Origin of the sequence: Pseudochrobactrum sp. B5 (assembly GCF_001939785.1) — a bacterium.
Taxonomy (GTDB): Bacteria; Pseudomonadota; Alphaproteobacteria; order Rhizobiales; family Rhizobiaceae; genus Pseudochrobactrum; species Pseudochrobactrum saccharolyticum.
Genome location: NZ_MOYL01000002.1, coordinates 288,358 through 344,268, shown reverse-complemented (window position 1 = coordinate 344,268; position 55,911 = coordinate 288,358). Strand labels below are relative to the sequence as shown.

Annotated in this window: 63 protein-coding genes and 1 tRNA gene (1 of these 64 only partly in view); 13 read left to right on the top strand and 51 right to left on the bottom strand. The window is 49.5% G+C overall.

Translation table 11 applies throughout. The features are described from left to right. Positions 1-14: 14 nt before the first annotated feature. Positions 15-656, bottom strand: coding sequence for a hydrolase (locus BKD14_RS08195; protein ID WP_075655128.1), 642 nt, complete (start codon positions 654-656; stop codon positions 15-17). 242 nt (positions 657-898) lie between these two features. Between BKD14_RS08195 and BKD14_RS08190 the strand changes: the two genes are divergently transcribed. Beyond that, positions 899-1,828: a LysR substrate-binding domain-containing protein gene (locus BKD14_RS08190; protein WP_075655126.1), complete on the top strand. Its 930-nt coding sequence runs from the start codon at positions 899-901 to the stop codon at positions 1,826-1,828. Positions 1,829-1,839: 11 nt separating this feature from the next. Here BKD14_RS08190 and BKD14_RS19305 read toward each other — a convergent pair whose 3' ends face one another. The 3 genes from BKD14_RS19305 to BKD14_RS08175 form a co-directional block, all read right to left on the bottom strand. Beyond that, positions 1,840-2,310, bottom strand: coding sequence for a PliI family lysozyme inhibitor of I-type lysozyme (locus BKD14_RS19305; protein ID WP_075655124.1), 471 nt, complete (start codon positions 2,308-2,310; stop codon positions 1,840-1,842). A 79-nt stretch (positions 2,311-2,389) separates the two neighbouring features. Continuing rightward, positions 2,390-3,214 carry a hypothetical protein gene (locus tag BKD14_RS19300; RefSeq protein WP_075655122.1) on the bottom strand — a complete coding sequence of 275 codons (825 nt, stop codon included), beginning with the start codon at positions 3,212-3,214 and terminating at the stop codon, positions 2,390-2,392. Further along, a complete protein-coding gene (locus BKD14_RS08175; protein ID WP_022711802.1) occupies positions 3,211-3,753 on the bottom strand; it encodes an RNA polymerase sigma factor in 543 nt (180 codons plus the stop codon). The genes BKD14_RS19300 and BKD14_RS08175 overlap by 4 nt, the downstream gene beginning before the upstream one ends. 102 nt (positions 3,754-3,855) lie before the next feature. Here BKD14_RS08175 and BKD14_RS08170 point away from each other — a divergent pair, with 102 nt between their 5' ends. Beyond that, on the top strand, positions 3,856-5,301 hold the full coding sequence (locus tag BKD14_RS08170) for a S8 family serine peptidase (protein WP_075655120.1): 1,446 nt from the start codon (positions 3,856-3,858) through the stop codon (positions 5,299-5,301). Between the two features lie 58 nt (positions 5,302-5,359). Here BKD14_RS08170 and BKD14_RS08165 read toward each other — a convergent pair whose 3' ends face one another. Both BKD14_RS08165 and BKD14_RS08160 read right to left on the bottom strand, forming a co-directional pair. After that, positions 5,360-6,544, bottom strand: coding sequence for a glycerate kinase (locus BKD14_RS08165; protein ID WP_075655118.1), 1,185 nt, complete (start codon positions 6,542-6,544; stop codon positions 5,360-5,362). 144 nt (positions 6,545-6,688) lie between these two features. Further along, complete coding sequence (locus BKD14_RS08160; RefSeq protein ID WP_245293599.1) at positions 6,689-8,179, bottom strand: SLC13 family permease; 1,491 nt, start codon at positions 8,177-8,179, stop codon at positions 6,689-6,691. Positions 8,180-8,547: 368 nt separating this feature from the next. On the opposite strand from BKD14_RS08160, the gene BKD14_RS08155 reads away from it, so the two are divergent. Then, positions 8,548-8,624: transfer RNA gene (locus BKD14_RS08155), tRNA-Arg, on the top strand. A gap of 105 nt (positions 8,625-8,729) precedes the next feature. On the opposite strand, the gene BKD14_RS08150 is transcribed toward BKD14_RS08155, so the two are convergent. Together BKD14_RS08150 and BKD14_RS08145 are read right to left on the bottom strand one after the other, a co-directional pair. After that, entirely contained in the window at positions 8,730-9,452 is a 723-nt protein-coding gene (locus BKD14_RS08150; protein WP_075655116.1) for a hypothetical protein, read from the bottom strand. A gap of 231 nt (positions 9,453-9,683) precedes the next feature. Further along, the gene (locus BKD14_RS08145) at positions 9,684-10,742 is read right to left on the bottom strand and encodes a GNAT family N-acetyltransferase (protein WP_075655114.1); all 1,059 of its coding nucleotides are present in this window, start codon (positions 10,740-10,742) and stop codon (positions 9,684-9,686) included. A gap of 354 nt (positions 10,743-11,096) precedes the next feature. Between BKD14_RS08145 and BKD14_RS08140 the strand changes: the two genes are divergently transcribed. Together BKD14_RS08140 and BKD14_RS08135 are read left to right on the top strand one after the other, a co-directional pair. Then, positions 11,097-11,489 (top strand): GFA family protein, encoded by a 393-nt coding sequence (locus BKD14_RS08140; protein WP_075655112.1) that lies wholly within the window; start codon positions 11,097-11,099, stop codon positions 11,487-11,489. Between the two features lie 65 nt (positions 11,490-11,554). After that, positions 11,555-12,001: a pyridoxamine 5'-phosphate oxidase family protein gene (locus BKD14_RS08135; RefSeq protein WP_028233851.1), complete on the top strand. Its 447-nt coding sequence runs from the start codon at positions 11,555-11,557 to the stop codon at positions 11,999-12,001. An 11-nt stretch (positions 12,002-12,012) separates the two neighbouring features. Here BKD14_RS08135 and BKD14_RS08130 read toward each other — a convergent pair whose 3' ends face one another. Both BKD14_RS08130 and BKD14_RS08125 read right to left on the bottom strand, forming a co-directional pair. Further along, positions 12,013-12,450, bottom strand: coding sequence for a PACE efflux transporter (locus BKD14_RS08130; protein WP_022711821.1), 438 nt, complete (start codon positions 12,448-12,450; stop codon positions 12,013-12,015). A 335-nt stretch (positions 12,451-12,785) separates the two neighbouring features. Further along, complete coding sequence (locus BKD14_RS08125) at positions 12,786-13,634, bottom strand: mechanosensitive ion channel domain-containing protein (RefSeq protein WP_022711822.1); 849 nt, start codon at positions 13,632-13,634, stop codon at positions 12,786-12,788. A gap of 247 nt (positions 13,635-13,881) precedes the next feature. Between BKD14_RS08125 and BKD14_RS08120 the strand changes: the two genes are divergently transcribed. Next, positions 13,882-15,078, top strand: coding sequence for a crosslink repair DNA glycosylase YcaQ family protein (locus tag BKD14_RS08120; RefSeq protein WP_075655110.1), 1,197 nt, complete (start codon positions 13,882-13,884; stop codon positions 15,076-15,078). A 7-nt stretch (positions 15,079-15,085) separates the two neighbouring features. On the opposite strand, the gene BKD14_RS08115 is transcribed toward BKD14_RS08120, so the two are convergent. From BKD14_RS08115 to BKD14_RS08090, 6 genes are read right to left on the bottom strand one after another with little or no spacing between them, the layout of a single operon-like run. After that, on the bottom strand, positions 15,086-15,997 hold the full coding sequence (locus BKD14_RS08115; protein ID WP_075655108.1) for a hydroxymethylglutaryl-CoA lyase: 912 nt from the start codon (positions 15,995-15,997) through the stop codon (positions 15,086-15,088). A gap of 17 nt (positions 15,998-16,014) precedes the next feature. Further along, complete coding sequence (locus tag BKD14_RS08110) at positions 16,015-17,712, bottom strand: AMP-binding protein (protein ID WP_139316363.1); 1,698 nt, start codon at positions 17,710-17,712, stop codon at positions 16,015-16,017. Then, positions 17,709-19,727: an acetyl/propionyl/methylcrotonyl-CoA carboxylase subunit alpha gene (locus BKD14_RS08105; protein WP_075655106.1), complete on the bottom strand. Its 2,019-nt coding sequence runs from the start codon at positions 19,725-19,727 to the stop codon at positions 17,709-17,711. The genes BKD14_RS08110 and BKD14_RS08105 overlap by 4 nt, the downstream gene beginning before the upstream one ends. Next, positions 19,720-20,526: an enoyl-CoA hydratase/isomerase family protein gene (locus BKD14_RS08100; protein ID WP_075655753.1), complete on the bottom strand. Its 807-nt coding sequence runs from the start codon at positions 20,524-20,526 to the stop codon at positions 19,720-19,722. The genes BKD14_RS08105 and BKD14_RS08100 overlap by 8 nt, the downstream gene beginning before the upstream one ends. Positions 20,527-20,531: 5 nt before the next feature. Further along, positions 20,532-22,136, bottom strand: a complete 1,605-nt coding sequence (locus BKD14_RS08095) for a carboxyl transferase domain-containing protein (RefSeq protein WP_075655751.1) — start codon at positions 22,134-22,136, stop codon at positions 20,532-20,534. 13 nt (positions 22,137-22,149) lie between these two features. After that, positions 22,150-23,322, bottom strand: a complete 1,173-nt coding sequence (locus BKD14_RS08090) for an isovaleryl-CoA dehydrogenase (protein ID WP_139316362.1) — start codon at positions 23,320-23,322, stop codon at positions 22,150-22,152. Positions 23,323-23,445: 123 nt separating this feature from the next. Here BKD14_RS08090 and BKD14_RS08085 point away from each other — a divergent pair, with 123 nt between their 5' ends. Next, positions 23,446-24,477, top strand: coding sequence for an AraC family transcriptional regulator (locus tag BKD14_RS08085; protein ID WP_245293598.1), 1,032 nt, complete (start codon positions 23,446-23,448; stop codon positions 24,475-24,477). Here the strand turns inward: BKD14_RS08085 and BKD14_RS08080 are convergent. Next, complete coding sequence (locus BKD14_RS08080) at positions 24,474-26,471, bottom strand: acetoacetate--CoA ligase (protein ID WP_075655100.1); 1,998 nt, start codon at positions 26,469-26,471, stop codon at positions 24,474-24,476. The two genes, BKD14_RS08085 and BKD14_RS08080, sit on opposite strands and share 4 nt — an antisense overlap. Before the next feature lie 701 nt (positions 26,472-27,172). On the opposite strand from BKD14_RS08080, the gene BKD14_RS19295 reads away from it, so the two are divergent. Further along, positions 27,173-27,349 (top strand): hypothetical protein, encoded by a 177-nt coding sequence (locus BKD14_RS19295; protein WP_175576080.1) that lies wholly within the window; start codon positions 27,173-27,175, stop codon positions 27,347-27,349. A 285-nt stretch (positions 27,350-27,634) separates the two neighbouring features. Here BKD14_RS19295 and BKD14_RS08075 read toward each other — a convergent pair whose 3' ends face one another. The 8 genes from BKD14_RS08075 to BKD14_RS08040 all read right to left on the bottom strand — a co-directional run bounded on the left by BKD14_RS08075 (position 27,635) and on the right by BKD14_RS08040 (position 34,641). Then, positions 27,635-28,732: a glycosyltransferase family A protein gene (locus BKD14_RS08075; protein ID WP_083647004.1), complete on the bottom strand. Its 1,098-nt coding sequence runs from the start codon at positions 28,730-28,732 to the stop codon at positions 27,635-27,637. Positions 28,733-28,799: 67 nt separating this feature from the next. Next, positions 28,800-29,663: a dTDP-4-dehydrorhamnose reductase gene (gene rfbD, locus BKD14_RS08070; protein ID WP_075655098.1), complete on the bottom strand. Its 864-nt coding sequence runs from the start codon at positions 29,661-29,663 to the stop codon at positions 28,800-28,802. Between the two features lie 7 nt (positions 29,664-29,670). Continuing rightward, positions 29,671-30,726 (bottom strand): dTDP-glucose 4,6-dehydratase, encoded by a 1,056-nt coding sequence (rfbB, locus tag BKD14_RS08065; RefSeq protein ID WP_075655096.1) that lies wholly within the window; start codon positions 30,724-30,726, stop codon positions 29,671-29,673. Between the two features lie 25 nt (positions 30,727-30,751). Beyond that, positions 30,752-31,303, bottom strand: a complete 552-nt coding sequence (gene rfbC / locus BKD14_RS08060) for a dTDP-4-dehydrorhamnose 3,5-epimerase (RefSeq protein WP_075655094.1) — start codon at positions 31,301-31,303, stop codon at positions 30,752-30,754. Further along, complete coding sequence (gene rfbA / locus BKD14_RS08055) at positions 31,303-32,181, bottom strand: glucose-1-phosphate thymidylyltransferase RfbA (RefSeq protein WP_075655092.1); 879 nt, start codon at positions 32,179-32,181, stop codon at positions 31,303-31,305. The genes rfbC and rfbA overlap by 1 nt, the downstream gene beginning before the upstream one ends. Before the next feature lie 29 nt (positions 32,182-32,210). Next, on the bottom strand, positions 32,211-33,140 hold the full coding sequence (locus tag BKD14_RS08050; RefSeq protein WP_075655090.1) for a glycosyltransferase: 930 nt from the start codon (positions 33,138-33,140) through the stop codon (positions 32,211-32,213). A gap of 45 nt (positions 33,141-33,185) precedes the next feature. Then, positions 33,186-33,839 carry an ABC transporter ATP-binding protein gene (locus BKD14_RS08045; RefSeq protein WP_245293597.1) on the bottom strand — a complete coding sequence of 218 codons (654 nt, stop codon included), beginning with the start codon at positions 33,837-33,839 and terminating at the stop codon, positions 33,186-33,188. 61 nt (positions 33,840-33,900) lie between these two features. Beyond that, complete coding sequence (locus BKD14_RS08040; protein WP_139316361.1) at positions 33,901-34,641, bottom strand: ABC transporter permease; 741 nt, start codon at positions 34,639-34,641, stop codon at positions 33,901-33,903. A 233-nt stretch (positions 34,642-34,874) separates the two neighbouring features. Here BKD14_RS08040 and BKD14_RS08035 point away from each other — a divergent pair, with 233 nt between their 5' ends. Next, positions 34,875-35,795: a glycosyltransferase family 2 protein gene (locus BKD14_RS08035; RefSeq protein WP_075655086.1), complete on the top strand. Its 921-nt coding sequence runs from the start codon at positions 34,875-34,877 to the stop codon at positions 35,793-35,795. A 25-nt stretch (positions 35,796-35,820) separates the two neighbouring features. Here BKD14_RS08035 and BKD14_RS19085 read toward each other — a convergent pair whose 3' ends face one another. The 12 genes from BKD14_RS19085 to BKD14_RS07980 form a co-directional block, all read right to left on the bottom strand. Next, the gene (locus tag BKD14_RS19085; protein ID WP_022711843.1) at positions 35,821-36,096 is read right to left on the bottom strand and encodes a hypothetical protein; all 276 of its coding nucleotides are present in this window, start codon (positions 36,094-36,096) and stop codon (positions 35,821-35,823) included. A gap of 102 nt (positions 36,097-36,198) precedes the next feature. Next, the gene (locus BKD14_RS08030; protein ID WP_075655084.1) at positions 36,199-36,465 is read right to left on the bottom strand and encodes a hypothetical protein; all 267 of its coding nucleotides are present in this window, start codon (positions 36,463-36,465) and stop codon (positions 36,199-36,201) included. Continuing rightward, positions 36,465-37,262, bottom strand: coding sequence for a hypothetical protein (locus BKD14_RS08025; protein ID WP_075655082.1), 798 nt, complete (start codon positions 37,260-37,262; stop codon positions 36,465-36,467). The genes BKD14_RS08030 and BKD14_RS08025 overlap by 1 nt, the downstream gene beginning before the upstream one ends. 53 nt (positions 37,263-37,315) lie before the next feature. Beyond that, positions 37,316-37,789 (bottom strand): DUF4376 domain-containing protein, encoded by a 474-nt coding sequence (locus BKD14_RS08020; protein ID WP_083646930.1) that lies wholly within the window; start codon positions 37,787-37,789, stop codon positions 37,316-37,318. Positions 37,790-37,792: 3 nt separating this feature from the next. Further along, entirely contained in the window at positions 37,793-39,238 is a 1,446-nt protein-coding gene (locus BKD14_RS08015; RefSeq protein ID WP_075655078.1) for a hypothetical protein, read from the bottom strand. Further along, entirely contained in the window at positions 39,238-39,441 is a 204-nt protein-coding gene (locus BKD14_RS08010) for a hypothetical protein (RefSeq protein ID WP_022711847.1), read from the bottom strand. Before BKD14_RS08010 ends, BKD14_RS08015 begins: the two co-directional genes overlap by 1 nt. 53 nt (positions 39,442-39,494) lie before the next feature. Beyond that, complete coding sequence (locus BKD14_RS08005) at positions 39,495-39,857, bottom strand: hypothetical protein (protein ID WP_075655076.1); 363 nt, start codon at positions 39,855-39,857, stop codon at positions 39,495-39,497. Then, positions 39,857-40,309, bottom strand: coding sequence for a hypothetical protein (locus BKD14_RS08000; protein WP_022711849.1), 453 nt, complete (start codon positions 40,307-40,309; stop codon positions 39,857-39,859). The genes BKD14_RS08005 and BKD14_RS08000 overlap by 1 nt, the downstream gene beginning before the upstream one ends. A gap of 1 nt (position 40,310) precedes the next feature. Beyond that, complete coding sequence (locus BKD14_RS07995; protein WP_075655074.1) at positions 40,311-40,784, bottom strand: hypothetical protein; 474 nt, start codon at positions 40,782-40,784, stop codon at positions 40,311-40,313. Continuing rightward, the gene (locus tag BKD14_RS07990) at positions 40,784-43,408 is read right to left on the bottom strand and encodes a phage tail protein (protein ID WP_075655072.1); all 2,625 of its coding nucleotides are present in this window, start codon (positions 43,406-43,408) and stop codon (positions 40,784-40,786) included. Before BKD14_RS07990 ends, BKD14_RS07995 begins: the two co-directional genes overlap by 1 nt. Positions 43,409-43,433: 25 nt before the next feature. After that, on the bottom strand, positions 43,434-43,859 hold the full coding sequence (locus tag BKD14_RS07985; RefSeq protein ID WP_139316360.1) for a GNAT family N-acetyltransferase: 426 nt from the start codon (positions 43,857-43,859) through the stop codon (positions 43,434-43,436). Further along, on the bottom strand, positions 43,859-44,524 hold the full coding sequence (locus BKD14_RS07980) for a hypothetical protein (protein WP_022711853.1): 666 nt from the start codon (positions 44,522-44,524) through the stop codon (positions 43,859-43,861). The genes BKD14_RS07985 and BKD14_RS07980 overlap by 1 nt, the downstream gene beginning before the upstream one ends. 64 nt (positions 44,525-44,588) lie before the next feature. Here BKD14_RS07980 and BKD14_RS07975 point away from each other — a divergent pair, with 64 nt between their 5' ends. The 3 genes from BKD14_RS07975 (at position 44,589) to BKD14_RS07970 (ending at position 45,735) form a co-directional block, all read left to right on the top strand. Then, the gene (locus tag BKD14_RS07975; protein WP_022711854.1) at positions 44,589-44,828 is read left to right on the top strand and encodes a DUF982 domain-containing protein; all 240 of its coding nucleotides are present in this window, start codon (positions 44,589-44,591) and stop codon (positions 44,826-44,828) included. Between the two features lie 429 nt (positions 44,829-45,257). Continuing rightward, positions 45,258-45,458, top strand: coding sequence for a hypothetical protein (locus tag BKD14_RS19080; protein ID WP_139316359.1), 201 nt, complete (start codon positions 45,258-45,260; stop codon positions 45,456-45,458). A gap of 31 nt (positions 45,459-45,489) precedes the next feature. Next, positions 45,490-45,735: a hypothetical protein gene (locus BKD14_RS07970; RefSeq protein ID WP_139316358.1), complete on the top strand. Its 246-nt coding sequence runs from the start codon at positions 45,490-45,492 to the stop codon at positions 45,733-45,735. Here the strand turns inward: BKD14_RS07970 and BKD14_RS07965 are convergent. Beyond that, a complete protein-coding gene (locus BKD14_RS07965; RefSeq protein WP_075655070.1) occupies positions 45,732-46,358 on the bottom strand; it encodes a hypothetical protein in 627 nt (208 codons plus the stop codon). The two genes, BKD14_RS07970 and BKD14_RS07965, sit on opposite strands and share 4 nt — an antisense overlap. A gap of 72 nt (positions 46,359-46,430) precedes the next feature. On the opposite strand from BKD14_RS07965, the gene BKD14_RS07960 reads away from it, so the two are divergent. Beyond that, positions 46,431-46,967: a hypothetical protein gene (locus tag BKD14_RS07960; RefSeq protein WP_075655068.1), complete on the top strand. Its 537-nt coding sequence runs from the start codon at positions 46,431-46,433 to the stop codon at positions 46,965-46,967. Positions 46,968-47,004: 37 nt separating this feature from the next. On the opposite strand, the gene BKD14_RS07955 is transcribed toward BKD14_RS07960, so the two are convergent. From BKD14_RS07955 to BKD14_RS07890, 13 genes are all read right to left on the bottom strand, one after another. Continuing rightward, positions 47,005-48,783 (bottom strand): hypothetical protein, encoded by a 1,779-nt coding sequence (locus tag BKD14_RS07955; protein ID WP_075655066.1) that lies wholly within the window; start codon positions 48,781-48,783, stop codon positions 47,005-47,007. 208 nt (positions 48,784-48,991) lie between these two features. Then, positions 48,992-49,408 carry a hypothetical protein gene (locus tag BKD14_RS07945; protein WP_075655062.1) on the bottom strand — a complete coding sequence of 139 codons (417 nt, stop codon included), beginning with the start codon at positions 49,406-49,408 and terminating at the stop codon, positions 48,992-48,994. Further along, positions 49,405-49,821: a phage tail tube protein gene (locus BKD14_RS07940; protein ID WP_022711860.1), complete on the bottom strand. Its 417-nt coding sequence runs from the start codon at positions 49,819-49,821 to the stop codon at positions 49,405-49,407. Before BKD14_RS07940 ends, BKD14_RS07945 begins: the two co-directional genes overlap by 4 nt. Positions 49,822-49,864: 43 nt before the next feature. Further along, entirely contained in the window at positions 49,865-50,329 is a 465-nt protein-coding gene (locus tag BKD14_RS07935; RefSeq protein WP_022711861.1) for a hypothetical protein, read from the bottom strand. 2 nt (positions 50,330-50,331) lie between these two features. Beyond that, entirely contained in the window at positions 50,332-50,673 is a 342-nt protein-coding gene (locus BKD14_RS07930) for a hypothetical protein (RefSeq protein WP_075655060.1), read from the bottom strand. Continuing rightward, positions 50,670-51,041 carry a hypothetical protein gene (locus BKD14_RS07925; protein ID WP_022711863.1) on the bottom strand — a complete coding sequence of 124 codons (372 nt, stop codon included), beginning with the start codon at positions 51,039-51,041 and terminating at the stop codon, positions 50,670-50,672. The genes BKD14_RS07930 and BKD14_RS07925 overlap by 4 nt, the downstream gene beginning before the upstream one ends. A gap of 26 nt (positions 51,042-51,067) precedes the next feature. Beyond that, complete coding sequence (locus BKD14_RS07920; protein WP_075655058.1) at positions 51,068-52,099, bottom strand: major capsid protein; 1,032 nt, start codon at positions 52,097-52,099, stop codon at positions 51,068-51,070. 27 nt (positions 52,100-52,126) lie between these two features. Beyond that, positions 52,127-52,480 carry a head decoration protein gene (locus BKD14_RS07915; protein ID WP_075655056.1) on the bottom strand — a complete coding sequence of 118 codons (354 nt, stop codon included), beginning with the start codon at positions 52,478-52,480 and terminating at the stop codon, positions 52,127-52,129. Positions 52,481-52,522: 42 nt separating this feature from the next. After that, positions 52,523-53,032 (bottom strand): hypothetical protein, encoded by a 510-nt coding sequence (locus tag BKD14_RS07910; RefSeq protein ID WP_083646928.1) that lies wholly within the window; start codon positions 53,030-53,032, stop codon positions 52,523-52,525. 47 nt (positions 53,033-53,079) lie between these two features. Next, on the bottom strand, positions 53,080-53,970 hold the full coding sequence (locus BKD14_RS07905) for a S49 family peptidase (protein WP_075655052.1): 891 nt from the start codon (positions 53,968-53,970) through the stop codon (positions 53,080-53,082). A gap of 11 nt (positions 53,971-53,981) precedes the next feature. Then, complete coding sequence (locus tag BKD14_RS07900) at positions 53,982-55,616, bottom strand: phage portal protein (RefSeq protein ID WP_075655050.1); 1,635 nt, start codon at positions 55,614-55,616, stop codon at positions 53,982-53,984. After that, the gene (gene gpW, locus BKD14_RS07895) at positions 55,613-55,837 is read right to left on the bottom strand and encodes a gpW family head-tail joining protein (protein ID WP_022711869.1); all 225 of its coding nucleotides are present in this window, start codon (positions 55,835-55,837) and stop codon (positions 55,613-55,615) included. The genes BKD14_RS07900 and gpW overlap by 4 nt, the downstream gene beginning before the upstream one ends. A gap of 11 nt (positions 55,838-55,848) precedes the next feature. Further along, positions 55,849-55,911, bottom strand: the final stretch of a protein-coding gene (locus BKD14_RS07890; protein WP_075655048.1) for a terminase gpA endonuclease subunit. 1,968 nt of this gene lie beyond the right edge of the window; only the last 63 of its 2,031 coding nucleotides appear in the window; its start codon lies off the right edge, out of view — the gene reads right to left on this strand; the stop codon is at positions 55,849-55,851.

Genomic DNA, 55,911 nt, shown 5'->3' with positions numbered 1-55,911 from the left:
ATTGGAAGCAAAGCTTACTCGGCTTTGTCGTAGGAGAACTGGATACCTGCGGTACCGCCGGTCTGGATGAACAGATCCATAAATTGCGGAACTGTTTCCTTGCGCTGCCAGTCGCGCTGCAATTCGCAGAACAGCTGAACCACGCTGATCATCTTGCCGCCCGCCTGTTCTATGCGCCGCAATGCAGCTTCATGCGCCTGTACCGAAGTACCGCCCACAGCATCAGCCACGACATAGACTTCATAGCCTTCAGCAAGCGCATCAATCGCCGGAAATGTCAGACAGGCCTCAGTCCAGAGCGCCGTCATAATCAATTTCTTGCGTCCGGCCTGCTCTACGGCTTTACGGAATTCAACATCCTCCCAGGAATTGATTGTGGTGCGGTCAATCGTCGGAATCCCTTCAAGGGCTTTGCGGACCTGCGGAATAGGAGGCTTGTTGAGACCGGTTTTTACATTCACGGTTGAGTGAATAATCGGCAAATCATAAACGCGTGCAGCTTTGGATGCGCCAACGATATGATTGATAAGCAGTTGCCTGTCCATGGAGGCAATGGAGTTCACCTGCACAGGCTGATAATCAATAATGATAAAGGCTGAGTTTTTAGGGCTGAGCAGCCGGTCTTTTACAGGATCACGAATGGGTTCGCTTGTCATTGCATAGTCTCCTCGAACACAGGGAAAACAATTCCACAACGTCCCGAACCGAGAGCATCAAAGCCTCAGCCGAAACGCAATTCTGATTTAATTTCAAGCAGATAAGATGATAGTTACTTGCGGGTGACGAAATTTACCGACCGTTGTTTTTTGGAAAAACAACAACGCGGTGAAATAGTAACATCGGTGCCTTTATTAGAAAAGATTTGAATACTGAAACGCAGCATTCTATATTTGCAACGATGCAGAACCTGAACGACTTGTTCTATTTTGTCCAAGTGGTCACGCACGGCGGCTATGCTGCTGCGGCACGGATAACGGGTGTGCAAAAATCGACATTAAGCAGGCACATCACCAATCTGGAAGAGTTTTTGCAGGCAACGCTGATTTACCGGTCAAGCCGCCGTTTTGCACTCACTGAGGTCGGGGCTGAATATTACCGCCAATGTCTTGTTGTGCTCGAAAATATTGAGGCCGCACAGCGTATCATCGACCGCAATTATGAAGAGCCAAGCGGCACCATCCGCATTGTCTGCCCCGTCGGGCCGCTCAATTATAAAATCAGCGATTTGATTACAAAATTCATGCAGCACTTTCCCAAGGTTGATGTGCATCTCAAATGCATTAACAGAAATGTAGATGTGATCGGCGAAGGATATGATCTCGTTATTCGCGAGGACAATAACGGATATCATGAGAATAATGCGCTTGTGACTCGTGTGATTGGTACAAATCCGCAATGTCTCGTCGCCGGCAAGGATTTATTCAGCGATGCGTCTCCGCCGGCAGAACCGAAAGATCTGGCAGGATTTCCGACCCTTGCTTTTGGCTTTCCCAAAATTGAACGTGCTGTCAGCGCCGGCCGTCCTCACTATGAATGGTCATTCCGTGATGAACGCGGTCGTGCGCAGCGCATCAGACATGTGCCGCGCCTGATAACAGACAGCCATGAAACATTGCGCAACGCAGTGATACGCGGTCTGGGTATCGCACAATTGCCGTTCTGGATTGTTAGCGGGGATATAAAAACAGGACAGCTGATACAGTTGCTTCCCGATTACCGGCTTAATGAGCCGGTAATTCATGCTGTATATCCCTCAACCAAAGCGCAGGCACCCAATATCCGTGCTCTTGTTGGTTATCTGTCAGAGTCACTGAGCCTGAGCCGGTAATAAAAGCCGTTTTATGGTTTCTTCAGGTTCTGTTGCTGTTGGCTATAGGCACGTTTGGCTTCAATCAGCAGGTCTTTCTTGGTGTCGCTTGCAAAATTCAATACCCGCTCAACCGTATTATCATCGAGTTTCAGCACATCCACATCCAGATAATTACCGGAACCCGCAGTTAGTTTGGCGATAATCATCTCGGGATTACCGTCGCCGGTAATATCCGAAAAACTGACACGCGGCTCGCCCTTGTCACCAAAAACAGAGCCGTCGCGTGCAAAAATTCCGCCGCCAAGATAGTCAATCAGCCCGTCATCTTTATAGAGCGCAACCGTGTAACTGCCGATGGATGCAGGTTCCAGATCACCTTCTGAAATCACTGCAATCCGTTTATCCGGCAGTGGCATCATCACCGCATTTCTGGCGGATGCAGGCGCAACCAGAAGTGTTGAGACCAGGGCTGCGGTTAAAATCTGCTTTGAATATTGCATTGTCTTTTCCTGACATCTTTGAAAAATCTTTAAGCAATTTCCCAAAGATGCCCGCACAATAAGACTTTCCTGTGATGCATCACTGCTTGAGTGCCGCCCTTTCCTCTTCCGCTGACAACGGTGCACCGGCCTGAATGGACTGCAAATAAATATCGACAGTTTCCTGTGCTGAGGCAGGAATATAATTTTGCGTATCCTGCTGTGAAGCCAGCGCAAAACGCAATTTCCAATCCTCCTGCTCAAGACAAGATACAGCCACATAGCCGGACTGCCCCGCGCTGTTCAGACGAAACTCACGGCACAGATGATTTTCCCCGTCACGGAAGCTGGCAATCACCTGCATAGAGGCATTCTGCTCAGCCAGATTGACAGTCTCGCCGGAAGCCACTTTATGCAATTGTGCCTGCACGGCAGATGCTGTGAGCGAAGCAAGACCTGCGCCTTCAGGCTGTGCATTTTGCAGGCCGCTCTGCCCCATGAAATAACCGCTGAAACCGGTAACCGCAGCCAGCAAAACAGCTGCAGCGGCTGCCGACCAGTTGGTTGCAAAAAGCGGTTTGCGCGGCTTTGCACGAAACGGAACAATGACATTCTCGCGCTCTGCATCCGCTGAAACCGGCTCTGCCACTTCAGCAGTTTTCTGCTGTTTTTCCTGCTCATGGCGTGCAACCATGCCCTGCACGGCGGCCATTAATGCCTCCGGCACCGGCTCATCCAGCATCGGCCGCAAAGCGTCCTGTGCAGCCGCGCGGGTTTCCATAAACAGCGCCACGCGCGCGATCAGCGCATCGTCATGCTCCATAGCTGCTTCAATGCGCGCCGTTGTCTCTTCATCCAGCTCGCCATCGGCAAAGGCCATCAGCTCTTCATCGCTGAAATCTTTATGCGGTTGGGATTGTGTCATTGATTACCGCCTTTCACAGGGGATAAACGCATGGGATCCTTGTCTATTCCCGTTCGTTCAGCAAGATTTTTCCGTGCTCTCGCCAGTCTGCTCATCACAGTACCTATTGGTATCTCAAGCAGCTCCGCAGTCTCCTTGTAGGAAAGCTCTTCCACGCAGACCATAAGCAGCACCTCGCGCTGCTCGTCAGGCAAATGCCCGATTGCTTCCGACACATTTTGCAGGGTCATACGGGCAATAGCCGCATCTTCACCTGATGGTGTGCTGATATCTTCATGATTGGCAATATCATCGCTGATACCGGCTGTCTTCTGCCTGCGTAATGTATCAATCCAGATATTGCGCAGGATGCGGAACATCCATGCATCAAAGCGTGTGCCGGGCTGAAAACTGTGTTCTGCGGCCAGTGCTTTTTCACAGGCGGCCTGCACCAGATCGTCCGCTAACTCGCGGGAGCGGCACAAAGCGATAGCAAAACGGCGTAAATTCGGTAAAAAACCTATTAAACGCTGTGAAAAACTTAGTCCGTCATCTGTCATAAGAGGATTCTGTCCGAAAAATCGAATAAAACACCGAGCCATACGTTCTGCATTTGGGCAATCTTACGATAAAGCCCATCAACAGAAAACTGGAACAGATCAATGTTAAATTGTCTATACAGGCATACCGGCAGGCTTCTCCGCTCTGCCAGTCTTTTATTTGTTGCGACGGGTATTGTAACAACCGCTCCGTCGCTCATGCTTTCCGCTGAGTTCTCTGTCGTCAGTGCCGCTTATGCAGATGATGATGACGGCGATGATGGTGGCAGTGATGATGACGGAGGATCCGGTAATAGCGGGCGCTCCGGCAGTGACGGCGGCAAACGCTTTCGCGGGCCGCAGACGCTGATGGACTATCTGGACAACCGTCGTCAGATACAGGCGCCCAGAACCCGCAGCACGGCAAAGAAACGTCAACAGGCAGCACCTGTTTACGAGCCTCGCAGGCTTGTGGCACTCGGTCTCAGCGATGAGAATATTGCACAATTGCAGCAACAGGGTTTCTCTGTGGCTGACAGGGTGGAAATGCGCCTGACTGGTGCACAACTCACCCGTCTGCAAATACCGGCAAAAATGTCATTGCAAACTGCACGCCAGCGCGTATCCGCGCTCGTGCCGGATGCGGTGGTTGATTTCAACCATTATTACCAACCGGAACAGACAACCGCCCCGCAAACAGAAACAAAACCGGCTCCCGCAGCCTGCAACGGCACAGACTGCACGCTGATGCGTGATCTGATCGGCTGGAATGAGCCGAAAGCCGGTGCCGCGACTTGCACCACACTGCCAAAGATCGGCCTGATTGATACGGCCGTTAATCCCGATCATGAATCGCTCAAACAGGCGCGTCTGGAAATCATCCGCCTCAGTGATGATGAGCTGCCGCAATCAGGCACGCAGCATGGCACAGCCGTTGCGGCTCTGCTTGTCGGCGCAGAAAACAGCCGTGCACCGGGCTTGCTTCCGCAGGCAGAACTGATTGCAGTGGATGTGTTTCACGGCACCAAAGGCGATAATAACCGTGCCACAACCTATGACCTGATCCGCGCAATTGATCTTCTGGCGGAAAAACAGGTACCGCTCATCAATATGAGCCTTTCAGGGCCGGATAATTTATTGCTGCAAAAGGCCGTTGAGGCGGCGGCACAGCGTAAAATTACACTGGTTGCTGCTGCGGGCAATGAAGGCCCTCATGCCAAACCGGTTTATCCTGCCGCCTATCAGAATGTGATTGCGGTCACGGCGGTTGACCGCAACGGCAATCCGTACAGGCGCGCTGTGCGCGGCGAGCATATTGATCTGGCTGCACCGGGTGTCGGTGTCTGGACGGCAGCTTCCGTATCCGGCGCACGGCAAAAGACCGGCACATCTTTTGCAGCACCATTTGTCACTGCCGCAGCAGCAAGGTTGAAAGCTGAAAAGCCTGATCTGGATAACCGGCAAATTGCGGAAGAGCTGAGCCGTCAGGCCAAAGATATGGGAAAACCAGGTCATGATCCTGTCTTCGGCTGGGGGCTGATTAATGCGCAGTCTCTTTGTACCAGCTAATAAAGATTAAGCCCTGCAATGGATATTGCAGGGCTTATAATTAAGGCACTTGTTTTGTTCAGGCGGCCATCCGATGGTTCATCAACATGCCGATCATCACCATACGTACGGCATCTTCCGAGGCATGTGCCAATAATTTAGGGGCGGCATCAATCGCATCCTCCAGTGAGCAGGGGCGGCTCAGGATAGATGCGAAAGCATCAATACCGTGATCGAGATTGAGACGTACACCCTTCCCGATTGTACCCGCCAGCGCGATCACCGGAGTACCGCGTTTTTTGGCGCGTAAGGCCACTTCTGCAGGAACTTTGCCGAATGGTGTCTGCCCGTCCAGACTGCCTTCAGCAGTAATCACCAGATCAGCATCCGTTAGATAACGGTCAAGATCGAGATATTGCATAACGATCTCATAACGCGGATGCAGCTTGCCACAGAGCAGACCCAGTACCGCAGCGCCCAAGCCGCCGGAAGCCCCTGCCCCTTGCGCAGAACCGACATCTATACCGGTCGCCAGACCGATGTGATGCGCATAATTTTCCATAGCATGTGCCAGTATTTCCACCTGCTCCGGCGTAGCGCCTTTCTGCGGGCCAAAAACACGAGCCACGCCACGTTCTCCCAGCAGCATATTATGCCAGTTCACAGCCGCATCAATCTGCACAGTTTCAAGACGCGGATCGCGATTGCTGATATCAATTGCGGCAAGTTTGCCGAGAGCCGCGCCACCGGCATCCAGCACGCACCCTGCACTGTCGAGCAGTTTAATGCCGAGCGCCTGCGCCATGCCTGCACCGCCGTCATTAATACCGCTGTCACCGCAGCCCAGCAGAATGCGCTCGGCACCGGCATCCAGTGCGGCTTTGACCAATTCGCCGACACCATAGCTGGTAGTCAGGCACGGGTTGCGCTGGTCACGGGGTACGAGGCTCAGCCCTGCGGCCGAAGCCATTTCCAGAACGGCCGTGCGCTTGGCGTCACCATTGGCACCGCGCGTGCCCAGAAATCCGAAATGTGCCTGAACCGGCTGGCCAACCGGCCCCGTCACCATTACCTCATGCAATGTACCTTGCGTGGCATTAATCAGCGCCTTGGTAAAACCTTCGCCACCATCTGCCATCGGCGCTTTAATAATATGTGCATCCGGCACAGCCCGTCGAATGCCTTTCTCAATCGCATCTGCAGCTTCGTCCGCGGACAGGCTTTCTTTGAAACCTGATGGGGCAACCAGAACAGTGATAGACATTGTGACAGTTTCCTTTGCAAATTGTGACAATTGAATTGCAAGGGAAGAACGGGGGCTGACGCGGTTTATTCCGCAGAATTTTATTTATTTTCAAAAAACATAAAAAAAGCCCCGATATTCATCGGGGCTACGTAACTCTTTGAATTATTTCAGGCTCATTCCCTGCATCGGCCATATCAGCAAGGCGAATATCATCAGCAATCCAATGAATGGCACGATCAGCCAGAGTGCCAGCCGCAGCAAATCCCGCTGGCTGAAAGGTTGCGGATCGGCTGTGCCGAACAATGTGACAGGCTTTGCGGAAACCAGCAGTGTCTGGCAGAATCCGCTGGCCAGCGTAACCACCAAAATGAGCGGCGTGACTGCAATTCCGAGACCGGCCAGCGGCAGACAAAGCGCAGGTATAAGCACAATAGCGCGGGCAGTTCGGGAATTGATGACAATATGCGCCAAGGTCGCCGTGATCGCAGCAAAACCGATAATCAGCGCCGGATAACCGGCCAGTCCGGCACCAAAAGCACTTAGCATTCGCTGTGCGATCAGTTCCGCAGTACCGGTGGTAAGCAGCGCCTCGCCGATTACCAGAGTACCGGCTAAAAACAGCAGCAGGTTCCACTCCACCAGTTTCAGTGCTTTTTTAAAGGAAACCGGTGAGAGCTTTTCAGATGTCACCAGCAATGCGGCAATCAAGGCAATCAATGGCATATCAATGCCGTGTAATGCCGTAGTGGCAAACATCACTACCGTTGCGCCGGTAATCAGCAACAACATTTTCTGCTGGTGTGTCAGTGCTGTTTCGTCCTGCTTGTCCGTCCATTGCGGCAGCGATTGCTTGCGCTCTTCAGCATTCAAAAACAAGCGCAGAATAAGCTCGCAGGCAATCAGACTGATAAGCAGTGAGAACGGCGCGGCAAAAGCAATCCAGCTGAGAAAATCCATTTCACGACCACCGGTTCGGCTGATGAAATCCGCAGCTACCAGATGTGCGCCTGCGCCTGTGAGTGACGCACCGGCAGACAGCAAAATAATCGTGGGGAACAACAAGGCCAAAGCACGGGTAAAACCGGCACTGAATGCCGAACCGGCAATTGCCACATAGACAGGCAATAAAATTGCTGCGCGCGCGGAGGTGGAAGGAATGATGAAGGCCGTCATGAAGACAAATAATGTCAGCAGATAAAATAGTGACCGGACGGATTTCAGCCTTGTCAGATTACGCAGCAGCAACCTCTCAATCAGACCTGATGCCTGCAAGACAGCTGCAAGAATGAAGGCCGCCAGCATCAGCCAGATTATGTCTTTGCCAAGCGCCGCATAGACAGCCTCATTACTCACGGTTCCGGTAACAGCCAGTGCGATTGCACCACTGAGCGCCACAGGTGTTTCCGGCAAATCCAATATCACCCAGCATACAAGCGTGACGACGAAAACCGCAACGGACACCCGCATTGGCATGGTCAGCCCGTCAATTGCTCCAAAAATCAAAATAGCGGAAAAACCAAGGATCAGTGCCGCAATGATTTGCTTCACTTGTTTCAGCGGCATTGCAGATACCGGCACAGCAGCTTTTGATGAATTGTCAGCCAGTTTAGCCGGTGTAAGTCTTGTAATATTATGAAGTGATTGTTCTGCCATAAGCCTGAGCCCTTATATGTTTCTTGTCAGGGCTAACGGCTGAGGCATGAGATTATTCCGTTTTATTTCAAAATCGCACCGGTGCAGAATCATAACCACCGTAAAAACACAGTAATAAGCGCGGTTTATCGGTATCAACTATATCAAAGCCTGCCCGATCTCCACCCTTTGAGAAAAAGCAATCACTCATCTGCTCGCAAAAATGCTGCACAATAAAAAAGATCCGACAGGGATAGAGGGGTGCGCGGTAAATCAATGATAGTAACCGCAAAGTTACGCACATAATCTGCAATCAATTCGGCCATACCCCATTGATACGAAAGATCGCTTGGGTTAGAACGGCTTTGCTTTATATCAAAAGCGACTGCGCACCCGTAGCTCAGCTGGATAGAGTGCTGCCCTCCGAAGGCAGAGGTCACAGGTTCGAATCCTGTCGGGTGCGCCATAAAAATCAATCGCATGAATAAAATGTTGTTTAATCCGGCTTACTGCATAGATGAACATCACCTCCGTTTCGCACACGGACTTCCGTTATCAAATCTCTGCATTTTCAGCTGGATGACTCAGGCACAAGTGCAATTTTAAGTCCCTGTCCCTGAAGATAATCAAGCACCGCATAAAGCATGATTAAAATGCCAAATAGCTCCAATGTTTCTTCCATCGTCGAAACAATGAGATAGGACGGGGTAAAAAAGGTTTCATCGGCCAGAACAGCGCCGATCCCTTCGAAAATCAAGGCGCCGGTCACAAAAACAGCACCAGCTACAAAGAACAATATTGTTGTGCGTCGTGGCAGTGTAATCAGCCACCGGATGTAAATCAGAGCAATGATAAGCACGACAAAAACAGCCGGAATGATCCACGAAAAAAGTGCCTGAGTTGTACCGGGAACTACATAACCATCTATCCGCCACAAACCATGCATATCGGTTGCCTCATCAAGCGACATATAAAAGAATATCACTGCCAAACCCCACCATGCGATTGCAGAGCGTGATCGTAATCGCTGAACCCATGCGGCCAGCGCCAAGCTACATGCTGTCACAAATAACTGGATCACGGAAAACCAGGTTGGTATGTTCATTTCCCGGTTGAGGTCGAACATATGGCCAAAGCGGTTAATCGGGTCCATCGCCACCCCACAGGCTTTGGTATACCAGCACACCATAACAACAGAATGAAAAAATATAAGAATGGCAATTGCACTCGCCAATATGAGTGCAATAAAAGACGGCCGGATATTGAAGTACTGATGTTCCTGAGTTTGTTGCATCGTCTTCCCCCGAAAAATGCATCCTCATATATACATTTTACAGCAACAATAGATTTGCTTCAACTGAAGCAATGCAACTGACTTTTACTTCTTCATCTGCACGTAATTTGGCACGAGTTCTCCCGCTGGCCTATACAGTCATCCTCCGCATTGTCTCATCAGCCCCCATGCCCGTTGTTGGCTCCAATCAGGTGCTTTGACGCATCTTTCGATGCGTCAAAGTTTCAGGTTTTAGCTGGCTTCCGTTTCGCGTTTGCGTCTGAGCAAAGCGTGAAAATCCGGATCACCGCTCAATGACTGGAGTGCCCAGAATCTTTCAAGCCATTCAGCCTCTCCCTCCCAATCACTCTCGATCAGCAGGCGGATATTCTTAAGCGCATTCTCCCTGTCCCCTGAGAGCGCATGCGCGCCGGCAGCGTGGAAATGACACCAGTTGATCTCCTGACTTGCCTTTTCAAAATGCAAAGCAAGATTCAGACAGGTTTCATAGGTCAAATCACCGATATTTTCAGCAGGAAGGCTGCAACTATAGGCCATATGGTGATCAAGCTCTGTCAGTCCGACAGCTTTACCAATGGCCAGCGATCCTTTGTTTGAAGCATGACTGTGCCATTCGATACCGTGAATGCCCCGTCGGATGCATTCCGCAAGAGTTGCAGAAGACACAGCACGTCCCAGCCCCATACGCCGGAAAGCAGGATCTGTGTCCACACCAATTTCGCAGCGCGTTCCAGAAACACTATCCGTCAGGCAATGGCTTACCATTGCTCCCTGATGTAATGCGCAGAAGCCGACTGCATTTTCAAAGAAGGCGTCCGCAGAACCCCATCCTTCCGCCTTCTCCTCCAGCAACTCAATGTTTTCCGGATTGCGGCTAAAGAGTTCCTGATTAATCGGAACGATTTCAAACTCTGCTGATGGCAGATAAGGTTCCGGCAGCGCATTGCCTGCAACATATCCCATACGGATACGGGGATGCGGCACGACAAACTGATTGCCCCAGATTTTGGTGAAATGCGGAAACCAGCATTCCTCGGCAAACAGATAAGCCCAATCCGGAATGATATCCCTGATATCATTCGCAGTTTGTTGCGAAATATCCGGATTTCCGGCCAGAAAATACCCGTCTCCATTGATGACGATGACAAGCTTAGGGTTTACCGGACTGTCCGCCCAGACTTCCCCGTCGATTGATCCGTCCAGAACGGAAGCGATAGTGACATGAATTGAAGAAAGTTCAGCCAGAATGGCCTGAGCGGCCGGATAGGCCTTTTGCTCTAATTTTTGCATATAAAAGCGATCCTATGGATGCGATGCTATGCATTCGCACCATGAGTGATACCAGTCGGAACTGATAAACTGTTCCGTGTACAGCCGGCTTACGCCCGCCGGCATCCGGCGAAAAAGTAACTGTCATCCTGATACCCCGCTTTTATCTCAAACATACTGCAATCACGTTGCAGAACAATCAGATATGGCTGGCAGAAGTGAAGCACAAGAGATATTTGCGCTCCACTTTGAGACCTCTTCAAGTCTCGACAAATACCTGACAAAAACCCACAATCACACCTCTCAGCCCCCCTGTTCTTGCTTTTTGCAGAGCTTAAACGGAATAATAACTTGCCTATCCAAAGGAGAAAAACCATGGAGACGTTTACAGGCGGGTGTCTTTGCGGAAATCTGCGGTTTTCCGCTACAGGAAAGCCCTATCGGGTTGGTATTTGCCACTGCCTTGATTGTCGCAAACATCACGGCGCTCTTTTCCATGCATCAGCAATATTCCCGCAGGAGGCTGTCGCTATCAGCGGTGATACCCGCAGCTATGCGGAGCGCTATTTTTGCCCGCAATGCGGTTCTACGGTCTTCGGGCGATCGGATGATGAAATTGAAATAAATCTGGGCTCACTTGATGAGCCGAACCAATTCGTACCAACTTATGAATTATGGACTATTCGCCGTGAAACATGGCTTCCGTCCTTCCCGCTTCAGAGGAAATATGAGCGAAACCGCACTTCCACGCGCCGTCAGGAAGAATAAAATCTGAGCCGTAAACTTCCGGATGTGCTATATTGAATTATACCCGCACATTCACGGAGGTCACGATGTTAATCCATGACATGCCCCGTCCGGAAGTTGAGGAAATGCTGCGCCATGTAGGCATCGGCTATCTGGCCTGTTCGGTTGAAGACAAGCCCTATGTAGTGCCGCTCCGTTTCATACACAGCAACGGTTATCTCTATTCCCTGACTTCCGAGGGGAAGAAAATGGAGCTCATGAGAGCCAACCGCAATGTATGCGTCAGCTTCTCAGATGTTCATGGCTCCAATAACTGGCGCTGTCTGGTTATTTCCGGTCATTTTGAGGAAATACCCAAATCCCTGAGCAAAGACAGCCTGTATTATCACGCACATGAGCTGCTGGCAGCCGGTGCGAACTGGTGGGAACCCGCTTATGTCAAAACCATTTTGCGGGGTGAGGAACGGCCGTTAGAACCTTTATATTTCAGAATATCGGTTCTTGAAACGACCGGCCATCAAGCCCAGCCCTGAGAATGGCTGAATTATTCAGCGGCAACCATTGCCTGCGGCAGCGTAAAGATCATGTCAAAAATATACGTAAAAACAAACGTATAAATCAGGAAGAACAGCAAGAGCACAGCTTCCATCTGAAAGGCTTTCCAGAAGCCGACAGAATACCAGACCATATAAATCGGAATGATAATCACGAACAGGCCGAACTCAAATATGAAAGCATGGGCAATACGCACCCAGACACTGCGTCCGGTTGACTGACGGCGTGCCTCCCATTTCTCAAACATGAGATTAAATGTGTAATTCCACGTCACAGCGATGAGAGAAACGGCAACAGCAACCGGCAGAGAGCCCTGCGCGTCGCCGCCGCTCAAAAACATCAGCAGCAAAGTTGAAGCGGCAATCGCAATAAGTTCAAAAGTACCGACATAGACAATACGCCGCTTAAGCGGTTTAAGCACGAACATAGACAGCTCCTGAGCAGAATATGTCGCATTCACTGCGCCCACTCTGCTCGTTCTGGATTCTCGGATGCGCATGCCACAAAGCGTTAAATGTATCCGTTTAACGGGGACACATCCTGAAAATCTGACTTGTGAGCCGGCACGCCCCGGCACTCATAAAAACGGGAAAAAATCAGCAGATCGCGGTTTTCCATCTGCGAAATTCAGAAATAAGAGCCTCAACCGGATATGTCAACAGATGAGCCGCCACTAATTAGATCAAGCTAAATTGAATAGAGTAATGTGCGGACAAAATTTTGATCGCCCGCACATCCTTCAAACACGCATAAACTACAGAATTAACTCGTCACCTCGGAACGATGATAAGTGACCTGCGGATAAGGAATGTTAATGCCCTCATCGCTGAATGCGGATTTCACCCGTTCCGTTGTCGTATTGCTGACCGTGAAATAATTCGGCGCCTCAATCCAGTAACGGCAACTGATGACCACAGAACTGTCTGCCAGCTGGGAGACAAAATAAATCGGCTCTGGTGTTTTCAGCACGCCTTTTTGTTCGGAAATAATGGTTTTGAGAATAGTGAAGGCTTTTTGCACATCATCCTCATAACCAATCCCGACTTTAAAATCATGCATACGGGCTTTGTGGCGGGTGAAATTGGTAACCGGCGTATTCCAGAGAACCGAATTGGGTGCCATGACGAACAGCCCGTCATAGGTTTTCAGCTCTGTCGAAAACAGCCCGATTTCCTGTACGGTACCGGCAATTGCACCCGCATTAATATATTCTCCGACTTTGAAAGGGCGCAAAACCAGCAGCATAATACCGGCAGCAATATTCTGTAATGTGCCTTGCAATGCCAGGCCGATAGCCAGACCAACAGCACCCAATGCGGCGAGAATTGAAGCAGTCTGGATACCAAACTGCCCCAGCACCATCACCAGAACGACAACCAGAATGCCATAGCGAACAGATGCGCTGAAAAACACAACGAGCGTCTGGTCGAAGCCTTTGAATTTGGAAAGGGATTGCCGCGTCCAACGCTGCAAGATCCCTGCGATAATCCAGCCAACACTGAGAATGATAATCGCGCCGATTGTTGAAAGCGAGTAACTTAAAACGAGATTGGAAATCTGGATGGCAAGGGCATTGGTATTTTGAATAAATTCAGCTGTCTGTTCCTGCATGTGTCATCTTCAGTTTAATGTTTGATAGCAGCGAAAATGGTGAAATAGCTCTTTATCCGTCAATAATTTAATGCACCAGAGGTTTAAGACAAGAGACTATCGCGGAAATCACTGCGAGTACGGGCACATAATTTGTTTCAGCCTGAAATTCTGAAATGCTGAATATATTTCGCGGAAAAAGACATCATGGAATAACTGCACATGTCATGTTAAAAATTGCGAATATCTTCCGTGAACAGGATAGCCAATGCCTGACGCATTATTAAACAACCGTGATGCGCGCCGTCTTTTTCTTCACCGGCATCAGCTTTTATGTCGAGAAACCGGATCAGGCAAAGGTGCGGATTTGTCCGGTGTTTTAACCGATCTCGGCTTTGTGCAGGTCGATAGTGTGAATACACTTGCGCGGGCGCATGATTTTATTCTGTGGTCGCGCCGCAGCCGCTATCAGCCCGAAGCACTCAACAATCTGATTGCCACTGAACGCAATGCATTTGAACATTGGACCCATGATGCTGCAATCATTCCCATGCAGTTTTTTCCGATGTGGCGCTTGAAATTTGCCCGTGACGAAGCCCGTATGAAGCAAAGATGGTCAAGCTGGCGACGGGACGGCTGGGCTTCGCAGTTTGATGAAATATTGGGCCATGTCGAAAAGCACGGACCAACCACCTCCTCCGATGTCCGTGGCGACACGCCTGCCTCATCCGGTGGCTGGTGGAACTGGCATCCTTCAAAAACCGCTCTGGAATTTTTGTGGCGTTCAGGACGGCTGGCGATTAGTCACCGCGAAGGTTTTCGCAAGTTTTACGATCTGACGGAGCGGGTCATACCGGAACCGTTTCAACACTCACAAATGCATGAAGCAGAGATTATTGACTGGGCAATGTCCGCATCAATGGATCGTCTTGGCTTTGCAACGCATGGTGAACTTGCTGCATTCTTTGACATTGCAACACGCGAAGAGGCAAAACAATGGTGCATTGAAGCCAAAGCTGTAGGTCGTCTCGTCGAGCTTGATGTTGAAATGGCTGACGGTTCTCTGCGGCGTTGCTACTCCACACAAGCACTCCTGAATTCCGTGTCTGACTTGCCGGAACCGTCATCACGTGTGCGGATATTATCGCCTTTTGACCCTGCCCTGCGTGATCGGGCACGGGCTGAAAAACTGTTCGGGTTCTATTATCGTATCGAAATATTTGTACCGGCACCGAAACGCCAATATGGCTATTATGTATTTCCGGTCATGCAGGGAGACAGGCTTATTGGCCGTATTGATGCGAAGCGGGAGGATAAAAAGCTCGTCATTACGGCATTCTGGCCGGAACAAAGCATCAAAATGGGTAAAAACCGCATTACAGCGTTACAGGCCGAACTGGAGCGCATCGCATCATTTCTGAAGCTGACAGAACTATCTTACCTGCCGAACTGGTTGCGGAATTAGCACTGCATCACGCCGTTCCTGCAGAAGATTGACGGCTGATTGCCCGTGCAACCCGTGAGGATGGCGAGCGGCCAAGCTGAGCGCTGATCCAGACGGCGCAATCCACCAGCTGTTTCAGGTCGATACCGGTTTCCACACCCGTCCGGTTAAACAACCAGACCAGATCTTCTGTCGCGACATTGCCCGTAGCGCCTGCCGCATAGGGGCAGCCGCCCAGCCCTGCGACCGAGGCATCAAAAGCTCTTACACCCAAGGCATAGGCCGCCACAACATTGGCGATAGCCATGCCATAAGTATCGTGAAAATGTCCGGCAAGAGCCGTAACGGGAACCTGCGCCCCGATACTTTCGATCAGCCGTTTAACACCATCGGGCACGCCGACACCAATCGTGTCGCCCAGACTGATTTCATAACAGCCCATATCGATCATTTCTTTGGAGATGCGCGCGACCCGTCGCGGATCAATATCTCCCTCATAGGGACAGCCCAGCGCACAGGAGACATAGCCGCGTATTTTTAGTCCCATTTTCAGAGCCTGTTCTGTCACCGGCGCGAAACGCTCCAGCGATTGCGCAATTCCGGCATTGATGTTCTTGCGGCTGAAAGACTCCGAAGCCGCAGCAAATACGGCAACCTCTTTTGCACCTGCGGCCACCGCTGCCTCAAAACCTTGCAGATTAGGAGTGAGCACCGAATAGGAAACGCCTTCATGGGTTTTCAGTCCCTGCATAACCGCCGCCTGATCCGCCATTTGCGGTATCCATTTCGGAGATACAAAAGCCGTCACCTCAATGTTACGCAAACCGGCCGCGACCAGACGCTCGATCAGTTCAAGCTTGATACCTGTGTCAATAATCTGCTTCTCATTTTGCAGACCATCGCGCGGGCCGACCTCAACAATTCTGACACGCTCTCCCATTATGATCTCCCGTCAGCTTACGCTGTTCTGCTTTCCTCGAGTCCCAATTCTTGCATCATCCGCTCGCGAATAATGTATTTTTGTATCTTACCTGTCACCGTCATCGGAAACTGATCGACGAATTTAACATGATGCGGGATTTTATAATGCGCGATCTGCCCCTCGCAGAAAGCGCGGATGTCCTCAGCGGTCAGTTCGGCATCTGCACGCAAAATAATCCATGCGCAAACCACTTCACCATATTTATGATCGGGAACACCCACAATCTGAACATCCCTGATTGCAGGATGGCGAAACAGAAATTCCTCAACCTCACGGGGATAAATATTCTCGCCGCCACGGATAATAATATCCTTTATCCGCCCGACAATATTGCAATAGCCCTCATCATCAATGGTTGCGAGGTCGCCACTATGCATCCAGCCACCCTGATCCACGGCCTCATCAGTCTGGCGCTGATCGTCCCAATAGCTATGCATAACCAGATAACCGCGCGTACAGAGCTCTCCCGATACACCACGCGGCACAATTGTTCCGCTGCTATCAATGATCTTCACTTCGCAATGCGGCTGAACCCTGCCAACCGTTGAAACACGGCGTTCAAAACTGTCATCCACGCTGCTTTGAAACGACACCGGCGATGTCTCTGTCATACCATAGGCGATTGTGATCTGTTTCATATGCAGATGCTCGATTACCCGCTTCATCACCTCAACCGGACATGGACTGCCCGCCATGATACCGGTGCGCAGGCTTGAAACATCGAATGTTGCAAAGTCAGGATGATCGAGGATGCTGATGAACATGGTCGGCACACCATATAATGCGCAGCAATGCTCATTCTGCACGGCCTTCAGCACGGCTAAAGGTTCAAAAGACTCCGCCGGATAGACAATCGTCGCGCCATGTGTGAGGCATCCGAGATTACCCATCACCATCCCGAAACAATGATAGAGCGGCACGGGAATGCACAGCCTGTCGCGGCTTTGCAGGCGGATTGCATCGCCGACAAACCGTCCATTATTGAGAATATTGCGATGCGTGAGTGTCGCCCCTTTCGGCGAACCGGTTGTGCCTGAGGTAAACTGAATATTGATGGGATCATACGCATTCAAACCCGCAGCAATCTGCTGCAATGTGTCCAGTTCTGCCACTTCCGGCGCAACAAGCAGATCGTCGAAATTAATCATGCCGGATGTTTTGTCTGTGCCGAGGCGTATAACCCATCGCAATTGCGGGAAACGCTCAATCCGCAGATTATACGGGTCTGAAACAGGGATTTCCGGCGCTAATTCGCAGAGCATCGCAATGTAGTCGCTGCTTTTAAAACGAGGAGACAGGATAATCGCCCTGCACGCCACCTTGCTGAGTGCAAAAGCAAGTTCGGTCAGACGGTAGGCCGGATTGATATTAACGAGGATCAGACCTGCTTTTGCCGTGGCAAATTGCGTTAAAACCCATTCGGCATTATTGGGCGACAGGATCGCAACCCGATCTCCTTTTGTCAGACCGAGGCGTAACAAGCCGCAAGCCAGAGCGTCCACTTTTTGACTGAGTTCGGCATAGGTCAGCCGTATATTCTGATGCACTGAGATCAGGGCATCAACATCCGGATATCGCAAACAGGTTTCATCGAAAAACTGGCCGATTGTGGCTTCTATCAGCGGATGTTCCGTCACGCCTTTCACCAAGCTCAGTTTTTCTGTCACTTTCATTCCTCCTGTGAGGTCAGCGCAAGCTGCTCCTTTGCCTCTCCGTCTGCGGGCTCAAAATCAGCCAGTTCCGTTCCTTCATTGACCTGATCGCCGACAGCGCAGCGGAAGGCTTTCACATAGCCCGCAGCAGGTGCGGTTATTTTGAATTCCATTTTCATGGCCTCAACGATCAGAAGCGGCGTGCCTTTTGCAACCTGCTGCCCCTGCTCCACCAGCAAGGCGGTAATACTGCCGGGCATGGGTGCCACGAGCCCGTCATGGGCAGTTGCGTGTTCCGGCGACACATCAAGCGGATCAAGCCATTCCGGCTTCCAGCTTTGTCCATCTGTGAAAAGGTGGATGAAATTGCCTGATCTGACTGCCGTGAAGGTTTTACGCAGCTCGTCAATCTCGGCAATGATGCGATTGCCCTTGTCTTGTCGGCCGGTGGCGGTGACATCAAGCGAACCTGTCTGCAACCGGTATCCTCTGCCCAGATAGGTCACAGAGACAATGTGCTGTGCCGCGCCATAGCGGAAAATCAGATCACGCCTGGCCTGTATATTGAGCCGGAAACTGTCGCGCCGCTGCAAGAAAGAAGATAACGGAGCCTCATCGGCCTCATGCAGCAATTGCGCCAGTGCCGCTAACAGAAACACTTCAGCGGGCGGTTCCTGCGCTTCAGGAAAGAGCGCCGCAATTTCCCGTTCAATCAAGCCCGTATCAAGATCAGCCTGCACAAAGGAACGGCAAGTCACGAGACGCGAGAGAAACTCAATATTGCTGGCAATGCCCGCAATCTGCATATCGGCCAGTGCACGTTCCATGCGGCGCAGGGCTTTGTCTCGCGTTTCATCCCAGACAATCAGCTTGGCGATCATCGGATCATAAAACCGGCTGATCGCATCTCCCTCCTCAACACCTGCATCAATACGCACATGAGCGTTTTGCTCAGGCAAATGAAAATGCACAAGCTTGCCCGTTGACGGCAGAAATCCGGCAGACGGGTCTTCCGCATAGATACGCGCCTCTATGGCATGGCCGGAGTGAGACAACTCCTCCTGCGTAATGGGCAACTGCTCACCACTCGCAACGCGCAACTGCCATTCCACAAGATCAAGGCCGGTTATCATTTCCGTTACCGGATGTTCCACCTGAAGGCGGGTATTCATCTCCATGAAATAAAACTGCCCGTCAGGCGCAACGATAAATTCGACCGTGCCCGCACCCGTATAATGCACTGCGCGCGCGGCATCTGTGGCGGCCTTACCCATGATGCGGCGCTGCTGTGCGGAAAAATGCGGTGCCGGTGCTTCCTCAACGATCTTCTGGTGTCTGCGCTGCACCGAGCAATCCCGCTCGAACAGCGAGACATAATTGCCGTGACTGTCGCCAAAAATCTGAATTTCAACATGGCGCGGGCGGGTAATATAGCGCTCGATCAGCACATGATCGTCGCCAAAAGCCGATTGCGCCTCACGCTGACAGGCAAGCAGGTTTTGCGTAAATTCCTCAGGCCTTTCAACAAGCCGCATACCTTTGCCACCACCGCCTGCCGATGCTTTGATGAGGACAGGATAGCCGATTGCATCGGCCTCCCGCTGTAGCTTTTCAGGTGTCTGATCTTCCCCGTGATAACCGGGGATCAGCGGAATACCCGCCGCACCCATCAGCCTTTTCGCCTGTGACTTCAAACCCATGACCCGAATGGCTTCAACCGGCGGACCGATAAAGACAATTCCGGCCTGCTCACAGGCAAGGCAAAAAGCTTCATTTTCCGAGAGAAAACCATAGCCGGGGTGAATGGCCTGTGCACCGGTGGCTTGCGCCGCAGCAATGATTTTTGCCCCGTCGAGATAGGATTCTTTTGGTGGCGCAGCGCCGATATGAACGGCCTCATCCGCCAGCCGCACATGCCGCGCCTGCGCATCGGCATCTGAAAACACAGCAACCGTGCGGATACCCATGCGGCGGGCGGTTTTGATGATGCGGCAGGCAATTTCGCCGCGATTGGCAATCAGAATTTTGTCAAACATCATCTGATCCTGTCCGGTTTATCCATGCCGGTACCCGCTTATCGAGAAAGGCGCTCAGGCCTTCACGGGCTTCCGCATTCATACGCAGAGCAGCAATATTATGCGCGGTTTCCTGCGCCAATGCATCGCCCATCATCTTGCCTGCAACATTGCGGATCAACCGTTTTGCGGCGGCCTGTGCCTGCGGGCCGCCTTTCAGCAGAGCCGATATCAGATCATCAATCGCAGCATCGAGCGTCTCCGCTTCCGTCACTTCATGCACAAGGCCGATTTGCAGGGCTTTTGCAGCATCAATGCGCTCCGCAGTCAGAAAATACCGTGAAGCCTGCCGCACACCGATAGCGCGCAGCACATAGGGGCTGATAACCGCCGGAATAATGCCGAGCCGCACCTCGGATGTGGCAAAACTTGCCTGCGTTGAAGCAACACAAATATCGCAGGCAGAGGCGAGCCCCATGCCGCCGCCCAATGCTGCACCATGCACACGGGCGATTGTCGGCTTGGGTATCTCGGCCAGAATGCGAAACATCTGTGCCAGCTTTCCTGCATCGGCAAGATTGGCCTCAAAACCGGCCTCACCGGCAGCTTTCATCCAGTTGAGGTCACCGCCTGCGGAAAAGTTTTTGCCGCGGCCGGCCAAAATCACAATACGGGTCTCGTCATCCGCACCAAGCTGCGTAAAGGCCTGTGTCAGTTCGGCAATGAGCGCAGCATCAAATGCATTATGCCGTTGCGGACGGTTCATCCAGATGGTTGCCACGGAGCCGTCGCGGGTAATTTCCAAGGCCTCATACATGATTTGCCTCACATTCTGAAAAGACCGAATTTGGTTTCTTTCACCGGAGCATTCAGCGCAGCAGCCAGTGAAAGACCGAGAACGCGGCGGCTTTGGGCGGGGTCAATAATGCCGTCATCCCAAAGGCGGGCTGTTGCATAATAGGGATTGCCCTGCGTTTCATATTGCTCGCGGATCGGCGCCTGAAACGCTTCTTCAGCCGCAAGGCTCCAGCTTTCTCCGCGCGCTTCCAAGGCATCACGCCGCACACGGGCGAGCACGCTTGCTGCCTGCTCACCACCCATCACTGAAATGCGGCTATTCGGCCATGTCCACAGAAAGCGCGGCGAATAAGCTCTGCCGCACATGCCGTAATTACCTGCACCAAAAGAGCCGCCGATCAGCATGGTGATTTTAGGAACCTGAGCCGTTGCCACAGCCGTCACCATCTTTGCGCCGTCTTTGGCAATACCGTTATTCTCGTATTTTCGCCCAACGATAAAACCGGTGATATTTTGCAGGAAAACCAATGGAATATGCCGCTGCGCGCAAAGCTCGATAAAATGCGCACCTTTCTGCGCGGATTCACCGAACAGAATACCATTATTGGCAATGAGACCGACCGTTGCGCCATAGAGTTGCGCAAAACCGGTCACAAGCGTCGCGCCATACCGCGCCTTGAACTCGTCAAAGCGTGAGCCATCAACCAGCCGCGCAATCACCTCGCGGACATCATATGGATGGCGCGGATTTGCAGGAATAATACCGTAGAGTTCTTCAGACGGGTAGAGCGGTTCTTCACCGCCATTGAGCAGATCAGGTTTTGCCGCGATATTCAGATTGGCAACAATCCGGCGGGCGATTGCCAGCGCATGAGCGTCATTTTCCGCAAGATAATCGGCCACACCGGACTGGCTTGTATGCACATCAGCACCACCCAGTTCTTCCGCTGTGACCACTTCACCGGTTGCTGCCTTGACCAGTGGCGGCCCGCCTAAAAAGATGGTGCCCTGATTGCGCACGATGATTGTTTCATCCGACATTGCAGGCACATAAGCACCGCCTGCCGTGCAGGATCCCATCACCACGGCAATCTGCGCAATGCCTTTTGCCGACATATTCGCCTGATTATAAAAAATCCGGCCGAAATGCTCACGATCAGCAAACACCTCATCCTGTCTCGGCAGATAAGCACCACCGGAATCCACCAGATAGATGCAGGGCAGATAGTTTTGCTCGGCAATTTCCTGCGCACGCAGATGTTTTTTGACCGTGAGCGGATAATAGGTGCCGCCTTTAACCGTCGCATCATTGGCGATAATCATACATTGCGTGCCTGAAACGCAGCCTATACCGGCCACAAGACCGGCACTCGGCGCATCATTGTCATAAAGACCATTTGCGGCAAGCTGTCCGATTTCCAGAAAAGCCGTACCGGCATCAAGCAGCAGATCAATGCGCTCCCGCGCCAGCAATTTGCCCCGCGCTTTGTGCCGTGCCGATGCGACCTCCCCGCCTCCGGCACAGGCAATTTGGCTGCGGTCACGCAGTTCTTCCACCAGAGAGCGCATGGCAGCTTGATTAGCTGTAAACTCCTCACCATGCACATTGAGAGCAGTTTTCAGAACACTCATATCCATGCCCCGATTATCTGGTTTCAGCCATTAATTCCCGCCCGATCAGCATCCGGCGGATTTCTGAAGTCCCTGCACCGATTTCGTATAATTTGGCATCGCGCCACAGCCGTGCCGCGGCATAATCATTCGTATAGCCGCAACCGCCGAGTGTCTGGATTGTCTCTCCGGCCATCCATGTCGCTTTTTCTGCGGCATAGAGAATGGCGCTTGCCGCATCTTTGCGCAGGGTTCGGGAATGGTCATTGCGGTCGCATACCGCGCCAACAGCATAGACATAGGCACGCACGGCCTGCCATGTGGAATACATATCGGCCAGCTTGCCCTGCATGAGCTGGAAATCGCCGATCGGCTGGCCGAATTGCTTGCGCTCATGCATATAAGGCAGCGTGATATCCATACAGGCAGACATAATGCCGAGCGGCCCGCCGCTCAGAACCACGCGCTCATAATCAAGCCCCGACATCAGAACTTTAACGCCGTTGCCCTCACCACCGAGCACATTTTCCGCAGGCACAAGGCAATTGTCAAAGAACAACGGGAATGTGTTTGAGCCGCGCATGCCGAGCTTATCAAGATGCGCACCATGACTGAAACCGACCATGCCTTTTTCGACGAGAAAGGCTGTGATGCCTTCTGCCCCTTTGCCGGCACCGGTTCTTGCGTAGACAACCAATACGTCTGCATCGCCGCCATTGGTAATCCACATTTTCGAGCCGTTGAGGCTATAGTGGTCTGCCTGCTTCTGCGCCTGTAGTTTCATTGACACAACATCAGAGCCCGCATCCGGCTCCGACATTGCCAAAGCACCGACATGCTCCCCTGAAATCAGCTTGGGCAAGTATCTAGCTTTTTGCGCGGCACTACCATTGCGGCAAATCTGATTGACGCAAAGATTGGAATGGGCGCTGTAAGACAGGCCGACAGAGGCGGAAGCACGCGAAATCTCTTCCATCGCCACAATATGCGCAAGATAGCCCATGCCGGTGCCGCCGTCTTCTTCCGGAACAGTGAGGCCGAGCAATCCCATAGTCCCGAACTTCTTCCACAGATCGGCAGGAAATTGATTGCTGCTGTCGATATATGCCGCGCGGGGCGCAATTTCTGCCTCAGCGAATGCACGCACACTATCCCGCAGCTGGGCGATTTCCTCTCCCAAAAGGAAGTCAAGGCTTGGCGTCATCAACAACAGTCCTCCCAAACCGTTTTGCAGTTTGCCTATGTTGTACCATAAGCCGGTATCTGACTGGCCAGACAGGTTGCAAAATCGGCCATTTGGCTACAAAATACGGTCATGACGGATCAAATTTTGGCCTCATCTCACACAGGAAAAGCAGCTGCGGTTATCCCTGCGGCCTTTGTTCGCTGTATTTTGTTGGCCTATGCAAAATATGGGGCAGATCCTGCCGCAGCACTGGAAAAGGCACAAATTCCGCCAGAGAGCCTTGCCAACGAGAACGAACGCGTCACACCGGATCAGTTTGAAGACCTGAACTGGGAGGCAATGCAAGAGCTTGATGATGAAGCTCTGGGTTGGTTTTCCCGCAAATTACCGTGGGGCACCTATGGCATGCTTTGCCGCGCCTCCCTTGGTGCCGCAACGCTTGGCATTGCCCTGCATCGCTGGAAGCGCCATCATCGCCTGCTCACGGACGATGTTCTGCTTAATCTGGATATTGCCGATGGCATTGCCTCGATCAGCATCACTGAGGCGCGGGATCTCGGGGCTTATCGCGAGTTCTGCCTCGTGACATTGCTGCGCTATGTTTTAGGCTTTGCCTGCTGGGCTATCGACGAGAGAATACCGCTGACAACCGCTGAGTTTCCCTATGCAGCGCCACAACATGTCGATATTTATCCCAAGCTGTTTTCACCAAAGCTAAAGTTTTCAGCCTCAATCGCGCGTATTCAATTCAATGCAGCATTTTTAGAACGCCCGCTGCAACGGGATGAGGCTGCGATTAACAGCATGCTCAAACGCGCTCTGCCGCTCACTGTTCTGCCCTATAAAAGCGAACATCAGCTGACAAGTCAGGTACGGCGCCTGTTGCGCATGGCAAAAAACGGCCTTCCTGTGGCCGAGGATGTGGCAAGTGTCTTCAACCTGTCAGTACGCAGTTTGCATCGACACCTCAGCGCAGAAAGAACATCTTTGCGCGCGCTGAAAGAACAAGTGCAGACGGAACGTGCAAAAGAGCTACTTACACGCTCAACGCATCCGATCAAACGCGTGGCCTTCCTTGCCGGTTTCAGCAATGAAAAAAGTTTCTCCCGTGCATTTCGCACCCGCACGAATGAAACACCAAGCGCTTTCAGAAAAAAGTCCCAGACAGGGGGCTAAATCTGCAATTCCGGCAGATTTGCATAAAGAGTTAATGCCTCGGGATTGGCCAGTGCTTCCCGATTGTTAATCGGGCGGTCGTGGATAACATCGCGCACCGCGATTTCAGCGATTTTTCCTGATTTCGTGCGTGGAATATCGGCAATTGCGATAATTTTTGCCGGTACATGGCGCGGCGAAGCGCCGCTGCGTATGCGTTGTTTGATTTGTTCTCGCAAGGCATCATCAAGCTCAATCCCCGCGGCAAGACGCACGAACAGCACAATACGCACATCATCTGCAAAATTCTGGCCGATGCAGATTGCTTCGGCAATTTCCGGCATTTGCTCGACCTGATTATAAATCTCGGCGGTGCCGATCCGCACACCGCCCGGATTAAGCGTGGCATCAGAACGTCCGTGGATAATGATGCCGCCATGTTCCGTGAGTTCGGCAAAATCACCGTGACACCAAACATTTGCAAAACGCTCGAAATAGGCCGAGCGATATTTTTCGCCAGTCGGGTCATTCCAGAACCCTATCGGCTGACAAGGAAAAGGTTTGGTACAGACAAGCTCGCCTTTGCCATGCATCAACGACGTGCCGTCCGTGTCCCAGACTTCAACAGCCATGCCAAGACCTGCACCCTGAATTTCTCCGCTCCATACCGGCAGAACCGGCACGCCCAGCACAAAACAGGATACGATATCTGTGCCACCGGAGATGGAAGCAAGGTGGATATCCTGCTTAACAGACTGATAAATATAGATGAAATTCTCCGGTGAAAGTGGTGATCCGGTAGAAAACACAGCACGCAGATGCGGCAGATGATGGCTGGTTGCAGGTTCCAGCCCGCTTTTGCGCAAAACATCAATATATTTAGCAGAAGTCCCGAAATGGGTCATGTTTTCGGCCTGCGCATAATCAAACAGTACATTGCCATCGGGATAAAACGGCGATCCGTCATAAAGCAGCAAGGTCGCGCCTGCAGCCAGTCCCGAGACCAGCCAGTTCCACATCATCCAGCCGCAGGTCGTGAAATAGAACAGCCGGTCGCCCTGTTTAATATCCGCATGCAAGTGATGTTCTTTGGCATGTTGCAGCAAGGTGCCCCCAGCAGAATGGACAATACATTTTGGTATGCCGGTGGTGCCCGATGAAAAGAGAATAAACAGCGGATGGGCAAAAGGCAGCTGGCTAAACTGCAATTCTGATGGTGTGAATTGTTCTGCGGCCTGATCGAAAGTCAGACATTTGGCCGTTGTACCATTTTGAATCTCACGGGAAACGGCTTCAGCAGTGCCCAGATAATCAACGATCAGCACCGCTTGCAGGGACGGTAGTTGCGGCACAATTTGTTCTAATTTTTCACCGGTTGGCTGCGCCTTGCCATTATACCAATAGCCATCACAGGTGATGAACAGCTTGGGCAATATTTGCCCAAAACGATCCAGCACACCTTGTACACCGAAATCAGGCGAACAGGACGACCAGACAGCACCTATGGAAGCACAGGCCAGCATAGCGGCAATGCTTTGCGGCATATTGGGCAGCATCGCTGCCACACGATCCCCCGCCTGCACACCCTGCGCCAGCATAAACTGCTGTAATTGCGAGACCAGATCCCGCAACTGATCACAGGACAAACGTGAACGGACACGATCCTCACCACGGAACACCAGAGCATCATCACTACCGGTTTTTTTCAGCAGATTTTCAGCATAATTCAGCTTTGCATCGGGAAAGAACCGCGCTGCCAGCATATTGTCGGCATTAATCAGAATGCGAGCGCCTTTATGGCCGATAATACCGCACTCATCCCATATCAGAGGCCAGAACACTTCCGGCCGCTCAACAGACCAGTCATGCAATTGCTGATAGGTCTCAAGAGGTAAGCCGCTGATACTCCGTGCTTTTGCTGTAAAAGCGGTCAGATTTGCCTCAGCAATCTTTTGTGCCGATGGCTGCCATAAAGGCTTGGAACCAGATCTATTCGAATTAACACCTGTATTCATCCGGCACTCCTCCCCAACGCATTATCGCTGTTTTTGAGAGGAAGACAAAGTCTTGATTGGACTTTCTCAAATGATGGCAGGTGTCTTATTTAGACAAAGTTTGATCACAAAAAGTCGGTAATTAAGGTATCGCCCGTAATGAGAAAAATTACTCAAATCATCAGATTATAATGCCCTCACCTAATATGCGGCTATTTAATTTATTTGTCTTTTTCGACATCTCTCCCTCACCCTAAAAGCGCTCTCCAAAAAGAGTAGAGAGATTACAGCAGGTTATGGTTCAATAAGATTTCTGATGTAGATGGAGATCATGATGGCCTGAGCTGACACCACTCGCCAAAAATATGATCGCTACAGCTCACGCTATGCAAGTGATTTAACGAATGATGAGTGGTCTATTAATGAATCTCTGTCGCCAGTATCCAAATACGTTGACCTTCCCATATGACGGATTTGCGAGAGGTAGTGAATGGGCTTCTTTATATTGCTTCATCGGGTGGCTCATGGCAGCTTGTTACCCACGGATTTCCTACCGTTATCCAATATGCAAAAATATTTCTCGATAGCGAGATGACGGCATATTGCGTGCCATCAATAACATGCTTGAGATAACTGGCCAATAAGCCCACAAGTAGGCCCAGCCTCTCGACAGGCGTCATAGATAGCCAGTCGGCTAAAGCAGCGGAATATATAGCTTTGACATGGGTAAAAATAGCAAAGGACGCAAGCATTACATCATGGTTGATACCCTAGTTTTGCTGGATGGTTTGGCGACCCATTTTACTGGTATGCAGGATCGTGATAGAGCGCCTGACGCTTTGAAAGCCATACTCAAACCGTGGCCATGCTTGCGTCATATATTTGCAGATGGTGGCTGAGCAGGGGAAAAACGGTATGGCAAGTTGAAAAAGGTCGGAAATTTCGCTTGAAACCATCAGGCGGTTTGATGGCATTGAACGTTGTGAGGTCCTACCAAGCAGATGGCTTATAGAGAGTACTTTGCATGGTTGGAACGATGCCGCAGATTAGCCAAATAATTCGTGCAAACCATAGCCTCCGCTAATCATACACATAAAGGATCGCAAGGGCCTGATTTCTTTGCATATATTATAAGTTAGGTCTAAGCTTAAGAAAAATGGCACCCATGATGGTGCCATTTTTATTTAACGAAACCTGAAAGTACTTTTCAAAGAATAAATAAATTTGTACATTAGCATTGACGATTTCATTAATATTGGATTCCGAGTATTTATAATTTTTGACTGCAGCATCAGTTTAATTTTACTTCGCCTCGGCAATACGGTATTTGCAAGTATAGTTTGTATATACTCGTTCATAATTGATATTAATTCATCTTTATGCGCGGCCATTTTTAATTCTTGTGGAGTCGTCGCTGGCATAATAGCTTTATATGCCTCCCCTACCACCAAATTAGTAAATCTCGGCACTACAAGGTCACGAATGTAATACCTGCTTCGATCTGGATCATCTGAGAATGTCGCACACAGCTTTTGAATATATTTAAGGCGACTACGGCTCATTCTTATACTATATGAAGTGCTATTTGTATTAATGCACCAGACTGTAACTGCTTTGGGAATGAAATAGTTCGTATATCCTTTTCGGAATATGCGCATAAACAAATCATCATCCTCATACCCCATAAACTGCGCATCAAATCCTCCAACATCTTCAAAAGCATCCCGACTTATTAGAGACGCAGAAGGCAAAACATGCATATCAGAGTTAATCAGATCATTAATGAAACGTTTTGGGTGTGAACTATGATATGTAACCATATCACTCCTTACAATATTACCCTCTTCATCCGCCTCCATTAAGTCAGCATAAACCCAACCAAAGTGAGGATCATCCTGCTCAACACCTTTGATTAGTGTTTCAATATGAGTTTTAAGATAGAAGTCATCCTGATCCAAAAAAGAAATAAATTTTGAATTCGAGTGCTTAACCCCCCAATTTCGAGCGGATCCCTGCCCACCATTCTCTTTGTGGAGTACCTGAAAACCCATCTTTGCAGCGATTTCATTTAGTTTGTTGGTTTCTTCAACTGTTGAGCCATCATTAACTACTACGAATTCAGTAGCTTTAATTGTTTGGTTTAATACACTTTGCGCAGCACGCTCAATATATTTAGAACCATTATAATAAGGTATGATAACAACTACAGTATTCTTATCAGACGTAAGCACCGCCGAAGTCTCCACCTCTACAACAGTAGATACAACATCAACATTCCGCATTTTAAATTCCATCAATCAAAATTATATTGCTGATCATTAAAAAATTTCAAAAATCCAATTCAAGCATTTAAGGCAAAGCATCTCTAATAGCTTCATCTAAAGATAAAGACTTATAATTAAAAGAATTATTGAACTTCGCATTAGACAATCTTGAATTCATAGGTCTCTTTGCTCTTGTAGGATAGGATTCTGAAGGAATGTGAACAATACGACATTGAATTTCATTTTTATTAACAGAGAGATTCAAAATTCTTTCAGCAAAATCTGCCCAACAGCAAGAAGTACCACCTGAGAAATTATACACCCCCCATCCATTAAAGGAATTATTTAATTTATGATTTTTCAAAACATGGAGAATAGCAGATGCAATTTCCAATGCGGAAGTTGGATTACCAACTTGATCGAAAACAACCTGTATTTCACTACGATTCTCTGACAATCTCAGAATAGTTTTCATAAAATTATTTCCGAAAGGACTATAAACCCAAGAAGTTCTTAGTATTAAATGATTTTGATTATTTAAAGCTACTAAGCGCTCTCCTTCAAGCTTACTAATGCCATACACATTTTGTGGATTTGGCATGTCGCTTTCGACATAGGCGCACTCAGCAGTACCATCGAAAACATAGTCCGTAGATATATGAATAATAGGTATGTTTAATTTAGCTGCAGCTTTCGACACAGCACCAGCACCAATAGCATTAATTGCAAAAGCTAAATCAGGTTCATCTTCAGCTTTGTCAACAGCGGTATAAGCTGCTGCAGATATAACTAGATCCGGTTGAACAGCAGCTAGAGCAGGATAGATAGTCTCAGGCGCAGCCAAATCCAATTCTGGCCTACCTAAAGCTATAATCTCAAAACCATCGTCGTCCCTTGCAAGCAAACTCTGTACAACCTGACCATTTTTGCCAGTAACTGCAATTTTCATAACAAAACTATGCCTGCCCTAATCGTTCACCAGTATATGTTTTTTCACGAATTGGCCGCCACCACCACTCATTATCAAGATACCAATCGATTGTCTTTTCCAACCCCTGCTCGAAGGTAACCGTCGGCTTCCACCCAAGATCTGCCTCTATTTTAGCAGCATCAATAGCATACCGACGGTCGTGACCAGGACGATCTGTAACAAAGGTGATCAGCTCCCGATAATTCTTCCCGCTAGCTCTTGGACGTTTCATATCTAATATATCACAAATAGTCTCAACAACGGAGAGATTGGTGCGCTCTTCCCGACCACCAATATTGTAACTCTCCCCAATAAACCCTTGCGTTACGACTAACTCAAGAGCCTTGGCATGATCTTCAACGAACAACCAGTCTCTTACGTTGTTTCCTTGGCCATATATAGGCAACTCGATTTCGTGAAGGGCATTAAGAATAACCAGTGGAATAAGTTTTTCAGGAAAATGAAATGGTCCATAATTATTAGAGCAATTCGACAGAACCACAGGTAAACCATAGGTCTCGTGCCAAGCACGTACAAAATGATCTGAAGCCGCTTTAGATGCAGAATATGGAGATGAAGGTGCATATGGCGTTGTTTCAGTGAAGATACCTTCATTAAACGGCAAATCACCAAAAACTTCATCTGTCGAAATGTGATGAAAACGAAAGTCCACTTTTTTATCAGTCGGCAATTCGCGCCAATAAGTTAATGCAGCACTCAACATGCGAAATGTTCCGACAACATTTGTCTCAACAAAAGCCGCAGGCCCATCAATCGATCTATCCACATGGCTTTCGGCAGCCAAATGCATAATCTTGTCAATATTTTCATCTTTTAATATCGATAGTATTTTTTGCTCATCACAAATATCTACACAGTAATGCTTATAATTACGAAAATTCTCGATACTTTTCAGTGATTGTAAATTACCAGCATAAGTCAGTTTATCGATATTTATAACTTTGTTTTCTGGATTTTGCACAAGCAAGCGACAAACAGCAGAACCAATAAATCCTGCTCCACCGGTAACTAAAATATTCATAACAATTAGGCTCCGCCAATAATGTTTATTCAAATACCTGGGCTGAGCTCAGATAAGGTGCTACAGAGTCCTTATTCGAAAGCTGGTATTCAACGCCTAACTCCGGCCATTCTACAGCCAAATTTGTGTCATCATAACGAATATTACGATCACATTCAGCAGAGTAATACCCACTGACCTTATAAGAGACAACTGTATGCTCTTCGAGCGTCAAGAAGCCATGAGCAAAACCTTTTGGCACTAGAATTTGATTGCCACGTTCTGCCGTCACTTCCAATGAAACCCATTTACCAAATGTGCTTGAACCGCGGCGAATATCAACAGCAACATCGTAAATTCGCCCCTGCAAAACGCGCACAAGCTTGTCTTGCGAATGAGGTTCAAGCTGATAATGCAAGCCTCTCAGAACACCCTTCTTAGCGGAATATGATTGATTGTCCTGAACGAACTCCATAGAAATTCCATGAGCCTGAAACTTATTCTTATTATAAGTCTCAGTGAAATACCCACGATCATCACCAAAGCGTGCAGGAATTATTTCCAATACACCGAGACCTAAATCATTCACTTCCAACATCAATGTACCCCCTGCACAACACGGCGCTTCAGATAGTCTGCATATTCGGTTTTCCCAAGTTTAGCAGCACGATCCAAAACTTTTTCCGCTTTCAAATAGCCCATCTCAAAGCCGATTTCCTCAGGGCAAGCGATCTTCATACCTTGCCTATGTTCAATAGTACGCACAAAAGATGAGGCTTCATGAAGACTAGAGTGTGTCCCTGTATCAAGCCATGCATAACCACGACCTAGACGTTGAACACGTAAAAGTCCGCGCTCCATATAAATATTATTTACGGTGGTAATTTCTAATTCACCACGTGCAGATGGCTTGATGCTAGCAGCAATATCTACGATGTCATTATCGTAAAAATAAAGCCCTGTTACAGCCCAATTTGATTTAGGTGAGGTTGGCTTCTCTTCAATCGAATGAGCAACACCTGTATGTGCATCAAATGCTACAACGCCATAACGTTCTGGGTCATCGACATGATATGCAAAAACTGTTGCTCCAGATTCTTGACTAATAGCCTCTTTACAAATCTGAGGTAGATCAACGCCATAATAAATATTATCGCCTAGAATCATTGCAACCTTGTCTTTGCCAATAAATTCACGACCAATAATAAAGGCTTCCGCCAAGCCATTCGGCTGCGGTTGCTCTGCATAAGATAGCTCTATACCAAACTCAGACCCATCACCGAGGAGCTCCTTAAATGCGGGCAAATCGCGAGGAGTAGAGATAATCAAAATCTCTCTAATACCCGCCAACATAAGAGTGCTTAGCGGATAATAAATCATCGGCTTATCATAAACAGGCAGTATTTGCTTCGAAACAGCCAAAGTGAGAGGATACAAGCGAGTACCGCTACCTCCTGCCAAAATTATTCCCTTCAACCAACTCTCCTTACACCAGTTACGGCGCTTTACAATTTACCCATTAATGCCGATACATATAAACCAATATTAGGAATATACGTTTGACGTTTTATGTCATTCTTAAACAGAAATAATAGACGTTTTACGATATTGCCTTTACGTGCGACCTTAAATTTGTTGATTAAGTCAACATTATTCATAAGCAATAGGTCTTGGCATTTTTCCAAAGCATGCAGATTAACATCAATCCATTCTGAGAAATCACCCGAAAACAATGCGACAATTCTATGCCACATGGCCTGCACACCTTTGTTACGACCAAAAACATTATTTCCATGTTGCCGGTAATCAATTTGCGGAACACTGTCATAAATTACATGTCCACCAGCTCCCATAATGATTTGATAACACCACCAATCATGACTAAAAAAGCATGTACGCTTAGCACTTTCGCGTAGCAGCTTAAATGCCGCTGAATTAAGCACAATTGTGTTCCCACCGGCCAAACTTTGAACCAATGCATTACCAAAGCTAGGCTTTCTGCGAAATAACGGCGAATATCCTAAAGCACGCCCCTGAACATCAATTAACCGCGAACGACTGCAGTACATAGCCCGCGCTTTTAGATCTACAGCTGAAAGCTGTTTAAATGCATTACCCAATTTATCGGCATGCCAAATATCATCCTGATCGCTGAAAGCAACCAATGAATCTTGCGCATCTAAAGAGTTAATAAGAAAGCGAAAATTCTCTGAAAAGCCTTTCCTCGGCCCAAAAACAACTGTAAAACTGCCTTTGTTCCATCTCCTGCTCCATTCATCAAGTATTTTGAGTGTTTTATCTGTAGAGCCATCATCGCTTACTAATATATCTATCTTATTGAAAGTTTGATTATTGAGCGATTTGAGCTGCTCTTCTAAAAAAGACTCACCATTATACGTTGCTAATAATATTGTGATTTTTTCATTATTATACACAGCGCAACCTATTAAGTATAAATTTCAACCGAATATAACTATTAATCAAAGATATTTATCTTCAACAAGTTTACCATGTTCAAACTGCAGTGTTCTATTGCAATAAAGTTTGATCATTTCTGTTGAATGTGATGCTAATACAAAAATGCTTGCCGATTTAATTACATTTTCCATTCGCGCCTTGGCTTTTTCCTGGAATGAAGCATCCCCTGCCCCCAGAACTTCATCAATCAGTAAAATCTCTGGTTGAATAGCTGTTGAAATTGCAAAGGTCAGACGAGTTAACATACCTGCTGAATAGGTATGAACTGGCGCTGCCAAAAAGTTACCCAGCTCTGTAAATTCCTCAATGTCCGGAATGAAGCTTCGCGCCCGCGATTTAGTCGCTCCGAGAAACATAGCCATACGAATGATGTTTTCATAGCCAGACAACTCAGCATCCAACCCCGCGCCAAGCTCGAAAATAGTTGAAATACGCCCCTCAACACATACACTTCCAGCCGTAGGCGCATAAATTCCACCTAATGTGCGAAGCAGAGTCGATTTACCGGCACCATTATGTCCAATCAATCCAACGCGATCGCCATCATTCAATGTAAAGCTAATATCATCCAAAGCTTTAACTGTGATAATATTACTGGTACCGCGCGATATAATTCCACCTGTACCTGCCGCTACCAAGGTATTACGCAATGACATGCTATTCCCCTGGTATAGGGGATATTCGACAGTTGCGTTCTGAACTTCAATTATAGCCATTTTAATGAACCCAATATGCCAAACGATGGCGCTTCGAAACCGTCATTGCAAGCGCTGCGGACCAACCAAGCACTGTCATCGCAAGCACAACGCACCACGTAAATAGTGAAGGAACCACTCCCATTATCGGGTCGCGGATTAAGGATAATAAATAAGTAAAAGGATTCAAATCAGTTATTATGGCCTTCGCTCCAAGCTGACTTGGGCGAAACAAAACAGGCGTTATAAAGAATAACGGCTGCATAATAGCCGCTAAAAGTGGCGCAAGATCACGATACCGCGCTCCGATGTAACCAATAAATTGAATAATCCACAGCAGATTCAGACATACTAATAAAAATCCAGGAATAAATAGCAAGGCAGTCCAAGATAAATGCTCCGGATAAATCATCATTACTAAAATGACGACTATAAAGTTGTGACCAAAATTTATAATCTGTCGAAACAACAGCAAAATGGAAACTAAGAGAGATGAAACGGGAACATTTAGAATTAATCCTCGGTTTCCATAAAACACAGCCGCAGCCTCAACTACGCTGCCGCTCAGAAACATCCAAGTCACCAAACCTATACTCAATGACGGAATAAAGGTCGCTCGATCAACCTCGAACAATGCGCTCCACACAAATCCCAAGCCGCCAACGCCAATTAATGTACCAATAACAAGCCATAACGGACCAAGAACGGATCTGCGATATCGTGCTTGCGTATCACTCCAAGCCAAGTGCAAAGCGAAATTCATTCGCGTGGCAGCACCCGACAACTCATTCTTCAACAATGCTATTTTCTTGTTATGCAATTGACTTAAACCCTAAGCATTCTGGAATTGGCTTTGATGACATTAGCACCTAGATATCACGCTATTAGCAAAACAGACTTGAGAATGATACTCTGAAAGCACCCCTCAGCACATCATCATTTACAACTATCTATGCTATAAGTTGAACACCATGGGAATCACAATCAAGGCGCAGAATGACAATAGAGCCAGACCAGAAAGCAGACCTAATAGCTGCAATTATCGTAACTTATAATCCTGACTTTAAAGCTCTGGCCCAGCTTCTAGATGCTATTTTGCCGCAAGTACATAAGACCATTATCGTCGATAACGGTTCACAAAATGATGTGTGTAGCTTTATTAATAACTTCACAAATAAAATCATATTTGAACCATTAGAGCAAAATCTTGGCATTGCGAAAGCACATAATGTCGGCATCGAAATTGCCCGAAATAGCAACAGTAATTATGTGCTATTATTTGATCAAGATAGCCTTCCACATTCAGATATGGTTAAGAAGCTCCACTCAGCAGCCGTAGAAAAACGCAAAGCTGGAATAAAAATCGCTTGCCTTGGAGTTCGATATGAAGATCCGCGTCAAAAAAACCCTCCACCATTTATCAAGGTAGAAGGTCTCAAACTAACCAGACATCAATGCAATTGTGAGAGTGAGATTGTTGAGGTCGACTATCTAATATCATCGGGCTCTCTTATTCCAATCGAAACAATCGATAATGTTGGTGGGATGCGTGAGGAGCTCTTTATTGACTACGTAGACATTGAGTGGGGACTAAGAGCACAAAAGCTTGGATATCAATCTTATGGCGTATGCTCTGCTTACATGCAGCATGATCTTGGAGACAATCCAATTATATTTTGGGGACGAAAAATTCCAGTCCACTCACCATTGCGCCACTATTATCATTTCAGAAATGCAGTTTGGCTTTACAAACAAAACTGGCTAAAAACTAACTGGAAAATAGTTGATGGGATAAAGCTCATAAGAAAGTTTGTTTTTTATAGTTTATTTACTGAGAACCGAGTGGATCATATTCGGATGATGTTAAAAGGCATTTGGCACGGATTAACAAACAAAATGGGGGCCATGAAACCATAACCCCCATACACTGCCGTAGTGAAAATCAGCGTGTTTGAAACACTTTATCCAATCTATCATTCATGCGGTCTATTTTTGCATCAAGTCCATCAATAGCCCGCATCATTCGTTCTGTCTGTTCATTCATACCAGGTCTTGTGACATAATTTTCTGCAACATGAAGTTGATATGCAGCATGTTGTCGTTCATGATAAGCTCGATTAGCATTAATTTGTTGCTGTAAACGATACCATACACCAACTACAGAGCCACCTATTACTAGTAATGAAGATATTTGCGTCCATTCGATAGCACCATTCATAACCAGCACCCCTGCCGTTTTCCATTTTGATCATTACCTTCCACCCGTTCTGCTGCTGGCCGGTCAGCCTTTGTCAGTGCCACCAGTCCAGCAGCGGAAAGATCATTCTTCCGCCAACCCGCGCAGCTGCTCACAGTCTGTGGGTTGCACCCCGCGACGGCGAAGAGACTGAACACAGAAATCATAGTCCGATAGATAGCGCGTTTTAGCATCATCCTTCACCCTCTCCCGCTCAGCGCGGATATCACTCTGCATCTGCTTAATTGCCCCGCGTTGCCGCTCTTTGTATTTACCAAGCTGAACAGCACCCGTGAGTGCAACAAAACCCACGGCCAGCACAGCCATAATGATTTGGAGCCGCCCCTGCATCAGAGCCCCTCAAAAAGTTTTTCGACTTTGGATTTCACAAACGGCATTGAGTAAATCGCGTATGCCGCGATACCGCCCACCACAACCACGGAAGCCAGCTGTACCCGCCAATCCAACAATCCAAGAGCTGGAAGCGCCGCAGCTGTCAGCCATGTCCAAAAACGCTTTGAATGAGAAACTGGTTTTGTCTTTTCAGCCTCAAGCGGCGGCGTTTCCGCTTCCGTCTTTTCAGGAACCGGTACGGCCAAGCCGTTGCCTGCAGTTTTTGCCTTACGCAAAACCACCTCAATCGCTTCCGGGCTTACCAGAGCCTTATTGAGAGCATCACCATCATAATATGACTGGCCGCGCTTTAGCTGGCCGTGCGCTCCTTTCGTCGCGGTAAGTACCGGAAACGAAGCCCATTCCATTGCCAGCTGATTGGCAAATTCAGCCGCGGAGATTGTACCGGCCACGAACTCTTCATAGCCACGGCGCTTAAGCAAGTGATAGCCGAGGCGGTCTTGTAAATCCGGATCAAAAATCTGCCGCCCGTTCAGACGCAGCTCACGCGACAAATCCTGCAGGGTCTTGCGCATGAACTGATAACCACCGGAGGCCGATGATTTGAACCGCTTGGTAAAGCTGGCCTGTGCATCCACCAGTTCACCTATTGTCATTGAGGTGATTGGTTTCGGCAGTTTATCTTGATTGTGACCATAGATAACATCATAAGACGCGCGATCAGTCCGCCCGACTTCAGTCTTACGAATGAAGTCAAGCAGAATCGCCGCGCCAGCTGGCACGGTTTTATCCATCTGAATTTTCCTGTGATTGTGCCTGACTTTCAGGCGGGAGCGATTATTGCCGGTCAGGCAAAAGCAGTGTCGATATGAGTTTGATCGGTTATTGTGCCATCCAGAATTAGCGGCAGCACCTGCGCGTAAATGCCGAAGACGTTGTTTACATGCGCTCCGACTGCATCAGAGATTGCAATGATTTTTGCTGCATCCAACAATGCAATCTCGCCAGTTGATGTCGCCCAAGGCGTTGTAAAATCTGGATTGCCCTTCGCCGCTTCACGCGCACCGGCAATCATGATCTTTGAACGGTCATCGGTAGCAATGTGCAGGCCGTTAAATTCAAACCCGCCCGTTTCTTTCTGCCAGCGTTTATCTGCAGCGTAGAGCATCAGTGCCTGCTTTGGATCAACAGCCTGTTCCGGCGTGGCTTCACTGGCCGGTATTTCCTTGGTAGGCAGCGCTATCTCTGGAAACGCTGCCGAGTGCATGGGGAATCCTTTTTTACCCACACGACTTTGGTCAAGCACTGTCACAGTATTCATAGATTAATCCTCTTTATCAAATTCAGGAATGAAACGACCAGTGCCGCGCTCACAATTCGGGTCTAGGTTAAGGACGAAAGCATCTTTTCGCCGCCCTGTAACCATCCAAGCGATTTCATCATTGCAGGATTCATCAGCACAGGTGATATTCAATATGCCACCCGCCATCTTGCCATCAGGCCAAACGACCGTTCCACCTTCCTGATTTTGCGTTGAGGAAATCATGATATCGGCATTCAATGCCGAGAAAGTACCCGGCATCATTCCGAAATAGTCATCGATATTGACAGCTGCCTTGCCATTAACAAGACGGACAACGCCACGATAAATATTCACGTACTCCGGAGCTTCAACAAAGCCGTGACGGAGGTTTTTATTCGCCGGATCACGAGGGTGATCAATCAGGAAAGTGCCGCTGCCCTTTGACAAAGCCCCTGGTATGTGAACGCGGTTATCAGAACCGTAGCACTCCAAAAGGACGGCTCCTTTGAAGCCAGCTTGAACGCGCCAACTCCCGTATACCGTATCGGATATATTTGCGGACATTGTATATGCGTATGCTGCTGCAGAGGACTGTAAGTAATACGCCGGAATACTCCCCTTAACTGAAATAGTGGCGCTGATTGCGCTTACAGCTCCGGTAAAGTCAGCACCTGACAAACTTGCCTTTCCATTAAGTGCATTTTGCGTTGCCGCTGCATTTGCTTTGCTGTCCAACGCACTTTGCGTTGCCGCTGCATTTGCTTTGCTGTCCAACGCACTTTGCGTTGCCTGTGAAATTGGTAGATCAGACTTCGCAGTAAGCGCACCCGCGCCGTCAATCAGTTGATCCTCAGTACCGCCTGCGGGTAGTGTATACTTTTCGTCAATTGCAGTCGCATATTCGGCTATCGCATCAGTCATGCTCTTGATTGACTTCAGCGTAATTGTGCCGTCCGCCCCCATGATGATGAACTGATCATTGGCTTTCGCAATCGCTGCAAGCTCTGTGAGATTTGCAATATTCTCCATTGCAGCGAGAGTGGCCAGATTGCCTTTGGTATCATCGGGTCCGAATTCTGATTTCGGCACCAATTTCATAACACCTGGTCCAACAAAAACCGGTACTGCATCTTCTTCGCCAACCAGACCGGCAAATGCTTCAAGATTACCTGTGGTCAGCAGATCTCTCATCATCCGAACAGCAGCCTGCACGCGGCTACCATCCGGCTGATAGCGAACCCGCAAGGGTTGCCCGTCACCGGCAGCTGCCACAGGGCAATTATCAAATAACCGGCCGCTGTTCTGCCCAGTGATTTCAGCAATAATGAGCACATAGCCTGTTGCGGTGATAATTGCATCACCGGCCTGAATGGCTGCGGTCTGCAATGCCGAGCCTGTTGTGGTGAAGTCAGGTGTTCCGGCAACGAGATTAAGCGTGCCGGTCATCCAGTCGGGACGAATAGCCATTAATCTGCCCCTTCCTTACGCTCTGCAATCAGTTCTTTGTTTTCCGCTTCCAGAACTTGAATGCGTTCTTTCATCATTAGATTTTCTGAAGCCAAAATCAGATTACGCTGACGGATAATGCCAAGCTGAAACGCCGTTTCATGCAGTTCAGCCAGCGGGTGAATTTGTATTGGTGGAGTGATATTGGTCTGTGTTGCAGACATGCGTTCTCCTTCCCGCACAAAGCGGGTGATTGCTGTGAGTGAAGTAAGGAAAGTCAACCGCCTATCGAATTCCAATAGACGTAATAGGTGACATAGCGCGTTGTGCCGGTTTTGTTGTAAATCCTCATTGAAGCCATATCGCTTTGAATACGGGCTTCAAATTGCGATAGAAACGCGACAACACCATCGGACGGTTTAAGCATAATCAGTGCCGGCTGCTGATAGGTGCGTCCGAATGGAATGAGCACATTGCTATTTGCTGGCACCTGAACCGAGCCTGTTACATTTGGAGCAACAGTGCCGATCCCCTCATGCAGCACAAAGTCAAAAAGATCAGTGCTATCAACGTCCTTTCCGGGTTTGGAAATGCGGAATTTAAAGTTGGCACCACGCTGGAACAATACCCGCCCCGCCATCAGAACTTCTCACGTAGCTTGACTAAGAAGACGGTATAATTGAACCGGCATTCATATTGAGGCACCCAGCCCCTAAAAGTCAGTTTGTTGTGAGAAATGCCAACAACAGGCATAAAGTTTACTAAGCCAATATTCCCGCCGAATGATTGCGTAGCCACAATACCGCTCAGATCAGGCGGGAATTGAAACGGCTCAGCGGCGGAAGATTTAAAGCCCATGAATGCCAGCGGAATAAACGGAAGCTCCTGAAATGGGACTTCAATTTGATGCCGCCATAATCCTTGCGATTCATTATAGCCGAATGACGGAACAGAACCTTGCGCATGGATTTTCAGCATGTCTTGGACAGATGACATCAACATCTGGCCGCCCTGCTGTACGGTTTTGCCCTGCTTGGCTACCCAGATGCCATGCTGATTACCGTTCTTGCCGATAAGGATATTTTCATCCATGTCATATCCCCATCACCAGATAAATAAAGCTCTCCCGATAATAACCAGAAGGGTTGCGAATTCGCGGGATTGTTATGCGACTATTGGTGACGGTTATTTCGCCCGTGCGCCAATAATCACTTGGCCGATTGATGAGAGGCTGAGCGCCCAACAATACCATGCCATGATTGCCCCAATACCGAGGATCAGACAGACTGATTAACAATACTGTCGGAACATAATCCAATGGCTGAAAATTGATAATCTGCGGCGCAGACCAATCCGTTTGCTCATCCCAACGGGTCAAATTCTGCGGCGGTGGATCCATTTTATAACTGGATTGATCAATATGCAGACCAACTTCCACAATAGTGCTGGAGAACAACCAATCACTGTCAAAGAGCTTGTCACCCTCGGCCAATGATGGATTGTCCGCGTCAAATCCCTGTTTTGAAACCACCAGATGATTTTTTGTTAAGTGCAGTCTTGTACTCATCAGTCAGACACCTTCAAAAAACCCTCATCAAGATTAATGACGAATTTGCTGTCAGGTGAGCGGATCAGACCTGAAATGATTTCTTTGATTTTTGCCACCATCAGGGTCAGTTCACCATTAATGAACGTCATTGGCGCCATGCTGTTCACACCATTGGTTACAATCCACTGATCCGAGTTCGTCATGATCCGGCTCAACAATTGGCCGTCGTCGCCTGTGAAGGCTTCCAACCACATCGCAGCCTGTGCAGTCTGCCCCATAGCTTCTACGTAACTACTGAAAGCAATCCGAGACAAAGCACTGCCACTTGTCGCTTCACTGGTAATGCGTATCAGCCCATTAGCGGAGAAGTTGCCGACATCAGCAGTGAGCAGGGTAATTGCTTCAGCCTGAGCTTCAACAGTATCGCCAACTGTATTGATACGCGTTGTCAGTTGGCTAACAGCCTGAGCAATATCCTCATCAACTTTTGCCTCTAGCTTTTCGATACGGGAAGCAATTGCACTGCCGGGACCGATGGAAACGGAAACAAGCCTTGTGTAACCTGCCTTTAGATTGCCCGCAGTGACCGCCGCTTCTTCACGTAGCAGTTTGAACATACCGGCATTGCCAGCTTCCTGCTCAGCTGCCAGCGCACCAATACGATCCAACTCCTCCTGAACATACCGATCTGTCTCTCCCAAACCTTTCAGAACATCGCTGATGTCCTTATTAAGCTGTTCAATATTGATAGCGTAAATATCAAGTGGACCGAAACGGATATCCGCAGTGCGCACCTCAATCCAATCAGACCAGACAAAGGGCGTAATGCCATCATAGGATGAATAACGTGCGCGGACTTCATAGAGCATATTCGGCAAAAGAATGCCTGGAGCAATCAATAGCGCCCCGCGCTCTACATCTTCAGTTCGGCCTTTATAGATTTCAGCCAGCGATGATTTGAGACGCACCTCAAACATAACCGTATCAACGCCGGTCACTTCACCATCCCAGACCAATCGAATGCCACACCGGCGATTATTGCCGTTACTGTCCTGTGCAATATCTGGTGTAACAGCAAAATCGAAGATGGGTGTCGGCAGCGGACGCATTGCACCAACTGCCCCGTCAACCGGCGGGCGATAATCCGAGCCGCTTTCCCAATCATAGTCGGACGGATCAACCTCAGTCATATCGGCCAAAACATCAAGATTGGCACGGTCAACCGAGCCATCAATCCGCATCAGCTTATTGACATAACCGTTGCGCTTGGAAGTCCATGCCCATATAACGCCAGGCACAGCATACGCCCAGAATTTCGGTGGAATGACCAGAGTGTGCCGCCGCGCCCGCTGGCCCTCTTCAAGAGCCGACTTCATAAGCCGCTGCACTTGTTCAGCATATGGCACAAAGTTCAGTTCAACTTTAGCCATCAAGCGCCGGTTGCCGTGCAAGGCTTCCAGATCAGTACGGAACAAGGATGGCGCGGACTTCATCACCCAACCGTCAGTGAAGGACGGATAAGTTGCGGAGACACCATTGATCGTATCCGACAGACCGAAGAACGGGGTGAATGTCTGCTCATCGGTCGAGAGAATATCGTCATCGGTGAAATGAATGACCGGCGCATCGGGGCTGCCCAGAAACATCTGATAGAAACCGCCGACTTCCGCGATACGCCCCTGACAGGACGTGTTCAATGCTTCAAGTGCATTTGCGAGAGGCGCATCAATAGTGATCTCGCCACCAGCCCGATAGGTCGGCTCTAAGCCATTTGCCCCATAAATAGGTGCACGGCACTTATTAATGGCCTTGATCCAGTTGTCAGCTGGAAGGCGCGCAGCAGACATGCCCTGCACACCATAGAACCACTGATTATTCCAGCGGAGGCCACGCAGCAGGTTATATTCCTGTACAGCTGGCAGATGATCGCCATCACCACCCCATGTGGACGGATCAGACCACCGATGCGAACCGTTTCCGCCTGCGGTGCTATCTTTTGACAGATCGTAGAATTTGAAGCCATCCAGCTCGAATTTGAAATTCGGAATACCGGAGAACATCTGCTTACTGACACGCGCCGTCACAATGGCATAGGCCACACCACGACCGACACGGTTCACATCCCATTGGCGGTTCTGATTGGAGCAGGTATTGACCAGAAAACTATCAGCTACAGTCTGGGTACCATCATAGAATTTGACCCAAAGATTATCACCATCGTTGCGATATTCTTTTACCTGCCAACCCCACGACATATCCGGCGTATTGTAATCAAGGGTCACTTTCTGACCGTTGACCCAAACCTCCCGCAGGCCAGCGACCGGCAGATCAGACAGTGCAATAACCTGTGTCAGATAAGCGTTTGGTGTATCGCCGTCATGCCCCCATGTGTTGACCCAGACCAGAGAACCGGCTGTTGACGTTCTCCCGATCAGGAAGGATCGCGGCAGGTCACCACCGGCTTGCAGGCTGCCATTGATGGAAAATACCGGTTCCTGCGGTTTGCCTGCAATGGATTGCGCAAGCAGATTGAGGCCGATACCAACGGCGGCTTTAAGCAAGAAGCTGCCGACCGCCCCTGACAAAAAGGTAGAAGCCATCAGGCCGCCTATCGCAGATGCGATACCGGTAAAAATTGCCATGAATAATCTCTTTGAAAACTAAGCCTCAGAGGACTTTGAGAAAGTGTGTTTCGACCGGTGCATAACCACGTCTCTTATAGAGGCGGGAAACATCATTGGTAGCGAGTGAGGCCATGCCAGCAGCCACGCAGCCCTGCTCTCTTGCCCATGCTTCATAGGCATCAAGCATCTTGCTTGCCCATCTCCCTCGAACACTTGGTGTTATCCACCAAACGGTTTCTTTGGCATAACGGCCAAAACCGAACGGATGCTCAAACCACCCTGCCATCAACAGCCCCGCCGGTTTATCACCTAAAACCAGAAGACCAGCCTGCGGACTTGCATAGTGATAATCAAACAAAGCCGAGGCATGGGCTGCACTGAATGGAGAAGTGAAGCCCGCAGCCTCATGACTTTCACGCAGCAAGCGCAAGCAGGAGATTTTGTCAGAAGTGACGGCATGTCGGATCATCAGAAAATCCCCAAAAATTTGCGTCGCTTCTTCTGTGTCGGCACCTTGCCCTTTTCGGAACCCCAGAACACTTCCCATTCTTCAACCGTGGCCGCATCCTTGTAAAAGGTATCGTTCGGGTCGCGCAGGATTTGTGAGGCATGGCTTCGCGTCTCTGTATTGGAGCGGGTAAATTCCTGTGTGTGGCTGGCGCAGGTCATAGTGACTGCACCATCCTCATTCTCAGACGCCGTTTTCAGTTCAATCTTATCGACAAAGCCAACAAACCGGCACTCAGCCGGAGCGACCATCAAACGTGTTTCCGGATTGAACAGGCCACGATAGACTTCTACCCGCGCCTGACGGCAATCATAATCACGGACAATCCGTTCAACTTCCTCATGCACCTGCGACATGCGGATTGTGACATTCTGCACGGAAAGATTGGCGATGAGCGGAATATCGTCAATGGAAACCAGAGAACCTGTTCCATACCAATCACGTGTTTCAGGTATACCATTATCCGGATTGACCACATCTGCCGTGATATTCCCCACGTCAGACCACAGACCTTCCGTTACCGGAGCACCAGTCTGTCGGTCACGTGCAACAAGCCAGAGAAAGTCACGCGCTACCAACATCCGCTGTTCAAGCGCATGCTGGTTTTCTGCTGAAATATATCGCATTGCTGCACCTTCTTCAGGAACACTCTGGATAACTCTGCGTTATCTTAATAGGAGGTATGAACTCATGGATTTAATTTATTGGGATGAAGCCGTCGTTATTAAAATTTCAGACGGCATCACACATTCAATCGGTAATATTGCTGATGCGGAGAATTTTATGCTTTCCGATTGGCAGCGTTTTGATCTGGATAGTATGGGAGAAGCTATAACAGCCTGCCTTAGGTGTTCACATGATCATGGAAGCACGCAAAGTGCGCGGATTGCATTTAAACATGCAGCAGAAGTATCTGGGATTTTGGCATAAGAATTTCACCTTTTCGATAAAACCTCATAAACACAGCTCTAAAGATTGTTCTTGCGCATAAAACGAACATTTTCTGAGCCATTTGACTTCAAATTTTACCCAGATGTCACTTCCTTAAACAATGAGCCATCATATCAATCGTTGCCTTTGATAGATGCATATATGAGCAGATAAAAATTACAAACTGGCCAGGTATCTCCTGATCTCAGAAAATCTGACTCGATCAAAAACATAACAAACGGTCAATCACTGCAAATAAGACACAATTACATATTATATAATAATTATAACCAGTTATATCACATATTTTCTGTATTATATTAAATCTAACATACAAAATTTGAAGATAAATGAGATGGTTAAGTGATCATTTCATGTTCCGACTTTTCTCATTTACATCTTCATTTTAAATACACTGGGAGGAATATCATGAGTAATATTCTAAAAGCAATTGGAGGGAGACAGCCTCCACATGCAATCATAGAACACCGTCATTTTCATCAAGATGTTGCTACTGAAGAACAAATTTCAATAGCTCATAAAAGTTCAGCCTCGCAATTAAAGGACGCTACTAAGCTCGGCAGCATTCTGAAAAGAATTGGCGGGGGGCTATCTAGGCATCGCCCCTAAACTATCGGTACCAATAAAAACGGAGCATAATGTGAATAATACAAACCAAGAAGATCTTATGCAAAAAACATTTAAGAATACCTCTCCCTCAGCCTCGGAGTCTAAAGCTACTATTACGCACAAAATCGCAATCGCTATAATCGAGACTGAGTATAAAAAACGAGTAGCCAAAACACTCCGGTTAAAAAATGAACGCCTTGCTCACGAAGCAAGTTTGCTAGCCACTCCAAAAAAACTTACTTCTAAGCGTTCAGTTAAAAAAGTTAAAACGAACTAACGAGACTCCACCGCCTGAAACGTGATTGTGCCACGCCCTGTGCTCAGCTCTGTAGATGTGGTCAGCGACCCCGGCAGAATGATCATCGGCACCGATGGCTTGATTAGTGTAACCACATTGCCAACAGCTGTACCGGGAGCCAGATGCGGGCGTAGTTCGAAGTGCGTGGTTTTACCTGAAGCATTCGCAACTGCACTTTCTAATACCTGATAAAGTTTTGTTCCGATTTGCACATAATCACCGATTGTTATCGAGAACCAAACCGGCATACCTTGAAGAGCGATAGATTTGTTATCTGCCCCAATACCTTCAATACTCGCTGTAGATACATCGCCAATGCCCGTACCATTCGGATAAGCAATCGGAAAACAACGGCTCATAGGTCTGCCACTAAACTGCTGTAAACTGCCGTCCACCGCTTTTAAACGTGCCCGCCAGATATCAAGCTCATTCGGTTGCAATATTACGGATTGAAAAGAAGCCTTCCACAGTGGCGTGCCCATATCCTTGGCAATCGTCGTACCACCTGCTGTCCGGCTATATTCCTGCCTGTACAACAGATCGAACTCCGTTGACCAACCGGGGAAACCAGCAAGAATATCTAATGGGTAGGTAAGAGCCATAACGAATATGGAACCTTTTCAAAACTGTGACGTTGGTTTTCGATATTTGTGACTGTATGGAGGTAAAGGAACGTGGCAATCACCCGCAAAGAAGAAGAACGTGCGCTAAATGCAGATGAGCTTGCATTGGTGGACAAAACACGCCATCCGGCTCTTCAATCCCTCCCCGACGCTGATCTAACCTCAGTTGTTAAACTGCTCCGTGAGCGGCGCGAAAAAGCTAAAACTCAAGCGCACCAAAGACGACGAGAAATCAGGGGCAAAACTGCACCCAAAGGCAGTGCCGCATCAAAGGCAGATGATGGCTCAAAAACTAAACTAAGCGTTCTGGCAATGGCGATGCGCCGAACCAATGCTGAAGTTGAGCGCCGCCGTCAGATGGCCGCCAAACAAGAACTTGTTGAAAATGCGCAGCACGCTCTCGAGCTAAAGAAACATGCTGAAGCCAACAAAATTCCGTTTAATACACGCCACGCCCATGAAGGAATGCGTAATATTCCCAACAAGCAGGTAAAAAGCCTCATCAACCCTATGGAACGTGGCAGACAGAAAAAAGCAGCTAGCGTTAATCAGGCTAAACGCGATCAGAGACAAGCTACTGCATCATAAATCGGGCTCAGGTTTGGCATTGCCAAGCCTGAGCACCCTATCCCAACTTTACAAATTTGCTTTGAGCTTCCCGAACGGTCTGGATCACCCGCGCTTGCATTTCCTGATTGGTCTTCTTCAGGCCAGCTTCCAATCTTGTTACAGCAGCCTGATCTGCCCCACGTGCATCAATTTGATAAACCGGCGCGAAAGAGAATGCACCGCCACCGCCTGCACCGTCATGCGGAATAATGCGGCCATGAGTGCCGGGAGAGAAAAATTCCTCCCCCTTCTCATTGACGCGATAGAGATTGCCGGGTGTTACACTCCCACCCGCTGCGCGCGCGCCGCCGAACATCATTCCAAACAGACCGCCGAGACCAGAAGACTGAGGCGATATCCTAAACAGGTTTGCCAATGGACCCTGCCCCATAAGCAGAGCTTGCGCCATTTGTCGGAGCAGCCTAGCTAATGCTTCTTTTGCGCTGAATGAACCATCAATGATTGTGTCGATCATATTCATGGAGATATCAGCCAGATCAAGAGCTGCATCAGCATTGCGGCGAAGCTGCTCTTCCACGGCCTCGACCGCCTTTTGCTCCTGATAACGCGCTTCAATCAGTGCTGTGATCTGATTACGCTGAGCATCCGTTGCACTGGCACCGGCTTTACGAAGGGCAATTTCCTTATCTCGTGCCTCATCAGTAAGCCCGACAAGCGCCAACTCCTCTTCGAGTGAGGTAATCAGATCATCAATCGCTTTTTTCTCACGTTCAGCATCGGTAATTTTTGCCAAACGCGATCCGCCGGTCTTTTTCTTTTTATCTTCAGGCAGAATATAAGGCGTAACAGGTGGCAGGATACTATCATCAGGCTGATTAGGGAGCTTTTGCTTATCCTTGTGTGCCTTGATTTGAGCGTCAATTTCAGCGAGCTCTTTTTCAATCTGCTCTTTAGGAGGCAAAAATGCGCCGCGATAATCGCCTGTTTTCATATTTAAGGCACGCTGCTTCTCATCCCGCTGTTTCATAAGAGTATCCAGCGATCGGTTCTCAACTGTATTGAACAAGTCAAGAAAGTAGCGAAGTTGCAAAGCCGCAGAAACAATCGCGGCTTTCAAACTCGTTGATACTGTATTCGTGATATCAACGAAGGCTTTATCAACATCGGCAGCAGCCTGCACCACATCATCGGAGAGAACACGGCCAAGCTCCTCGCCCTCTTTAATGGTTTCGGTCAGCTTATCGCGCCCTTGTTCAATCAGGGACACAAACTGCTCACCACCCTGACCACCCATGATCTCATCAAAAATACGGATACCGGCGGCAGTGTCTTTCAGGCGGCGGGTACGATCGATAATCTCCAGCATAAAATCTGCAGGATCTTTGAGCCGCTGCTTGACCTCCTCCGGAGACATACCAAGCTGAGCAAAAGCTTCTGCACCGGAGCCTTTGCCAGTCTGGGCATATTCATTTGCCCGCAGGTTTAACTCACGAAAGGCATCGGCCATCGCATCAACTTCAATGCGGTTGGTTTCAGCGACATATTTCATCTGCTGGAATGACTTAATAGTCATGCCAGCTCGCTTAGCAGCAGTCTCAATATTGCCGATATCGGCAACAATTTGCTTAACGCCCTGAATGGAAAGGCCAATACCAAGACCTGCCAATGCTCCCTTTACCAAAGACATAGAACGGTTAAGACCAGCAGATAGATCAGAGAATTCCCGTTGCGCATTCTTGGCAGTTGCCTTGGTATCACCGCGTACACGGGTCATGGCATCATGGAAGCCACGGGCATTGGCGCCGATAAACGCCATGATGTCATTACGGGACATGAATTCCCCTATCTGATGGATTTGGTAGGTGGATAATGACGGGCAATCTCTGCCGCCCTTGCCGGTGTGATAATGTCTTTTGAGCGTTTACCGGTACGCCCCTCGATAGCCGACTCCAGCTCCGGCCATGTGGATCGCCAAAAGACTTCCGGCGACCACCCTAATACTCCGGTTGCAAAACTAAGCATTTGCTGGATTTGATTAGTAATTACGAGGGGCTCAGTGCGTTTCCCGATTTGGCCTGCTCAAATGCCTTTTCCAACTGATTGAGATGATCGGTCTCACCGCGCAGTTTCTTGCCATCATTGATATGGCCGGAAAGAGCTTTGGTGATAGCTTTGCGGAATGACTGTTCATCCGCGGCACTCAGCTCTGCGATGGCTTTGTGCGCCAGATCACGCGTTACCTTGTCGCCATCCGGATGCTTGGTCAGGACACGTAGGGCTGCCATCACAGTTTTGGGATGAAAGCCGATCAACCGCGTATAGAGCAGATCCATCGTGTCACAACCAGCCACCTCACAAAGCGTTGCCAACCGGCCAAATTCAACAACCAAGACCAGATCCGTATTGCCGATCCGGCAGGCAGCTTCACCACGGAGAGGATTGGGTAAAGCATCCGTCATGGTGATACTGCCGGAGTAAAGCCAACAGTGCCGGTTGCAGACATTCGCCCCTGACACTGCAGCTCATTGGTCTTATCGCCCGAGAATGTCAGCGAAATCAGGAAGTCAGCTTCGAATGTCCCGACCCCGGGCACCACCACCTGATACGGCGTGACAACCTGATTGACTGCATCACCGATCATGGCCTTGGAGGCAGTGTTGCTGACGAAAGCACCGTCAAGCTGCACATTGATACGCTGGATGCCATACATCAGCTGCAACAAAAGCTTGCTGCCTGGATCAGCACAATTGGGCTTGGTGATGTCGATTTCTTCATTGTTGATTTCCAATGAGCGGGATTCTGTCACACACACCGAGACAAAATCATCCGGCGTCATCAGACGCTTGATCACAAGCTCACGACCTAAAGCCATGGACTTATCTCCTGTTTAAATAAATGGAATAAATGGTTTGCGATCAGGCTTGCAAGTTGGGATAGCCTGCATATGTGCGGTAAATCACATCAAACACCATGCGTCCCGCACCAAGACTCTGCGCCGTACCGGCATCGATAAAATGATCTGTGGCAGACAAAATCATATCGATGACCAATCCGCCCAAATCTGATGGAGGCAATGCGCTCTCGACAGCCGCCGCCAAAAGATCAAACTCTGCAGACGGATCTTTGCGACCTTTAAAATGAATGACCACATTGACGGTAAGCCGATGATTGAGCCGCGTCAGTTCTTGGCGAGTGACATCATCATAGACCACACCATCAGGCGTCGTCTGGTCACTGGTGTAGAGCACTGTGAAGGAGGGCAAATCCTCCTCCGGCACTGCCGTTGAGCGCATTGGTGTAACAATGCCCAGGTATTGTGCTGCGACCGGCTGGAGCTGCTCTCTGATCTTATCAAGGATCGTTTGTCGAAGATGCACCATGATTATTCATCCTCATGCAGAAGTAGGCGTTTCATCGCTCGCCCGTCATCAACATGACCAGCCACCACAAAAACCCTACCGATATCCTGCGCATCATCACTACGAATGATTGTGATCGTATCAGACTGACGAACACCATCGAGCGCTGTGCCAGAAGCTGCAAAGCTATAGCTCACCCCTTCCAGCCCCATACCTTCGATGTCGAGCAAATCTGTCTCCCGAACTTTTCGCAAAATACCGGTAAACAGGACAGGACTACCCTTGATAGTGACACTGGCTTCGACGTTGCCGAGACCAGAGACAAAAGCATCGGCCATATCGGAGAAAATGGCAGGACGGCTCATTCGCCGCCCGCCTTTTCCAATGCCGCTTCCGCAGCATTCAGGCGCTCTTCCGCTGCTTCAAAAGCCGCGAGCTGCTCATCACCGGCATCCGGCTCTGCAAGCGCTTCCTTGGTATTGTCATAGACAAGCTGAGCCGCTTCAAGTTCCGCATTCAGCGCATCCAGATCAGTAGTCTTTACCGGCGCGGGAGGTTTTGTCACTTCCTGTAGCTTCGGTAGAGATCGATCCTCCGGCACAGTGCCAAACAAAGCGGCGATTTTATCCGCTTCCTCCTGTGGCAGGGTGACTGCGGTACCAGGCGGCACATCTTTACCAGCAATGGTCAGCGTTACCGCATAGGCCTGCCGCACAGTTTTGACTTTCGCCATAGTTTCATTCCTCTCAAATTAAGTGGTTAGCGAACCATGGCAAAGAGCGATGCAGACGCATCACCTGGTACCGGCAGTGGCGCACTCTGTGTCATCAGGAAGGTTGCCGACGGATCTTCGACATTCCACATTTTCGGGAAGCGAGACAACGGCCTCATCTGCGCTGCCACATCCTGAATGGCACCATGCGCCATAAAGCCCTGGAACTGGCTTGGAGCAACCACACCAACGCCGAAACTTGGCCACAGTTCAAGATTGTTTCCCTGATCATCTTCAAACAGCTGGGTATATTGCCAGAAGTTGAACTGCCCGACAGTGCCAAGATAAATCGCCACCATATCCTCAGAACCGGCAGCAACAGGGCCGAATTGCATTTCACCGCCCATCTGGCGGCGGTTATCCAGAATTTCACGAATTTCAGGATCGCTTTGCAGCAATTCTGCTGCCTCTGCCCCAAGGATCACTTCTGTGGCTGCACCGCCCGATGTGGTGGCAACACGTGTCGCCCATGAGCGGATAGATTTGCGGATGGATACGCCCGCCTCGCCCCAGCGATCCGCACCGGTCAGAGCAAGCGTGTGATTTGCTGGCCTATTATAATCAACAATCTGGGTTTCATAGTCCTCACCGCTGACGATGATCTTGCCCGTGCGCAGTGCCTCTGCCGCCATCACTTCTTCACGGCGCGTCACCTCATCATCCTGATCGGCCAGAATGTCGGTGACAGTCTGCAGGTAGCGATCTTCCGCAGACATATTGCCGTTGAGCGGCTCGCCGGGACGGCGGCGGAAGCCTTCGCCCGGGCGCACTGTGTTTTTCGGCTTTACATAGGCAGGCGTAAATGTTGAGGTCTGCCGGCCACGAATGGCGCGTTCTTTGCCCGGCACCAAAGGCGAGACGAACGGCGCCACATTGCGGCGGCGTTTCAGTTTATCAAAGGCGATTTCTTCCGCATCGGACTGAAAACCGTTCGGGAAAAATGTATCGCGGATAAAGGCTGTTGGCCGGTCGCGGGCTTCAATCACCGTCAACAGCGCGGCTGTGCTAAATAAATCCATTTGAGATTTCCTTAAATGAGCGCCGGATCAGGCGAGATTGTGCAGGAAGAGCGGAGCAGAAGCTTTGCGCCATGCGCTTTCGACACTCGCTGCCGTATGGCCTGCCCCGTAGATCAGTTTGGCCGCATCAAAATTACCGGATGCATAGGCATCCGTGATCACATCACCGGCAGTGGTATCGACATCGATAGCCAGCACCATGCTTGGCACTTCAGAACCATCCGAGATTGCAGAGGCTGAGACCAGGAATTTGCCACTGGCCTCACCCAGCACTGTGCCACGTTTGAGAACACCCTGCCCGCCTGCAATAGGCACAACACGGACAGCAACGGGAAAATCACCGACGAGCAAATCGCCGGGAATATAAGTTTCAGTGCGCATAGCGACACTCCTGAAAAAGTTAAGGGAACAGAATTACCGAGCTTAACGCTGCGGTTTACGTGATGCCGAACGCGCTTTGGCATGGGCAACCAGGCGCTCATCAGCACTACCGGCTTTAGGGGCAGCACCACCATTACCAAGCGCCGGTACACGTCCCTGCATACGGCCAGACAGGCTGGAAACAGCACGGGAAGAGCCGGAAGCCGCCAATGTGGCGACGGCCTGTTTGGCCGACATATTGGTATTGAACGCCAAATGAGCTGCCAGTGACGGGTTCTGTTCCGCTTTAGCCGAGCCTAAGATTGCCGACATGCGACTACGCTCAGCCTTGCGGCCACGGGCATAATCGCCGGGCTTTTCTTCATCATCGGCAACTGGCTCCTCTTCCTCTGCATCCGGATCTGGATCGGTTTCAGCGTCGGGATTTTCCGGATCATCCTCAGCCTCATCCGGCTGCAGATCGTCTTCCAGTTCTTCCGGCTTATCCTCTTCGAGGCGTTTGCGTGTATTGCGGCCACCAACAGCCGCGCGGATAGCGCTTGCAAGCGACATCAGCGTGTTCCTTTTTGATAATGTTGAGAGTTTTTAAAGGGGAGAGATCAGGCACTCATCGCGGCAAGAAATGCCTCGAAGACTTGTTTTGGGCGCCCCACCGCATCGGCAAGACCAAGATCAACTGCCGCCTGCCCACGAAACGTATCCGCTTGCGTGGCAAGTGCGGCCTCTACCGAGAGACGTGAACCACGGTAGCGCGCAACCGTCTCAGCAAATAAAGTGCGCATGGCTTCAAGATCATTGACGGCTTCGGAATATTCTTCCTCGCTCATCGTCTCGAACATGCCAGGGCGGGCTTTTTTTTCACCGGCACGTAGAATGGTAACTGCCAGCCCCTGATTTTTTGCCCAGCCGGATGCATCGACATGCATGGTGATGACACCAATCGAGCCGGTATAACCGGTGGTAGGGATCACGATCTGGCGACAGGCTGCTGCAAGGAGATATGCGGCAGAACACGCATGATCGGTGAGAATGGCAATCGTCGGTTTTTCCTGTGAAAGTGCATAAAGCTCCTCGGCACAGGCGAAACATCCGTCCACTTCACCACCGAAACTGTCAAACTCAAAGACAACAGCCCTGATATCATCACGGGCAAGACAATCAGCGATCTGGATATTCAACCCCTCATATGAGGTCATGCCGGAGGTTTTCCCCACCCATGAACCCTTATTGACGAGGGACCCTTCCACCTCAATGACTGCAACATTGCCAACCATTTTGGGGCCACTATAGATTTTCTCGCCCGTCCAACCGTCACGCAGTTCCCGCATATTCTCTGACAGCACACCCATTTCCGGTGTGTCTGCCATCGCAACATTCTGCCCCAGCACACGCGGTCCGAAAGCGCGAGCGATAATATTGGCTTTGGCCTCATGCAGCAACAGCGGCGTATCGAACAAACGCGCCGCAATTTCCGGCATTGCAAATGTCATTTACTCTGATCCTAATTGGTTTCTTCCGGGTCATCTTTCGGTGTCTCACTTCCAAAGCGTGACACCACGCCGGAACTGGCCACTTCACCGGAGGTAACACCATGCTTGGCTGCAAACCGTTGTTCACGGGCACGTTGCAGCATGTCTTCCTTCCAATCGCGCCCCTGTTCGGCGGACTCGGATTCCTGCGTTGAAAGGCCAGTAGCCAAACGAATAGCGGCAGCACGCGCTTCTTTCTCGGGATCAACCCAGCCACGCCCCGAGCCGATCCAAGCCGCTCTTGCCCAACCAATCGGATTGGCCTCAAAGGAAACGGCATGTGCTGGTAGTTTGATACGCCCCTGATCGAACACTTCTTCCAGCCATGCCATATAAATCGGCTGCATAAAGCTATGCGCAAAGCTGGTTTTGCGTGCAGTCAGCCCGCGCCAGATTTCCAGAAGTGCCGCACGCGCACTGGAATAATTGACCTTTGACCAGTCCATGGTCAGCTGCTCATAGGTCAGGCCAATGGATGATGCGATATTGCGCAATGCTGCATTGACGAAAACCTCAAACGCAGCGTTCGGATGTTCGGATTTGGTAAAAACCACATCCTCACCCGGATTGAGGAAGTTGAGCTGCGCACCCTTGAGGCGGATCGGATCAGCTTTATACGCTGCCGCCTGAGCTGAAGCCTGCGCATCAAAAAATGCGTTAATCGACTTGCCACTATCACCGGCACTGAAACTATCAGCCAGCTGATCCATATCCAGCGGCGTTTTGATGAAAGCCGCCATTACCGCATTGAGTGATGCTGCCTGCAGCTCATAATCATTGTAATCAGAGACTTGCTTGAGCTGCTGCAACACTGATGCCCAAGGGCTGACACCGCGTGTCATACCGGCACGACTGGCCTCAAAAGCATGAACAGCTGTCGGCCTGCCCCATTCAGTCTCCCGTTCTACCCGATCCCAGATAAACATATCATGCATCGGTCTGGTGATATCGCCGGGATGTGTGCGTCGCACATGATAAGCCAGTGGCGCGCCATAGGCATCAAGCTCAACACCATCACGCAGAAACTCGCTATCAATCGCCCCTTTCGGATTGGAGATCCGCGCCGGATCAATCACATGCACACAGGTACCATAACCATTGGCTCCCATCCGATATGGCAAAACCGCAAAGGCTTCGCCGTCAGAAAATCGGTGTCGTGCTGCCAGACCCAACAGGCCAGCAACAGACTTGGTACGTTCTGCATCAAACCAGTTACCGGGATCGGTCGCCACATCCGACCATAGCCCCTCGATCTGGTCGCCAATCTCATCGGCCTCATCAGCGCTCAAATTCAGAGTTCTGGCATTTGGTTGACTGGATAAGCGCCATCCGGAACCAATCACTGTATCCACGAGACGGGACACACCAGCCGATGCCCAACCGTTATTGCGCACCGCATCATTGACACGATCAATAACAACATCGCGCGACAATGTGAGTGCAGCTTGTCCGGAATATGTACCAGGTCGCCAACCAGCCATAGACGAATGATCCGAACCGGCAGCGCTATAAGCTGCCGCATTCATCGCATAACGTCTGCGGGCTGCAACACGCACCTCCGGTGGCATTGGAGCGCCGTGAGCGTCCAGAATAACCGGTTCGCTCATAGAAACACCACACGGCGCGAGCGGGTACGTGCTGCACTGGCAATCCCCAGCTGAGTCCGTAGCTCACCAATATAAAGCCGCAACCGCCCTTCATCTGCTGTGGTGAAAGTCACACTTTCTCCCTGATAGCTGAGTTGCACTGATGCTTTACCAACCATGAGTTTATGCAGCGCTGCCTCTGCTTCTGTGAGGCGCGCCAATAAAATGCTTCTGTCTGTCATGTTGTTTCCGATCAGCCGCGGCGACTGGCACGCGCCATCGCACGGGCGATTGCCGCTTTTACCAAGGGCGATTG

Bases quoted from the DNA above. Each gene is read 5' to 3' on its own strand.
- gpW (WP_022711869.1), bottom strand. From the start codon at position 55,837: ATGACAGACAGAAGCATTTTATTGGCGCGCCTCACAGAAGCAGAGGCA.
- BKD14_RS07930 (WP_075655060.1), bottom strand. From the start codon at position 50,673: ATGAGCCGTCCTGCCATTTTCTCCGATATGGCCGATGCTTTTGTCTCT.
- BKD14_RS08000 (WP_022711849.1), bottom strand. From the start codon at position 40,309: ATGGATGAAAATATCCTTATCGGCAAGAACGGTAATCAGCATGGCATC.
- BKD14_RS07935 (WP_022711861.1), bottom strand. From the start codon at position 50,329: ATGGTGCATCTTCGACAAACGATCCTTGATAAGATCAGAGAGCAGCTC.
- BKD14_RS19080 (WP_139316359.1), top strand. From the start codon at position 45,258: ATGAGTAATATTCTAAAAGCAATTGGAGGGAGACAGCCTCCACATGCA.
- BKD14_RS08025 (WP_075655082.1), bottom strand. From the start codon at position 37,262: ATGGATAAAACCGTGCCAGCTGGCGCGGCGATTCTGCTTGACTTCATT.
- BKD14_RS19295 (WP_175576080.1), top strand. From the start codon at position 27,173: ATGGGTAAAAATAGCAAAGGACGCAAGCATTACATCATGGTTGATACC.
- BKD14_RS19085 (WP_022711843.1), bottom strand. From the start codon at position 36,096: ATGAATGGTGCTATCGAATGGACGCAAATATCTTCATTACTAGTAATA.
- BKD14_RS07975 (WP_022711854.1), top strand. From the start codon at position 44,589: ATGGATTTAATTTATTGGGATGAAGCCGTCGTTATTAAAATTTCAGAC.
- BKD14_RS07990 (WP_075655072.1), bottom strand. From the start codon at position 43,408: ATGGCAATTTTTACCGGTATCGCATCTGCGATAGGCGGCCTGATGGCT.
- BKD14_RS07905 (WP_075655052.1), bottom strand. From the start codon at position 53,970: ATGACATTTGCAATGCCGGAAATTGCGGCGCGTTTGTTCGATACGCCG.
- BKD14_RS07955 (WP_075655066.1), bottom strand. From the start codon at position 48,783: ATGTCCCGTAATGACATCATGGCGTTTATCGGCGCCAATGCCCGTGGC.
- BKD14_RS19300 (WP_075655122.1), bottom strand. From the start codon at position 3,214: ATGACACAATCCCAACCGCATAAAGATTTCAGCGATGAAGAGCTGATG.
- BKD14_RS07995 (WP_075655074.1), bottom strand. From the start codon at position 40,784: ATGAGTACAAGACTGCACTTAACAAAAAATCATCTGGTGGTTTCAAAA.
- BKD14_RS08160 (WP_245293599.1), bottom strand. From the start codon at position 8,179: ATGGCAGAACAATCACTTCATAATATTACAAGACTTACACCGGCTAAA.
- BKD14_RS07940 (WP_022711860.1), bottom strand. From the start codon at position 49,821: ATGGCTTTAGGTCGTGAGCTTGTGATCAAGCGTCTGATGACGCCGGAT.
- BKD14_RS08105 (WP_075655106.1), bottom strand. From the start codon at position 19,727: ATGTTTGACAAAATTCTGATTGCCAATCGCGGCGAAATTGCCTGCCGC.
- BKD14_RS08095 (WP_075655751.1), bottom strand. From the start codon at position 22,136: ATGAGTGTTCTGAAAACTGCTCTCAATGTGCATGGTGAGGAGTTTACA.
- BKD14_RS08190 (WP_075655126.1), top strand. From the start codon at position 899: ATGCAGAACCTGAACGACTTGTTCTATTTTGTCCAAGTGGTCACGCAC.
- BKD14_RS07915 (WP_075655056.1), bottom strand. From the start codon at position 52,480: ATGCGCACTGAAACTTATATTCCCGGCGATTTGCTCGTCGGTGATTTT.
- BKD14_RS08005 (WP_075655076.1), bottom strand. From the start codon at position 39,857: ATGGCGGGGCGGGTATTGTTCCAGCGTGGTGCCAACTTTAAATTCCGC.
- BKD14_RS07980 (WP_022711853.1), bottom strand. From the start codon at position 44,524: ATGCGATATATTTCAGCAGAAAACCAGCATGCGCTTGAACAGCGGATG.
- BKD14_RS08115 (WP_075655108.1), bottom strand. From the start codon at position 15,997: ATGGGAGAGCGTGTCAGAATTGTTGAGGTCGGCCCGCGCGATGGTCTG.
- BKD14_RS08175 (WP_022711802.1), bottom strand. From the start codon at position 3,753: ATGACAGATGACGGACTAAGTTTTTCACAGCGTTTAATAGGTTTTTTA.
- BKD14_RS08130 (WP_022711821.1), bottom strand. From the start codon at position 12,450: ATGTTCGTGCTTAAACCGCTTAAGCGGCGTATTGTCTATGTCGGTACT.
- BKD14_RS07920 (WP_075655058.1), bottom strand. From the start codon at position 52,099: ATGGATTTATTTAGCACAGCCGCGCTGTTGACGGTGATTGAAGCCCGC.
- BKD14_RS07925 (WP_022711863.1), bottom strand. From the start codon at position 51,041: ATGGCGAAAGTCAAAACTGTGCGGCAGGCCTATGCGGTAACGCTGACC.
- BKD14_RS08120 (WP_075655110.1), top strand. From the start codon at position 13,882: ATGCCTGACGCATTATTAAACAACCGTGATGCGCGCCGTCTTTTTCTT.
- BKD14_RS08110 (WP_139316363.1), bottom strand. From the start codon at position 17,712: ATGAAAGTGACAGAAAAACTGAGCTTGGTGAAAGGCGTGACGGAACAT.
- BKD14_RS07985 (WP_139316360.1), bottom strand. From the start codon at position 43,859: ATGATCCGACATGCCGTCACTTCTGACAAAATCTCCTGCTTGCGCTTG.
- BKD14_RS08020 (WP_083646930.1), bottom strand. From the start codon at position 37,789: ATGAATACTGTGACAGTGCTTGACCAAAGTCGTGTGGGTAAAAAAGGA.
- BKD14_RS08125 (WP_022711822.1), bottom strand. From the start codon at position 13,634: ATGCAGGAACAGACAGCTGAATTTATTCAAAATACCAATGCCCTTGCC.
- rfbD (WP_075655098.1), bottom strand. From the start codon at position 29,663: ATGAAAATTGCAGTTACTGGCAAAAATGGTCAGGTTGTACAGAGTTTG.
- BKD14_RS07910 (WP_083646928.1), bottom strand. From the start codon at position 53,032: ATGTCGCTTGCAAGCGCTATCCGCGCGGCTGTTGGTGGCCGCAATACA.
- BKD14_RS07965 (WP_075655070.1), bottom strand. From the start codon at position 46,358: ATGGCTCTTACCTACCCATTAGATATTCTTGCTGGTTTCCCCGGTTGG.
- BKD14_RS08030 (WP_075655084.1), bottom strand. From the start codon at position 36,465: ATGCAGGGGCGGCTCCAAATCATTATGGCTGTGCTGGCCGTGGGTTTT.
- BKD14_RS08040 (WP_139316361.1), bottom strand. From the start codon at position 34,641: ATGAATTTCGCTTTGCACTTGGCTTGGAGTGATACGCAAGCACGATAT.
- BKD14_RS08150 (WP_075655116.1), bottom strand. From the start codon at position 9,452: ATGCAACAAACTCAGGAACATCAGTACTTCAATATCCGGCCGTCTTTT.
- BKD14_RS08080 (WP_075655100.1), bottom strand. From the start codon at position 26,471: ATGAATACAGGTGTTAATTCGAATAGATCTGGTTCCAAGCCTTTATGG.
- rfbB (WP_075655096.1), bottom strand. From the start codon at position 30,726: ATGAATATTTTAGTTACCGGTGGAGCAGGATTTATTGGTTCTGCTGTT.
- BKD14_RS08135 (WP_028233851.1), top strand. From the start codon at position 11,555: ATGTTAATCCATGACATGCCCCGTCCGGAAGTTGAGGAAATGCTGCGC.
- BKD14_RS08145 (WP_075655114.1), bottom strand. From the start codon at position 10,742: ATGCAAAAATTAGAGCAAAAGGCCTATCCGGCCGCTCAGGCCATTCTG.
- BKD14_RS19305 (WP_075655124.1), bottom strand. From the start codon at position 2,310: ATGCAATATTCAAAGCAGATTTTAACCGCAGCCCTGGTCTCAACACTT.
- BKD14_RS08170 (WP_075655120.1), top strand. From the start codon at position 3,856: ATGTTAAATTGTCTATACAGGCATACCGGCAGGCTTCTCCGCTCTGCC.
- BKD14_RS08010 (WP_022711847.1), bottom strand. From the start codon at position 39,441: ATGTCTGCAACACAGACCAATATCACTCCACCAATACAAATTCACCCG.
- BKD14_RS08195 (WP_075655128.1), bottom strand. From the start codon at position 656: ATGACAAGCGAACCCATTCGTGATCCTGTAAAAGACCGGCTGCTCAGC.
- BKD14_RS08140 (WP_075655112.1), top strand. From the start codon at position 11,097: ATGGAGACGTTTACAGGCGGGTGTCTTTGCGGAAATCTGCGGTTTTCC.
- BKD14_RS08075 (WP_083647004.1), bottom strand. From the start codon at position 28,732: ATGCGGAATGTTGATGTTGTATCTACTGTTGTAGAGGTGGAGACTTCG.
- BKD14_RS07945 (WP_075655062.1), bottom strand. From the start codon at position 49,408: ATGACGGATGCTTTACCCAATCCTCTCCGTGGTGAAGCTGCCTGCCGG.
- BKD14_RS08035 (WP_075655086.1), top strand. From the start codon at position 34,875: ATGACAATAGAGCCAGACCAGAAAGCAGACCTAATAGCTGCAATTATC.
- BKD14_RS08015 (WP_075655078.1), bottom strand. From the start codon at position 39,238: ATGGCTATTCGTCCCGACTGGATGACCGGCACGCTTAATCTCGTTGCC.
- BKD14_RS07900 (WP_075655050.1), bottom strand. From the start codon at position 55,616: ATGAGCGAACCGGTTATTCTGGACGCTCACGGCGCTCCAATGCCACCG.
- rfbC (WP_075655094.1), bottom strand. From the start codon at position 31,303: ATGTTGGAAGTGAATGATTTAGGTCTCGGTGTATTGGAAATAATTCCT.
- BKD14_RS08045 (WP_245293597.1), bottom strand. From the start codon at position 33,839: ATGTCATTGCGTAATACCTTGGTAGCGGCAGGTACAGGTGGAATTATA.
- BKD14_RS08165 (WP_075655118.1), bottom strand. From the start codon at position 6,544: ATGTCTATCACTGTTCTGGTTGCCCCATCAGGTTTCAAAGAAAGCCTG.